This window comes from Klebsiella sp. MBT K-1, assembly GCF_002556465.1.
Lineage (GTDB): Bacteria > Pseudomonadota > Gammaproteobacteria > Enterobacterales > Enterobacteriaceae > Klebsiella > Klebsiella grimontii.
In genome coordinates this window covers 55,662-103,798 of record NZ_PDEL01000019.1, presented here as the reverse complement: position 1 = coordinate 103,798, position 48,137 = coordinate 55,662, and the positions used below count along the sequence as shown (strand labels likewise).

At 53.8% G+C, this 48,137-nt stretch carries 45 protein-coding genes (1 of these 45 only partly in view); 28 read left to right on the top strand and 17 right to left on the bottom strand.

Annotated elements, in window-relative coordinates; translation table 11 throughout:
- Positions 1-380 precede the first annotated feature (380 nt).
- Positions 381-1,091, top strand: coding sequence for a FadR/GntR family transcriptional regulator (locus tag CMQ96_RS24375; protein ID WP_004871943.1), 711 nt, complete (start codon positions 381-383; stop codon positions 1,089-1,091).
- Positions 1,092-1,094: 3 nt separating this feature from the next.
- The gene (mdtD, locus tag CMQ96_RS24370) at positions 1,095-2,492 is read left to right on the top strand and encodes a multidrug transporter subunit MdtD (RefSeq protein WP_098067453.1); all 1,398 of its coding nucleotides are present in this window, start codon (positions 1,095-1,097) and stop codon (positions 2,490-2,492) included.
- Here the strand turns inward: mdtD and rbsR are convergent.
- From rbsR to kup, 7 genes are all read right to left on the bottom strand, one after another.
- Positions 2,489-3,481 (bottom strand): ribose operon transcriptional repressor RbsR, encoded by a 993-nt coding sequence (rbsR, locus tag CMQ96_RS24365; RefSeq protein WP_004871939.1) that lies wholly within the window; start codon positions 3,479-3,481, stop codon positions 2,489-2,491. The two genes, mdtD and rbsR, sit on opposite strands and share 4 nt — an antisense overlap.
- Positions 3,482-3,484: 3 nt before the next feature.
- Positions 3,485-4,417 carry a ribokinase gene (rbsK, locus tag CMQ96_RS24360; RefSeq protein WP_024360526.1) on the bottom strand — a complete coding sequence of 311 codons (933 nt, stop codon included), beginning with the start codon at positions 4,415-4,417 and terminating at the stop codon, positions 3,485-3,487.
- Between the two features lie 98 nt (positions 4,418-4,515).
- The gene (gene rbsB / locus CMQ96_RS24355; RefSeq protein ID WP_098067452.1) at positions 4,516-5,406 is read right to left on the bottom strand and encodes a ribose ABC transporter substrate-binding protein RbsB; all 891 of its coding nucleotides are present in this window, start codon (positions 5,404-5,406) and stop codon (positions 4,516-4,518) included.
- Positions 5,407-5,433: 27 nt separating this feature from the next.
- Entirely contained in the window at positions 5,434-6,399 is a 966-nt protein-coding gene (gene rbsC / locus CMQ96_RS24350; RefSeq protein ID WP_004855792.1) for a ribose ABC transporter permease, read from the bottom strand.
- 5 nt (positions 6,400-6,404) lie between these two features.
- On the bottom strand, positions 6,405-7,910 hold the full coding sequence (gene rbsA, locus CMQ96_RS24345) for a ribose ABC transporter ATP-binding protein RbsA (protein ID WP_024360528.1): 1,506 nt from the start codon (positions 7,908-7,910) through the stop codon (positions 6,405-6,407).
- A gap of 10 nt (positions 7,911-7,920) precedes the next feature.
- Complete coding sequence (rbsD, locus tag CMQ96_RS24340; RefSeq protein WP_064343366.1) at positions 7,921-8,340, bottom strand: D-ribose pyranase; 420 nt, start codon at positions 8,338-8,340, stop codon at positions 7,921-7,923.
- 182 nt (positions 8,341-8,522) lie between these two features.
- The gene (kup, locus tag CMQ96_RS24335) at positions 8,523-10,391 is read right to left on the bottom strand and encodes a low affinity potassium transporter Kup (RefSeq protein ID WP_004871930.1); all 1,869 of its coding nucleotides are present in this window, start codon (positions 10,389-10,391) and stop codon (positions 8,523-8,525) included.
- Between the two features lie 218 nt (positions 10,392-10,609).
- Between kup and ravA the strand changes: the two genes are divergently transcribed.
- Together ravA and viaA are read left to right on the top strand one after the other, a co-directional pair.
- Positions 10,610-12,109: an ATPase RavA gene (gene ravA, locus CMQ96_RS24330; RefSeq protein ID WP_004871927.1), complete on the top strand. Its 1,500-nt coding sequence runs from the start codon at positions 10,610-10,612 to the stop codon at positions 12,107-12,109.
- Complete coding sequence (gene viaA / locus CMQ96_RS24325; protein WP_049131988.1) at positions 12,106-13,554, top strand: ATPase RavA stimulator ViaA; 1,449 nt, start codon at positions 12,106-12,108, stop codon at positions 13,552-13,554. Before ravA ends, viaA begins: the two co-directional genes overlap by 4 nt.
- 7 nt (positions 13,555-13,561) lie before the next feature.
- On the opposite strand, the gene asnA is transcribed toward viaA, so the two are convergent.
- Complete coding sequence (asnA, locus tag CMQ96_RS24320; RefSeq protein WP_024360530.1) at positions 13,562-14,554, bottom strand: aspartate--ammonia ligase; 993 nt, start codon at positions 14,552-14,554, stop codon at positions 13,562-13,564.
- Positions 14,555-14,706: 152 nt separating this feature from the next.
- On the opposite strand from asnA, the gene asnC reads away from it, so the two are divergent.
- From asnC to CMQ96_RS24255, 13 genes are all read left to right on the top strand, one after another.
- Positions 14,707-15,165, top strand: coding sequence for a transcriptional regulator AsnC (gene asnC / locus CMQ96_RS24315; protein WP_004107306.1), 459 nt, complete (start codon positions 14,707-14,709; stop codon positions 15,163-15,165).
- Between the two features lie 90 nt (positions 15,166-15,255).
- A complete protein-coding gene (gene mioC / locus CMQ96_RS24310; protein WP_024360531.1) occupies positions 15,256-15,696 on the top strand; it encodes an FMN-binding protein MioC in 441 nt (146 codons plus the stop codon).
- A gap of 381 nt (positions 15,697-16,077) precedes the next feature.
- Positions 16,078-17,967 (top strand): tRNA uridine-5-carboxymethylaminomethyl(34) synthesis enzyme MnmG, encoded by a 1,890-nt coding sequence (mnmG, locus tag CMQ96_RS24305; protein ID WP_098067451.1) that lies wholly within the window; start codon positions 16,078-16,080, stop codon positions 17,965-17,967.
- A 112-nt stretch (positions 17,968-18,079) separates the two neighbouring features.
- Positions 18,080-18,703 carry a 16S rRNA (guanine(527)-N(7))-methyltransferase RsmG gene (rsmG, locus tag CMQ96_RS24300; protein WP_024360533.1) on the top strand — a complete coding sequence of 208 codons (624 nt, stop codon included), beginning with the start codon at positions 18,080-18,082 and terminating at the stop codon, positions 18,701-18,703.
- Between the two features lie 616 nt (positions 18,704-19,319).
- On the top strand, positions 19,320-19,700 hold the full coding sequence (atpI, locus tag CMQ96_RS24295) for a F0F1 ATP synthase subunit I (RefSeq protein WP_004871906.1): 381 nt from the start codon (positions 19,320-19,322) through the stop codon (positions 19,698-19,700).
- An 8-nt stretch (positions 19,701-19,708) separates the two neighbouring features.
- Positions 19,709-20,524, top strand: a complete 816-nt coding sequence (atpB, locus tag CMQ96_RS24290; protein ID WP_004127037.1) for a F0F1 ATP synthase subunit A — start codon at positions 19,709-19,711, stop codon at positions 20,522-20,524.
- 47 nt (positions 20,525-20,571) lie between these two features.
- Entirely contained in the window at positions 20,572-20,811 is a 240-nt protein-coding gene (gene atpE / locus CMQ96_RS24285) for a F0F1 ATP synthase subunit C (protein ID WP_000429386.1), read from the top strand.
- A gap of 56 nt (positions 20,812-20,867) precedes the next feature.
- A complete protein-coding gene (gene atpF / locus CMQ96_RS24280) occupies positions 20,868-21,338 on the top strand; it encodes a F0F1 ATP synthase subunit B (RefSeq protein ID WP_004107293.1) in 471 nt (156 codons plus the stop codon).
- Between the two features lie 14 nt (positions 21,339-21,352).
- Positions 21,353-21,886, top strand: a complete 534-nt coding sequence (gene atpH, locus CMQ96_RS24275; RefSeq protein ID WP_024360534.1) for a F0F1 ATP synthase subunit delta — start codon at positions 21,353-21,355, stop codon at positions 21,884-21,886.
- A gap of 12 nt (positions 21,887-21,898) precedes the next feature.
- Positions 21,899-23,440 carry a F0F1 ATP synthase subunit alpha gene (gene atpA / locus CMQ96_RS24270; protein WP_004127029.1) on the top strand — a complete coding sequence of 514 codons (1,542 nt, stop codon included), beginning with the start codon at positions 21,899-21,901 and terminating at the stop codon, positions 23,438-23,440.
- A gap of 50 nt (positions 23,441-23,490) precedes the next feature.
- Positions 23,491-24,354: a F0F1 ATP synthase subunit gamma gene (gene atpG, locus CMQ96_RS24265; protein WP_004871892.1), complete on the top strand. Its 864-nt coding sequence runs from the start codon at positions 23,491-23,493 to the stop codon at positions 24,352-24,354.
- A 26-nt stretch (positions 24,355-24,380) separates the two neighbouring features.
- The gene (atpD, locus tag CMQ96_RS24260; RefSeq protein ID WP_004127025.1) at positions 24,381-25,763 is read left to right on the top strand and encodes a F0F1 ATP synthase subunit beta; all 1,383 of its coding nucleotides are present in this window, start codon (positions 24,381-24,383) and stop codon (positions 25,761-25,763) included.
- 20 nt (positions 25,764-25,783) lie between these two features.
- A complete protein-coding gene (locus CMQ96_RS24255; protein ID WP_004107274.1) occupies positions 25,784-26,203 on the top strand; it encodes a F0F1 ATP synthase subunit epsilon in 420 nt (139 codons plus the stop codon).
- Positions 26,204-26,622: 419 nt separating this feature from the next.
- On the opposite strand, the gene CMQ96_RS24250 is transcribed toward CMQ96_RS24255, so the two are convergent.
- On the bottom strand, positions 26,623-28,794 hold the full coding sequence (locus tag CMQ96_RS24250) for a right-handed parallel beta-helix repeat-containing protein (RefSeq protein WP_098067450.1): 2,172 nt from the start codon (positions 28,792-28,794) through the stop codon (positions 26,623-26,625).
- A gap of 345 nt (positions 28,795-29,139) precedes the next feature.
- Between CMQ96_RS24250 and glmU the strand changes: the two genes are divergently transcribed.
- From glmU to phoU, 7 genes are all read left to right on the top strand, one after another.
- Complete coding sequence (gene glmU, locus CMQ96_RS24245; protein WP_098067449.1) at positions 29,140-30,510, top strand: bifunctional UDP-N-acetylglucosamine diphosphorylase/glucosamine-1-phosphate N-acetyltransferase GlmU; 1,371 nt, start codon at positions 29,140-29,142, stop codon at positions 30,508-30,510.
- A gap of 181 nt (positions 30,511-30,691) precedes the next feature.
- The gene (glmS, locus tag CMQ96_RS24240) at positions 30,692-32,521 is read left to right on the top strand and encodes a glutamine--fructose-6-phosphate transaminase (isomerizing) (protein WP_004871870.1); all 1,830 of its coding nucleotides are present in this window, start codon (positions 30,692-30,694) and stop codon (positions 32,519-32,521) included.
- A gap of 316 nt (positions 32,522-32,837) precedes the next feature.
- Positions 32,838-33,878: a phosphate ABC transporter substrate-binding protein PstS gene (gene pstS, locus CMQ96_RS24235; RefSeq protein WP_004127017.1), complete on the top strand. Its 1,041-nt coding sequence runs from the start codon at positions 32,838-32,840 to the stop codon at positions 33,876-33,878.
- A 135-nt stretch (positions 33,879-34,013) separates the two neighbouring features.
- On the top strand, positions 34,014-34,973 hold the full coding sequence (pstC, locus tag CMQ96_RS24230; RefSeq protein ID WP_004871867.1) for a phosphate ABC transporter permease PstC: 960 nt from the start codon (positions 34,014-34,016) through the stop codon (positions 34,971-34,973).
- Entirely contained in the window at positions 34,973-35,863 is an 891-nt protein-coding gene (gene pstA, locus CMQ96_RS24225) for a phosphate ABC transporter permease PstA (protein ID WP_004107257.1), read from the top strand. Before pstC ends, pstA begins: the two co-directional genes overlap by 1 nt.
- Before the next feature lie 47 nt (positions 35,864-35,910).
- Positions 35,911-36,684, top strand: coding sequence for a phosphate ABC transporter ATP-binding protein PstB (pstB, locus tag CMQ96_RS24220; protein WP_004107254.1), 774 nt, complete (start codon positions 35,911-35,913; stop codon positions 36,682-36,684).
- A 49-nt stretch (positions 36,685-36,733) separates the two neighbouring features.
- On the top strand, positions 36,734-37,459 hold the full coding sequence (gene phoU, locus CMQ96_RS24215) for a phosphate signaling complex protein PhoU (RefSeq protein WP_004107251.1): 726 nt from the start codon (positions 36,734-36,736) through the stop codon (positions 37,457-37,459).
- A gap of 240 nt (positions 37,460-37,699) precedes the next feature.
- On the opposite strand, the gene CMQ96_RS24210 is transcribed toward phoU, so the two are convergent.
- On the bottom strand, positions 37,700-37,894 hold the full coding sequence (locus tag CMQ96_RS24210) for a hypothetical protein (RefSeq protein WP_141522406.1): 195 nt from the start codon (positions 37,892-37,894) through the stop codon (positions 37,700-37,702).
- Positions 37,895-37,931: 37 nt separating this feature from the next.
- On the opposite strand from CMQ96_RS24210, the gene CMQ96_RS24205 reads away from it, so the two are divergent.
- From CMQ96_RS24205 to CMQ96_RS24195, 3 genes are read left to right on the top strand one after another with little or no spacing between them, the layout of a single operon-like run.
- Positions 37,932-39,578, top strand: coding sequence for a carbohydrate porin (locus CMQ96_RS24205; protein ID WP_024360537.1), 1,647 nt, complete (start codon positions 37,932-37,934; stop codon positions 39,576-39,578).
- Positions 39,579-39,619: 41 nt separating this feature from the next.
- The gene (locus CMQ96_RS24200) at positions 39,620-40,786 is read left to right on the top strand and encodes an esterase (RefSeq protein WP_098067447.1); all 1,167 of its coding nucleotides are present in this window, start codon (positions 39,620-39,622) and stop codon (positions 40,784-40,786) included.
- 54 nt (positions 40,787-40,840) lie between these two features.
- The gene (locus tag CMQ96_RS24195) at positions 40,841-41,578 is read left to right on the top strand and encodes a glucosamine-6-phosphate deaminase (protein WP_024360539.1); all 738 of its coding nucleotides are present in this window, start codon (positions 40,841-40,843) and stop codon (positions 41,576-41,578) included.
- 41 nt (positions 41,579-41,619) lie between these two features.
- Here CMQ96_RS24195 and yieH read toward each other — a convergent pair whose 3' ends face one another.
- Positions 41,620-42,285, bottom strand: coding sequence for a 6-phosphogluconate phosphatase (gene yieH / locus CMQ96_RS24190; RefSeq protein ID WP_049087043.1), 666 nt, complete (start codon positions 42,283-42,285; stop codon positions 41,620-41,622).
- Positions 42,286-42,452: 167 nt separating this feature from the next.
- Here yieH and adeP point away from each other — a divergent pair, with 167 nt between their 5' ends.
- Positions 42,453-43,790, top strand: coding sequence for an adenine permease AdeP (gene adeP / locus CMQ96_RS24185; RefSeq protein ID WP_004127003.1), 1,338 nt, complete (start codon positions 42,453-42,455; stop codon positions 43,788-43,790).
- Between the two features lie 48 nt (positions 43,791-43,838).
- Here the strand turns inward: adeP and CMQ96_RS24180 are convergent, their stop codons facing one another.
- From CMQ96_RS24180 to CMQ96_RS24155, 6 genes are all read right to left on the bottom strand, one after another.
- On the bottom strand, positions 43,839-44,405 hold the full coding sequence (locus tag CMQ96_RS24180; protein WP_098067446.1) for an NADPH-dependent FMN reductase: 567 nt from the start codon (positions 44,403-44,405) through the stop codon (positions 43,839-43,841).
- Between the two features lie 37 nt (positions 44,406-44,442).
- Entirely contained in the window at positions 44,443-45,180 is a 738-nt protein-coding gene (locus CMQ96_RS24175; protein ID WP_024360541.1) for a 4'-phosphopantetheinyl transferase superfamily protein, read from the bottom strand.
- A 147-nt stretch (positions 45,181-45,327) separates the two neighbouring features.
- Positions 45,328-46,287, bottom strand: coding sequence for an HTH-type transcriptional regulator YidZ (gene yidZ / locus CMQ96_RS24170; protein ID WP_004871844.1), 960 nt, complete (start codon positions 46,285-46,287; stop codon positions 45,328-45,330).
- Positions 46,256-47,437 carry an MFS transporter gene (locus CMQ96_RS24165; RefSeq protein WP_049131993.1) on the bottom strand — a complete coding sequence of 394 codons (1,182 nt, stop codon included), beginning with the start codon at positions 47,435-47,437 and terminating at the stop codon, positions 46,256-46,258. The genes yidZ and CMQ96_RS24165 overlap by 32 nt, the downstream gene beginning before the upstream one ends.
- Before the next feature lie 169 nt (positions 47,438-47,606).
- Complete coding sequence (gene nanQ, locus CMQ96_RS24160; protein ID WP_004871842.1) at positions 47,607-48,071, bottom strand: N-acetylneuraminate anomerase; 465 nt, start codon at positions 48,069-48,071, stop codon at positions 47,607-47,609.
- A protein-coding gene (locus tag CMQ96_RS24155; RefSeq protein WP_049087039.1) for an N-acetylmannosamine kinase crosses the window boundary here: on the bottom strand, positions 48,068-48,137 show its 3' end. It continues 806 nt past the right edge of the window; the window shows 70 of its 876 coding nt (coding positions 807-876); its start codon lies off the right edge, out of view; the stop codon is at positions 48,068-48,070. Before CMQ96_RS24155 ends, nanQ begins: the two co-directional genes overlap by 4 nt.

Below are 48,137 nucleotides of genomic sequence, written 5' to 3'. Positions count from 1 at the left end.
CTTTGAGTGCCCACACAGATTGTCTGATAAATTGTTAAAGAGCAGTGCAACGCGGCTTTCGCTCACCGTTGCGAGGTCCCGTATAATACGTTTTCCTCATTCAGAGTCAAGCGTTTAATTTCGCTTTTCTCTGTCGGTATTCATCGCTGAATCCCGCTGACCCGGCGGCTTGCGTGCCGTTGTTCCGTGTCAGTGGAGGCGCATTATAGGGAGTTATTCCGAAGTGACAAGGGCTAAATGCAAAAAACTTTTCAACCGCCTCTTTTTTCATCATTACGGCGCGTAATGTAGCAAAAAACCAGCGTTTTGCCGTTTTAACCAACGAAGCAAGCCGTCAGATGGCATACTGGTAAGGTAAAAAAGAGAAAGGAACGGCATGTATGTCTTTAAGCGCACAGCAGTTGGCGGCACAAAAGAATATCTCCTGGGTATTAGCGGAGAAGCTGGCTCAAAAAATTTTGACCGGTGAATATCAGCCAGAAAGTATCCTTCCCGGCGAGATGGAGCTGGGCGAGCAGTTTGGCGTGAGCCGCACGGCCGTGCGTGAAGCGGTGAAGACGCTAACGGCAAAAGGTATGCTTTTACCACGGCCACGCATCGGTACGCGGGTGATGCCGCGCAGCAGCTGGAACTTCCTCGATAAAGAACTCCTGGCCTGGTGGTTAACAGAAGATAACTTCTCTGATGTTGTCAGCCATTTCCTTGTTATGCGCGGCAGCCTGGAACCTCAAGCCTGTTTTCTGGCGTCAACGTCAGGCTCGCCGGAGCAAAAGGCCCAGCTTAACGCCTTGATGGAGGAGATGGTTGAGCTAAAGAGGAACTTTCAGCGCGAGCGCTGGATTGAAGTCGATATGGCCTGGCATGAACATATATATGAAATGAGCGGTAACCCTTTCCTGATCTCTTTCGCCTCTTTATTTCATTCGGTCTATCACACCTACTTCACGTCAATTACGCAGAATGAAGTGGTGAAGCTGGATCTGCATCAGGCAATCGTTGATGCCATTCTGGATAGCGACGGCTCGCGAGCGCTTAGCGCCTGCCAGGCGTTGCTGAGTGCCCCCAATCATTCCGACAAATCGCAAGGGTAACGAATGACCAAAAAGAAAGGCCGCAGTATGGCCGGGCTGCCATGGATCGCAGCGATGGCTTTTTTTATGCAGGCGCTCGACGCCACCATTCTGAATACAGCCCTTCCCGCTATCGCCCATAGCCTCAACCGTTCACCGCTAGCGATGCAATCGGCCATCATCAGCTATACGCTGACGGTGGCTATGCTTATTCCGGTCAGCGGTTGGCTGGCCGACCGTTTCGGCACGCGGAAAGTATTTATCATCGCCGTCAGCCTGTTCACACTCGGTTCTCTTGCCTGCGCCCTGTCAAACTCGCTAATGGAACTGGTTATCTTCCGCGTCATTCAGGGCATCGGCGGGGCAATGATGATGCCAGTAGCGAGGCTGGCGTTACTGCGCGCCTATCCGCGCAGCGAACTGCTGCCGGTACTCAACTTCGTCACGATGCCTGGACTGGTCGGCCCTATCCTCGGCCCCGTGCTCGGCGGCGTACTGGTGACCTGGGCCAGCTGGCACTGGATTTTCCTGATTAATATTCCCATCGGTATTATCGGGATCGTGTATGCCCGCAAATATATGCCGGATTTCACCACGCCGCGTCGCCGCTTCGACACGCTCGGTTTTATCCTGTTTGGCCTGAGCCTGGTGCTGTTCTCTAGCGGAATCGAGCTGTTTGGTGAGAAAATTGTCGCCACATGGATGGCTCTGGCCGTTATCGCTCTGAGCATCATTTTACTGTGGGCCTATATTCGCCACGCTCGCCGTCATCCCACACCGCTCATTTCGCTTTCTTTATTTAAGACGCATACCTTCTCTGTCGGGATCGCGGGGAACCTGGCCACGCGCCTGGGTACCGGCTGCGTTCCGTTCCTGATGCCGCTGATGTTACAGGTTGGCTTCGGTTATCCGGCGATTATCGCCGGCTGCATGATAGCGCCTACGGCTATTGGTTCGATTATTGCCAAATCAACCGTCACCCAGATACTTCGCTGGTTTGGTTACCGTAAAACGCTGGTCGGGGTCACGATATTTATCGGCCTGATGATCGCTCAGTTTTCGCTGCAATCTCCGGATATGTCGATCTGGATGCTGCTGCTGCCGCTATTCGTTCTGGGCATGGCGATGTCCACCCAGTTCACCTCAATGAATACCATCACGCTCGCCGATTTAACCGATGACAACGCCAGCAGCGGCAACAGCATGTTGGCCGTTACCCAGCAGCTGTCGATTAGCCTCGGGGTCGCCGTTAGCGCGGCGGTGCTGCGTTTTTATGAAGGATTCGATAGCGCAAATACCATTGAACAGTTCCACTACACCTTTATTACCATGGGGGCAATCACCGTGGTATCGGCGCTGGTATTTACCTTATTAAGAGCAAAAGATGGCCGCAACCTGATTAAGGAGCGGCACAAGCGTTAGGCTGAACCGCGGACCACCAGCTCGGGGGTTAACTGCACGCGCTGCTGTTTTTGCCCCGGATCGGCCATGCGGTGAATCAGCACATCGATGGCCAGCTCGCCCAGTTCATCTTTCGGTTGATGAATCGTGGTTAACGGCGGCGTCATATAGCGCGCCAGTTCAATGTCGTCATAGCCTACCAGCGCCATATCCTGAGGGATGCGCAGGCCGCCCTGATAAAGGGCCTGGTAGGCGCCCACCGCCATCGCATCGTTACCGATAAACACCGCCTGCGGCAACGCTGAGAGGGTCAGCAGCTTCTGCATGGCGCTAAATCCGCCGCCAAACTCAAAATCGCTGCTAATCACATATCCTTCAGGTACCGTGAGTCCGGCCCGAGCCATCGCTGCCTGATACCCCTCCAGGCGCAGCCGGGCAGGCGTTTTATCCAGCGGACCCGCAATACAGGCAATTCGCGTATAGCCCTGGTCGATCAGATACTTCGTCGCCATATCGCCGCCCAGCAGAGAGTTATCCTGAATCAGATCGCTATCGCCGTCGAACGGCGCCCAGTCCATCATCACCGTCGGAACAGAAGGGTAACGCTGCATAATCTCCGGCGAAGGTTGATGCGTTTCAGTGCACAACAGCAGTAAACCATCGACGCGCTTTTGCATCAGCGTCTCCAGATTACGGTTCATGCGCTGCTCATCGCCTTCGGTATTACACAGCACCAGGCTATAACCCCGCTCGAAGCAGCTGCGCTCCACGCCGCGCACCAGCTCCGAGTAAAACGGATTGGTACTGGCGGTAATGAGCATACCTATGGTGCGGGTTTGATTTAATTTGAGGCTGCGCGCCAGCGCGGACGGCGCGTAGTTCAGGCTTTTAATCGCGGCGTCGACTTTAGCGGTAATCGCTTCGCTAACGAAACGATCTTTGTTAATGACATGAGAAACCGTCGAAGTGGAAACGCCCGCGATGCGGGCTACATCCTTCATGGTGGCCAAGCGTTACCCCTGTTGACGTAAAAATTCGTCTATTTCTTTTCGCCAGGGCACGGAGGGCTGAGCCCCTTTTCGGGTGACGGCGATAGCCGCGGCTGCATGGGCAAAACGAATTGCCTCCGCCAGTTCGCGACCTTCGAGCAGCGCGGTGACCAGCGCGCCATTAAAGGTATCGCCAGCGGCAATGGTGTCAACCGCCTGCACTTTAAACCCCGGAACCCGACGACCGTTACCTTCGCTGCTCGCCCATACGCCACGGCTGCCAAGCGTAATGATCACCGTACCAATACCTTTATCATGGAGCACTTTAGCGGCTTTTGCCGCATCCTCATCGTTTTCCACGCGCACGCCGGTAAGCTTTTCCGCTTCGGTCTCGTTAGGGGTAATAATATCCACCAGCGTTAACAGTTCATCCGGCAATTCACGCGCCGGAGCAGGATTGAGTATGACCGAGGTTTGATTCTGGTGAGCGATTTTCGCCGCCGCCAGTACGCTTTCCAGCGGCGATTCCAGCTGCATCAGCAGCGCCTGCGCGCTGGCAATACGCTCTTTTTCCGCATCAACCTGCGCAACGCAGAGCGCGGCGTTAGCGCCGGCGTGAATACCGATGGTGTTTTCACCTTCAGCGTTAACAAAAATCAGCGCCACGCCGGTTGATTCTCCGGCAACGGCCCTGACCGGCGCGACGTCGATATTATCACTTTCCAGCTGACGACGAACGCGTTCGCCAATATCGTCATCGCCGGTACAGGCGATAAAGGAGATATTTGCCCCGCTGCGTCCGGCGGCAACCGCCTGGTTTGCGCCCTTACCGCCGAAAGCGACCTGATAATGATGACCGGTGACGGTTTCACCGGGCGTAGGGAAGGCGTCGAGATTAAGGATGTGATCGGCGTTGATACTGCCAAGGACGACAAGTTTGCCTGCGGTTTTCATAATCAATATTCCCGGAAATCGCGCCACCGGAATCCGGTGGCGCATGCCCTGCTTTTCTTTATTATGTTGTCCCTCGGACCGTCGCCGATCCGAATCGCACATTATTGCTTAATGACCAGTTTCAACTCAACCGGATAGCTGGTCTCCACTTTTTCGCCCTTCAGCACTTTATCGGCTGTCTCAACGCCTTTCACGCCGATCTGCTCCGGTAACTGGGCGATGGTCGCTGCCAGTTTGCCACTATTTACCGCTTTTTCGCCATCCGGAGTGCCGTCAAATCCAACAACCATCACATCAGATTTGCCTGCCGTTTGCAGCGCACGCAGCGCGCCCAGCGCCATTTCATCATTCTGGGCAAATACCGCCTGTACATCCGGATGCGCCGTCAGCAGGTTCTGCATGACGTTCAGGCCCTTAGTACGGTCAAAATCTGCCGGCTGGCTGGCCAGCACGTTAAACTTATGTGCAGCCACGGCCTGCTGGAAACCTTCGCCACGCTCGCGCGCCGCGGACGTCCCGGCAATGCCCTGTAGTTCAATGATCTTCGCGTTTTCGCCGACTTTTTTGGCGATATAGTCACCGGCCATTTTGCCGCCCAGCACGTTATCAGACGCGATATGGCTAACCACATCACCTTTTGATGCCTGACGGTCGAGGGTGATAACCGGAATTTTCGCCTGGTTAGCCAGCTTTACGGCATTACCCACCGCATCGGAATCCGTTGGGTTGATCAGCAGCAGTTTGGTGCCGCGGACGGTTAAATCCTGAACGTTAGCCAGCTCTATGGCCGGGTTGTTCTGTGAATCCAGAACCACCAGGTTATAGCCAAGTTTATCCGCTTCTTTTTGCGCCCCCTCTTTCAGAGAGACAAAGAATGGGTTGTTAAGGGTTGAGATAACCAGAGCGATAGTGTCTTTTGCCATCGCGTTTGCGCTTACGGTCGCACTTAACGCTACAGCAGAGACCAGGGTCGCCAGTTTTTTCATATTCATAGTTAAGATGTCCTGTAGAGTTCTCAGTTACTGCTTCTTGTTATCTACCAGTACCGCCAGCAAAATAACCACCGCTTTCACGATCATCTGGTAATAGGATGAAACGCCTAATAAATTCAGTCCGTTGTTCAGAAAGCCAAGGATCAACGCGCCAATCAACGTGCCGACAATACGCCCTTTACCGCCCGCAAGGCTGGTCCCCCCCAGCACCACCGCCGCAATCGCATCCAGTTCATATCCGGTGCCCGCCGTCGGCTGCGCGGAGGAGAGACGCGCGACCTCAATAATGCCGGCCAGCGAGGCCAGCATGCCGCACAAAGAATAGACGATGATCTTAACTTTATTCACGCTGATGCCGGAAAGACGCGTTGCCGCCTCGTTACCGCCGAGGGCGTAGATATAACGGCCCAGACGGGTATGGTGCAGCATGTACCAGGCGGCCAGGAAGACGATCGCCATAATCCACACCGGCGTTGGGATCCCCAGCGGACGACCAATCCCGAACCAGCCAAACAGATCGGCATTATCGGTAAAACCGGTATTCACCGGGCTACCGTTGGTATAAACCATCGTCACGCCGCGCAGCAGCAGCATCATCACCAGCGTGGCGATAAATGCCTGGACGCGCCCTTTCGCCACAATCACGCCGGTCACGGCGCCAATTGCCGCCCCTAACGCCAGCGCAGCGGCTACGGCCACCAGCGCGTTAACCTCAATTCCGACAATTGACGCGGCAACCGCGCCGGTCAGCGCCAGCAGGGAACCGACGGACAGGTCGATGCCCGAGGTCAGGATAACCAGCGTCATCCCTACCGCCATAATGGCGTTAACTGAAGTTTGCTGCAGGATATTGAACAGGTTATTCACGGTAAAAAAGTTGGGGCTCATGGTCGAAACAATCGCAATCAGCACCAGCAGGGCTATCAGCGATTTTTGCTCCATCAGCCACGCTTTTGTGAAGTAGCGACGACCAGAAACAGCCGGGTTATTCATCTTTTTTACTCCTGATTCACACGGTTAAGCTTGCCCACAGCGGCAGCCATCAATACTTCCTGGGTGGCCTGCTCGCGTGTGAATTCACCGCCGAGATGCCCTTCATGCATCACCATGATGCGATCGCTCATGCCCAGCACTTCCGGCATCTCCGAAGAGACCAGAATGATGCTCAGGCCTTCGGCTTTAAACTGGTTAATCAGCTGGTAGATCTCTTTCTTCGCGCCGACGTCGACGCCGCGGGTCGGTTCATCAAGGATCAGCACCTTCGGTCGGGTCATCAACCCGCGGGCGATCGCCACCTTCTGCTGGTTACCGCCCGAAAGCAGCCCAATAGCCTGCTCCATCGACGGCGTTTTCACATTAAACAGGCGGATAAAATCACTTACCGCCTGCTGTTCATCTTTATGCTTGAGGCTACCGCCGCCGCGGCTGAAGTAACGCAGCGCGGTTAGCGACATATTCTCTTTAACCGACATGCCGAGCACTAAACCATCGCGCTTGCGGTCTTCGGAGATGTAAACAATGCCGTTGGCCAGGCCATCCTGCGGAGAACGAGCGACAACTTCGCGCCCATCAAGGGTAACCGAGCCGCTGCTGCGCGGCAGCGCACCGTACAGCACCTTCATCAGTTCGGTACGCCCGGCGCCCATCAGCCCGGCGACGCCGAGAATTTCACCCTGGCGCAGAATAAAGGAGATATTCTCCACGCCTGAGCCGCACAGGTTGTCGACCTTAAGGCGAACCGCGCCCGGCGCTTTGTCCAGACGCGGATACTGATCCTCCAGCTTGCGGCCAACCATCATCTCAATTAGCAGATCTTCATCCAGGCTGGCCACTTCGCGCTCGGCGATAAACTGCCCATCGCGAAAGACCGTGACGTCATCGCAAATCTCGAAGATCTCTTTCATACGGTGAGAGATATAGACAATACCGCGCCCCTGCGATTTCAGTTCGCGGATCACGCGGAACAGGGATTCGGTCTCGGTATCGGTTAGCGCGTCGGTGGGTTCATCCATAATGATGACCTTCGACTCAAAGCTCAGCACTTTAGCGATCTCGACCATCTGCTGATCGCCGATCGATAAATCGCCCACCAGCTTCTGGCTGTTAAAACGTAGATTCAGCTTTGCCAGCAGCTTGTCGGCTTCGGCGTACATCGTCTTCCAGTCAATTTTGCCAAAGCGATTCACAAACTCACGACCGAGGAAAATGTTCTCGGCAATCGTCAGCTGTGGGATCAGGTTGAGCTCCTGGTGGATGATGCCAATTCCGGCTTCCTGAGAAGATTTAGGACCGTTGAAGGTGGTTTCTTTCCCCAGCCACAGCAGCGAACCGGCATCGCGGGCGTAAATACCGGTCAGCACCTTCATCATGGTGGACTTACCGGCGCCGTTCTCGCCGACCAGCGCCATCACGCGGCCCGGATAGACATTTAGCGAGGCGCCGGAGAGCGCCTTGACGCCAGGGAACGCTTTATCGATCCCTTTTAATTGCAATAAGGCTTCCATATCGGCGACCTCAGAACGTCACGCCGGCACAGAGAATAACGTTCGCATACGGGGAACACTCCCCGCTGCGAATCACCGCCTGACTGTCTGCGGTTTCTTTTTTAAACTGCTCATGACTGGTGTAACGAATTTCAATGGTGTTTCCCTGGTGCTGCTGCAGCTGCTCAAGGTGATTGAGCAACGTCGCGTGGAGCTGCGGATTAAGGGTTTTAATCTCTTCCGCGAGGATAGCCGCTTCAACCTGCATTTCGCTCGTCACCACCTCCAGAACCTGCATAAAGGAGGGCACCCCGTGGGTTAACGCCATATCAATACGCGTGCTGCTGCGGGGAACCGGTAAACCAGCGTCGCAAACCACCAGCGTATCGGTATGACCCAGACGGGAGATAACCGACGAAATATCAGCATTGAGGACGGTACCTTTTTTCATTTTCTCTTTTGCTCCATTAGCGAAACGTTTCGCTGGTATTAGTATTAGCAATAAGAGAACAGAAAACCATCACCAGATGTGAGAATTGTGATCGTCATCGAAACGTTTCGCAACACAGGTGAAAGAAAGGAAGAAGCGCTGAGAAAAACAAAAAGCCCTTCATCAAGAAGGGCCTTAGATAATCAGATCTCAACCTGAGTGCCGAGCTCAATAACCCGGTTAGGCGGGATTTCGAACTGGTCCGGCGCTCGCAGGGCGTTGCGCTGCAGCAGCAGATACAGCTTGCCGCGCAGGCGCAGATACCACGGCCGCTTGCCGATGATCAACGACTCATGCGACATAAAGAAGGAGGTCTCCATCATCCGGCAGCTCAGGCCTTCCAGCCCGCAGCGGTGGAAAACCTCTTCGACGTTCGGCGTTTCGCGCCAGCCGTAGCTGGCAACGACGCGCCAGAACGACGGCGAAATCTGCTCAATCTGCACGCGCCGCACGTTATGTACGTACGGCGCATCTTCGGTACGCAGCGTCAGCAAAATCACCCGCTCGTGCAGCACCTTGTTATGCTTCAGGTTGTGTAGCAGAGCAAAAGGAATCACGTTCAGCGCCCGGGACATATAAACAGCGGTACCCGGCACGCGAACCGGCGGCGATTTTTCAAGCGAAGAGATCATCGCTTCCAGAGAGTTACCGTGCTCATGCATCCGACGCAGCAGGCGGAAACGCTCGCTCTTCCAGGTCGTCATGATGGTAAACATCACCAGACCGAGGGTCAGAGGCAGCCAGCCGCCGGAGACGATTTTATCGAGGTTCGCGGAGAAGAGCGGAACATCAATGCACATAAAAGCCACCAGCAGCAGCGCTACAACAAACTTATTCCAGTGCCAGTTTTGGCGCGCCACCGTCGTGAACAGAATGGTGGTCAGCACCATCGTTCCCGTCACCGCAATACCGTACGCCGCCGCCAGATTAGAGGAGTGCTCAAAGCTAACAATTACGATGACCACCGAGATATACAGCAGCCAGTTGATAAACGGGATGTAAATCTGCCCGGACTCCATTTCCGAGGTATGAATAATACGCATCGGCGACAGGTATCCCAGACGCACCGCCTGACGAGTCAGGGAGAAGACGCCGGAGATAACCGCCTGGGAAGCGATAACCGTCGCCAGGGCGGCAATAATCAGCATCGGAATCAGCGCCCACTCCGGCGCCAGCAGAAAGAACGGGTTTTTAATTGCTTCCGGGTGTTTGAGCAGCAGCGCCCCCTGGCCAAAGTAGTTCAGCACCAGCGAAGGCAATACCACCGAAAACCAGGCCAGGCGAATCGGTAATTTACCGAAATGCCCCATATCGGCATACAGCGCTTCCACGCCGGTGATTGACAGCACCACCGCCCCCAGCGCCACAAACGAAACGGTTTTATATTCAAGGAAGAAATGAACCGCCCAATACGGGTTCAGCGCCTGCAGCACCTCCGGGTTAGCGAAGATACTGCGCGCCCCCAGCACCGCCAGCAGCAGGAACCAGATCAGCATAATCGGCGCGAACAGCTTGCCCACCATGCTGGTACCGTGCTTTTGAATAGCGAATAATAGTGTCAGAACAATAATGGAGATGGGCACAACCCAGGTATCCAGGTCGGGAGCGATAATTTCCAGCCCTTCTATCGCCGACATCACCGAGATGGCAGGCGTAATCACTACCTCGCCATAAAAGAAGCTGCCGCCGATAAGCCCAAGGATCACCAGTACCGATGTCGCACGTGCGGAGGTATTACGCCCCGCCAGCGACATTAACGTCAGGATCCCACCTTCACCGGCGTTATCTGCCCGCATCACGAAGGTGATGTACTTGAGCGATACGGTGAAAATTAACAGCCAGAAAATGAGCGACAGGAAGCCAAAAACAGCATCACGCTCAACGCCAAAGCCAAACTGGCCTGACAGACATTCACGAAGTGTATACAGTGGGCTGGTGCCGATATCGCCGTATACCACGCCGATTGCCGCCAGCGTTATTGCCGGCAGCGATTGTTTATTATCAGTGCTCATAGACTAGTCTTTTCGTTTATAAAACAAATGTGTGCCTAGTCCCTTGGCCCACAAAAAGGCGCACAGTATGCACGATTATTTGCTGAATCGTACCCCTAACTGACATCATCTTAACCTGACTCAAAGAAAATAAATCGATTCTTCAGGCTATTACCACCCCTAATCAAACATCTATACTCGACCTAACAACGACATTCTAAAAAGCACGCAACTCTATTATGGCTCAATCACATTTACTGGCAGAAAGAATTTCCCGGCTCAGCGCCGCGCTGGAAAAAGGACTCTTCGAACGCAGCCACGCAATACGCCTTTGCCTGCTTGCCGCCCTCAGCGGCGAGAGCGTTTTTCTGCTGGGGCCGCCGGGGATCGCCAAAAGCCTGATTGCCCGTCGCCTCAAGTTCGCCTTCCAGCAGGCCCGCGCGTTTGAATACCTGATGACCCGCTTCTCCACGCCGGAAGAGGTCTTTGGCCCGCTCTCCATCCAGGCGCTGAAAGATGAAGGGCGCTACGAGCGTCTGACCGCCGGCTATCTCCCGGAAGCCGAAATTGTTTTTCTCGATGAGATCTGGAAAGCGGGCCCGGCGATCCTCAATACGCTACTGACAGCGATAAACGAACGCCATTTCCGCAACGGGGCGACCGAAGAGAAAATCCCCATGCGCCTGCTGGTGGCGGCGTCGAACGAACTCCCGGAGGCGGACAATAGCCTGGAAGCCTTATACGACCGTATGCTTATCCGGTTATGGCTGGATAAGGTACAGGATAAAACTAACTTCCGCTCAATGCTGATAAGCCAGCAGGACGAGAACAGTAATCCTGTCCCGGCGAATTTGCAGGTCAGCGACGAGGAGTTCCTGCAATGGCAGCAGGATATCGGCAACGTGAAGCTACCGGACAGCGTGTTTGAACTCATATTCCAGCTGCGCCAGCAGTTGGATACGCTGCCGAACGCGCCCTACGTCTCAGATCGTCGCTGGAAAAAGGCCATTCGTCTGCTGCAGGCCAGCGCCTTTTTCAGCGGCCGCGACACCATTGCGCCAATAGACCTGATCCTGCTGAAGGATTGCCTGTGGCACAACGTTGAGACAATGAACCTGATGTCCGCGCAGTTGGAGACTTTAATGACCAGCCACGCCTGGCAGCAGCAGGCGATGCTCACTCGTCTGGGGTCGATAATCCAGCGGCGCATTCAGCTTCAACAGCAGCAAAGCGATAAAACCGCGCTAAAAGTCACGCGTCTCGGCGGGATGTTTAGCCGGAAACCTCATTATGAACTGCCTGCTGAAGTACAGGATTCGACGCTAACGCTGCTTCTCCAGCAGCCGCTCAAACTGCACGATCTGGAAGTCATTCATATTACGTTCGTTCGTGAAGAGCTCGCTCATTGGCTGGAGAAAGGCGGTGAGATCCGCGGCAAGCTCAACGGTATTGGTTTTGCCCAGCAGCTGAATATGGATGTCGATACCAGTCAGCACCTGGTCGTGCGCGACGTCAGCTTACAGGGATCGCGGCTCTCCCTACCCGGTAGTGAATCACGGGAAAATATGCCCGCCGAAATCCGGCAGCAGCTGGAGGCGCTGGACGACGAATGGCATCAGCAACATAACCGCTTCAGCGAACAGCAAAAATGTCTGTTTATCCCCGGCGAGTGGCTGGGGCGGATTGAAGCCAGCCTGCAGGACGTAGGAACGCAGATCAAACAGGCCCGCCAGTCATGACCCTGGACATGCTGAATGTCATGCTGGCAGTCGGCGAAGAGGGCATGATCGATGAGATGCTGCTGGCGCTGCTGGCGGCACCTCAGCTCGCGGTATTCTTTGAAAAATTTCCACGGCTTAAAAATATTATCGCCGCCGACATTCCTCGCTGGCGGGAAGCGGTGAGATCGCGGCTAAAAGAGACCAACGTCCCGCCCGAACTGGATGCGGAAGTTCAGTGCTATCAGCAGTCACAGCGGCTTTCCACCTCGCAGTTTATCGTCCAGCTGCCGCAAATTCTCAGCCAGCTGCATAAGCTGCACTCCCCGTTCGCCAGCCAGGCGCAGCAGCTGGTGGATGACAACAGCACCTTTACACCGGCGCTGCACACGTTATTCCTCCAGCGCTGGCGCCTGAGCCTGGTGGTGCAGGCAACCTCTCTTAATCAGCAGTTGCTGGATGAAGAGCGCGATCAGCTGCTGAGCGAAGTTCAGGAGCGCATGACCCTCAGCGGCCAGCTGGAGCCGGTGCTGGTGGAAAATGACAATGCGGCTGGGCATCTGTGGGACATGAGCGCCGGAGAGCTGAAGCGCGGCGATTATCAGCTGATCGTTCGCTACGGGGATTTTTTAACTCAACAACCTGAGCTCATGCAGCTAGCTGAACAACTGGGACGCTCGCGTGAAGCGAAAGCGGTGCCGAAAAAAGATGCGCCGATGGAGACCTTCCGCAGCCTGGTGCGCGAACCGGCCACCGTGCCGGAGCAGGTCGACGGGCTTCAGCAGAGCGACGATATTCTGCGTCTGCTGCCGCCAGAGCTGGCCACTCTCGGCATTACCGAGCTGGAGTTTGAGTTCTACCGCAAGCTGGTTGAAAAGCAGCTGCTGACCTATCGGCTACACGGCGATGCGTGGAAGGAAAAGATCACCGAACGGCCGGTCACGCGCCAGGACGTTGACGAACAGCCGCGCGGGCCGTTTATCGTCTGCGTCGATACTTCCGGCTCAATGGGCGGTTTCAATGAACAGTGCGCCAAGGCGTTTTGTCTGGCGCTGATGCGGGTCGCTCTGGCGGATAACCGCCGCTGCTTCATTATGCTGTTTTCCAGCGAAGTGGTGCACTACGAACTCACCGGCCCGCAGGGGCTGGAGCAGGCAATTCGTTTTTTAAGCCAGCGTTTTCGCGGCGGCACCGATCTGGCCAGCTGCTTCCGGGCAGTGATTGAGCGTATGCAGAATCCGCAGTGGGTCGATGCTGATGCGGTGGTGATTTCCGATTTTATCGCCCAGCGCCTGCCGGATGAGGTGATCAATAAGGTGGGGGAGCTACAGCATAAACATCAACATCGTTTTCATGCGGTGGCGATGTCGGTACACGGCAAGCCCGGCATTATGCGCGTTTTCGATCATATCTGGCGCTTTGATACCGGGTTGCGTAGCCGCCTGCTGCGACGCTGGCGGCGTTAATCACTGATTAAAGAAGCGCGGCAACGCTTTGACGAACCTGGGTTGGCCACACGCCGCACTGCACCTGGCCGATGTGATCCAGCTGCAGAAGCAGCATCGTCAGGCGAGACTGGCCAATGCCGCCGCCAATCGTCTGCGGCATCTCTCCGCGCAGCAGCGCCTGGTGCCATTCCAGCTTCAGGCGATCTTCATCGCCGGTCATCGCCAGCTGACGCTTCAGCGCTTCGGCATCCACGCGGATCCCCATTGAAGAGAGTTCGAAGGCATCTTCCAGAACCGGGTTCCATACCAGAATGTCGCCGTTCAGGCCCGCATAGCCTTCAGCGGCAGGCGTACTCCAGTCATCGTAATCCGGCGCGCGAACATCGTGGCGCTGGCCATCAGAAAGCTTACCGCCGATACCGATCAGAAATACCGCGCCCAGCTCTTTCGCGATCGCTCGTTCGCGGCCCTTGGCATCGAGATCCGGATAGCGGCTTAAAAGCTCCTGGCTGTGAACAAAGTGGATCGTCTCCGGCAAGAACGGCGTGAGGCCAAACTCTTTACTGACGGCGTCCTCGGTGGCTTTGATCCCGGCATAGATCGCTTCAACGGTTGCTTTCAGCGTGCCGCAGTGGCGTTCTTCATCCCCCATTACGCGCTCCCAGTCCCACTGGTCAACGTAGACGGAATGGATGGCGGTTAACCGGTCTTCATCGGGGCGAAGGGCCTTCATGTGCGTGTACAGCCCTTCGCCCGCGCTGAAGTCGTGTTGTCCCAGGGTTTGACGCTTCCACTTCGCTAGTGAATGAACCACTTCAAACTGGGCATCTGGCAGTGTTTTCACTTTAACCTGAACCGCTTTTTCGCAACCAGAGAGGTTATCCTGCGTCCCATCGCCCACGCGGCTTAAGATCGGCGCCTGGACTTCGATCAGGCCGAGCTTCTCTTCAAGCTGGCGGGAAAAGTGTGACTTAACGAAACTAATCTGGCGTTGTTTTGCGATGTATGCGGTTTTCATTTTTTATAACTCCTGCGTCCTGTTGCCATTGATTAAGCAACAAAACAGCGCTGCAATTCAATAATCCAACAACAAAAAGCCTGCATCGATTTTGATTCATTAAAATTTGCGGCTAAAATAGAAATATTCGTCAAACTTCATAAGAAAAACCTATGGAAAATTATCAGATCGACAATCTGGACCGCGGCATCCTTGAGGCCCTCATGGCCAATGCGCGTACCGCCTATGCTGAACTGGCAAAACAGTTTGGCGTCAGCCCGGGGACCATTCACGTTCGCGTAGAGAAAATGAAGCAGGCCGGAATTATTACCGGCGCGCGTATCGACGTCAGCCCCAAGCAGCTGGGTTACGATGTGGGGTGCTTTATCGGCATTATTCTGAAGAGCGCGAAAGACTACCCCTCCGCGCTGGCGAGGTTAAACAGTCTGGATGAGGTTACCGAAGCGTATTACACCACCGGGCACTACAGCATCTTTATAAAAGTGATGTGCCGATCGATTGACGCGCTCCAGCATGTACTTATCAACAAGATCCAAACAATTGATGAAATTCAGTCCACTGAAACGCTGATCGTCCTGCAAAACCCGATTATGCGCACCATCCGCCCATGATCGGGCTTTTTAATCCCACATTTTTCCACAGGTAGATCCCAGCTCGCTCACAGCGTACAATACGCCACTCTAATAGTGGAGCGGGCGATCATGGCAGAGATAACTCTTATCAGCGGCAGTACGCTGGGTAGCGCAGAATATGTATCAGAACATCTGGCGGAAAAGCTGGAAGAGGCTGGTCACAGCACGACTATCCTGCACGGACCGCTGATCGAAGATCTGCAGCCGCAGGGGATCTGGCTGGTTATCTCTTCTACTCATGGCGCCGGGGATATTCCCGATAACCTGCTGCCCTTCTATGAAGCGCTTCAGGAGAAGCAGGTCGATCTTTCTGCAGTCCATTTTGGCGCAATCGGCATTGGTAGCCGCGAATACGATACCTTCTGCGGAGCGATTGATAAGCTCGAGACTGCGCTCAAAGCCTGCGGGGCAAAACAGATCGGTGAAACGCTAAAAATTAACGTCCTCGAACATGAAATTCCGGAAGATCCGGCCGAGATTTGGCTGGGATCCTGGAAAAACTTGCTCTGAGAATTGTAAAGATCATACTTTCTTCTGTGGATAACTATGCTTAAAAGCTTGGATCAACCGGTAGTTATCCAAAGTATAACCGTTGCCTGAATTTTGTGCTGTGTATAACCCTTCATTTTGATCCCAGCTTATACGGACCAGGATCACCGATCATTCACAGAAAGCGATCCTTCTTAAACGGTTGATCCTAAACCGCGGATCTGACTTATCCACAAGACAAGCCGATCCTAATAAGAGATCACAATAAAACAGATCTCTAAATAAAAGATCTTCTTTTTAATACTCAGGATCCCGGCGCTTTCTCGAAAGGCTAAAGTTGAGTAGAATCCACGGCCCGGGCTTCAATCTATTTTCAAACCGCTTTATGCGAGGCATACCACCATGTTTTATCAGGATCCTTTTGACGTCATCATCATTGGCGGGGGTCATGCAGGCACTGAGGCCGCGATGGCCGCAGCGCGAATGGGTCAACAGACTCTGCTTTTGACACACAATATCGACACGCTGGGGCAGATGAGCTGCAATCCGGCGATTGGCGGCATTGGGAAAGGACACCTGGTAAAAGAAGTGGATGCGCTTGGCGGCCTGATGGCGAAGGCCATTGACCACGCAGGTATCCAGTTTAGGATACTAAACGCCAGCAAAGGCCCTGCCGTACGGGCGACTCGCGCTCAGGCAGACCGAGTGCTGTACCGCCAGGCCGTACGGACCGCGCTGGAAAACCAGCCTAACTTAATGATCTTCCAGCAGGCGGTGGAAGATCTGATTGTTGAGAACGATCGTGTTGTCGGCGCCGTCACCCAGATGGGGCTTAAATTCCGCGCCAAAGCGGTAGTACTGACCGTCGGAACCTTTCTTGACGGTAAGATCCATATTGGTCTCGATAACTACAGCGGCGGCCGTGCAGGCGATCCTCCGTCGATCCCGCTGTCCCGTCGTTTGCGTGAACTGCCGCTGCGCGTCAGCCGCCTGAAAACCGGTACCCCGCCGCGCATCGACGCAAGGACGATTGATTTCAGCGTTCTGGCACAGCAGCACGGCGATAATCCGATGCCGGTCTTCTCGTTTATGGGGGATGCTTCTCAACATCCGCGTCAGGTACCGTGCTATGTCACGCATACCAACGAGAAAACCCATGACGTGATCCGTAACAACCTCGATCGCAGCCCGATGTATGCCGGCGTGATTGAAGGGATCGGCCCGCGCTACTGTCCTTCGATCGAAGACAAGGTCATGCGCTTTGCCGATCGCAACCAGCACCAGATCTTCCTCGAGCCGGAAGGACTGACGTCCAACGAGATTTATCCAAACGGTATCTCCACCAGCCTGCCGTTCGATGTCCAGATGCAAATCGTCCGCTCAATGCAGGGGATGGAAAATGCAAAAATCGTTCGTCCTGGCTACGCTATTGAGTACGATTTCTTTGACCCGCGTGACCTGAAACCGACGCTGGAAAGTAAATTTATCCATGGCCTGTTCTTTGCCGGCCAGATTAACGGCACTACCGGTTATGAAGAAGCGGCCGCTCAGGGCCTGCTTGCCGGCCTCAACGCAGCTCGTTTCTCCGCCGAGAACGAGGGATGGGCGCCGGGCCGCTCTCAGGCTTACCTTGGCGTCCTGGTAGACGATCTCTGTACTCTCGGTACCAAAGAACCGTACCGCATGTTTACCTCTCGTGCGGAATACCGCCTGATGCTGCGTGAAGACAACGCCGATCTGCGCCTGACCGAACAAGGCCGTGAACTGGGTCTGGTGGATGACGAACGCTGGGCGCGTTTCAACCAGAAGCTTGAGAGCATTGAACGTGAACGTCAGCGCCTGAAAGCCAGCTGGGTTAATCCGCTGGCGGAAAGCGCTGCGGAAGTGAATGCTCATCTGACAGCGCCTTTATCCCGTGAAGCTAACGGTGAAGATTTGCTCCGTCGTCCGGAAATGACCTACGAACAGCTGGTGCAGATGACGCCGTTCTCGCCGGGTCTTGAGGACAAGCAAGCGGCGGAACAGGTCGAAATTCAGGTAAAATACGAAGGCTACATCGCGCGCCAGCAGGATGAAATCGAGAAACAACAGCGCAACGAGAACACGTTGCTGCCTGCTACGCTTGATTATCGCCAGGTGAATGGGCTGTCGAACGAGGTCATTGCCAAGTTGAACGACCATAAGCCGTCTTCGATAGGGCAGGCATCGCGTATTTCCGGCATTACGCCTGCGGCAATCTCGATTTTGCTGGTGTGGTTGAAAAAGCAGGGAATGCTGCGCCGTAGCGCCTGATTTTCCACTGAACGATACATTGGCGGATACGCATCTGACGTCCGCCAGGTTAATTTCTCAGCCCGGTAAGCGAATCGCCTCCGGGCTCATTGTTTTTAAACAGGTACCGATCGTGCTCAACAAACTTTCTCGTCTGCTTGATGAAGCAGGTATTTCACTTACCGATCACCAGAAAAACCAGCTTGTCGGCTATGTTGGCATGTTGGATAAGTGGAATAAGGCCTATAACCTGACCTCGGTTCGCGATCCTGACGAGATGCTGGTACGCCACATCCTCGATAGTATTGTTGTTGCGCCATACCTTAACGGAACGCGTTTTATCGATGTCGGTACGGGCCCAGGCCTGCCGGGGATCCCGCTGGCTATCGTGCGTCCTGAATCCCACTTCACCCTGTTAGACAGCCTTGGCAAGCGAGTACGTTTTCTCCGCCAGGTCCAGCATGAGCTAAAACTGGATAACGTCACCCCGGTACAAAGCCGCGTGGAAGCGTTCCCGGCAGAGCCGCCGTTTGATGGCGTTATTAGCCGCGCATTTGCGTCGCTGAATGACATGGTGAGCTGGTGCCATCATTTACCCGCGGAGAACGGTCACTTCTATGCGCTCAAAGGGTTAGCGCAGGAAGATGAAATGGCAAATCTACCGGAAGGGTTCGTCATTAAAGATGTTGTCGAACTGCATGTGCCTCAGCTGGAAGGGGAGCGTCACCTTGTGGTGATTCAGCCAAAAATGATTTAATTTTTATCAAAAAATGTGAAAAAAAGACGGGCCGTGCATGTTACAAAAATAAAAGTCACGGCAGGGTATTATCGGACTGTCTTTAACCATGGAGTTACCAGGGTTTTTCTTTCCGTTAACTTTGCGCGGTTACTTTACTTGCAGAATAGTCAACATTGAAAATATCAGTACGCTAAAAATCTCGCTGCTTGTCGTTCATACCGATGTTAAATATTTATTATGAATGTCAATAAAAGGTTTTTATTGTATATGGGATTGTTTTAGAAAGAATACCTACTTTTTATGTTGAATATCAAAAGGATAAAAAATCGAGTTTTATGTACAGAATTAATTCGATTTCGCGGAAAATGTTTATTATGTGATCTGATGCACGCTTTAATTGCCGATTTTTCGCGGTATTTGCAGTTTTGCATGACGGCTCACAGAACGGTGAAATGCATGAAAAGTTGTCTGTCGGAAAATAATTAAACATTTATTCACTATTTTGCTACTTATTGTTTGAAATCACGGGGCGTCACCGTATAATTTGTCCGCTTTTTGATGCTTGACTCTTCGTCTTAAAGGACGTTTTATACGACACGCGACATACCTCGAAGGGAGCAGGAGTAAAAACGTGATGTCAGTGTCGCTCTTGAGTCGAAACGTTGCTCGTAAGCTTCTGTTTATTCAGTTACTGGCAGTAATAGCAAGTGGACTGCTGTTCAGCCTCAAAGACCCTTTCTGGGGCATCTCCGCGGTGAGTGGAGGTTTGGCGGTTCTTTTGCCAAACGTGATATTTATGATTTTTGCCTGGCGTCATCAGGCGCATACACCAGCTAGAGGCCGAGTGGCCTGGTCCTTCGCCATCGGCGAAGCCTTCAAGGTGTTGCTGACCTTCGCCTTTCTGGCGATGGCGCTGGCGGTTTTGAAAGTGGTATTTTTGCCGCTGATAGTGACGTGGGTTTTGGTGCTGGTGGTACAAGTTCTGGCGCCAGCTGTAATTAACAACAAAGGGTAAAAGGCATCATGGCTTCAGAAAATATGACGCCGCAGGATTACATAGGCCACCATCTGAATAACCTTCAGCTGGACCTGCGTACATTCTCGCTGGTGGATCCGCACAACCCCCCGGCCACCTTCTGGACGCTCAACATTGACTCCATGTTTTTCTCAGTGGTGCTCGGTCTGTTATTCCTGTTTATGTTCCGCAGCGTGGCTAAAAAGGCGACAACCGGCGTACCTGGTAAATTCCAGACCTTTATTGAGATGATCATCGGCTTCGTCCATGGCAGCGTCAAAGATATGTATCATGGCAAGAGCAAGGTCATTGCTCCGCTGGCCCTCACCGTGTTCGTCTGGGTATTCCTGATGAACCTGATGGATCTGCTGCCTATCGACTTTATCCCTTGGATCGGCGAACACGTTCTCGGTCTGCCTGCTCTGCGCGTGGTGCCGTCAGCTGACGTTAACATCACCCTGTCGATGGCGCTTGGCGTATTTATCCTGATTCTTTTCTACAGCATCAAAATGAAAGGCGTGGGCGGGTTCGTTAAAGAACTGACCCTGCAGCCGTTCAATCACTGGGCGTTCATTCCTGTCAACTTAATCCTTGAAGGGGTAAGCCTGCTGTCAAAACCTGTATCACTGGGTCTGCGACTGTTCGGCAACATGTATGCCGGTGAGCTGATTTTCATTCTGATTGCTGGCCTGTTGCCGTGGTGGTCACAGTGGATTCTGAATGTGCCATGGGCCATTTTCCACATCCTGATTATTACGCTGCAAGCCTTCATCTTCATGGTTCTGACGATCGTCTATCTGTCGATGGCATCTGAAGAGCATTGATTTTTACCAACATACTACGTTTTAACTGAAACAAACTGGAGACTGTCATGGAAAACCTGAATATGGATCTGCTGTACATGGCTGCCGCTGTGATGATGGGTCTGGCGGCAATCGGTGCTGCGATCGGTATCGGCATCCTCGGGGGTAAATTCCTGGAAGGCGCAGCGCGTCAACCGGATCTGATTCCTCTGCTGCGTACTCAGTTCTTTATCGTTATGGGTCTGGTGGATGCTATCCCGATGATCGCTGTAGGTCTGGGTCTGTACGTGATGTTCGCCGTCGCGTAGTAAGTTGTTCGAAAGAAACCTAAGCCACAGAGTTATTTTTTAAGAGGTATTGTGCTGTGAACATGAACGCAACAATCCTCGGCCAGGCCATCGCGTTTGTTATCTTCGTATGGTTCTGCATGAAGTATGTATGGCCGCCGTTAATGGCTGCCATCGAAAAGCGCCAGAAAGAAATTTCTGACGGTTTAGCTTCTGCAGAACGCGCTAAGAAAGATTTGGACCTTGCACAGGCCAACGCGACCGACCAGCTGAAAAAAGCGAAAGCGGAAGCCCAGGTAATCATCGAGCAGGCGAACAAGCGTCGCTCTCAGATCCTGGACGAAGCAAAAGCGGAAGCAGAACAGGAACGCACCAAAATCGTCGCACAGGCGCAGGCTGAAATCGATGCCGAACGTAAACGTGCTCGTGAGGAGCTGCGTAAGCAGGTCGCTATCCTGGCTGTTGCTGGCGCCGAGAAGATCATCGAACGTTCCGTGGATGAAGCTGCTAACAGCGACATCGTGGATAAACTTGTCGCTGAACTGTAAGGAGGGAGGGGCTGATGTCTGAATTTGTAACGGTAGCTCGCCCCTACGCCAAAGCAGCTTTTGACTTTGCCGTCGAACACAACAGCGTTGAACGCTGGCAGGATATGCTGGCGTTTGTCGCTGAAGTGACGAAAAACGAACAAATGACAGAGCTACTCTCCGGCGCACTGGCGCCAGAAACGCTCTCTGATGTGTTTATCGCGGTCTGTGGTGAGCAACTGGACGAAAATGGCCAAAACCTGATTCGGGTAATGGCTGAAAATGGTCGTCTGAATGCGCTCCCTGATGTTCTCGAGCAGTTCATTCACCTGCGCGCTGCCAGTGAGGCAACCGCAGAGGTAGAAGTTATTTCTGCCGCTCAAATGAGTGACGAACAGCTTGCGAAAATTACCGCCGCGATGGAAAAACGTCTGTCACGCAAAGTTAAGCTGAATTGCAAAATCGATAAGTCTGTAATGGCAGGCGTAATCATCCGTTCGGGTGATATGGTCATTGATGGTAGCGTACGCGGCCGTCTTGAACGCCTTGCAGACGTCTTGCAGTCTTAAGGGGACTGGAGCATGCAACTGAATTCCACCGAAATCAGCGAACTGATCAAGCAGCGCATTGCTCAGTTCAATGTTGTGAGCGAGGCTCATAACGAAGGTACTATCGTTTCTGTAAGTGACGGTGTTATCCGCATTCACGGCCTGGCCGATTGTATGCAGGGTGAGATGATCGCTCTGCCGGGTAACCGTTACGCTATCGCACTGAACCTGGAGCGCGACTCCGTAGGTGCCGTTGTGATGGGTCCGTACGCTGACCTCGCCGAAGGTATGAAGGTTAAATGTACTGGCCGTATCCTTGAAGTTCCGGTTGGCCGCGGCCTGCTGGGACGTGTGGTTAACACCCTGGGTGCACCGATTGATGGTAAAGGTCCGCTGGAGCACGACGGCTTCTCCGCCGTTGAAGCTATCGCACCGGGCGTCATCGAACGTCAGTCCGTCGATCAGCCGGTGCAGACCGGTTATAAATCCGTTGATGCCATGATCCCAATCGGTCGTGGACAGCGTGAACTGATTATCGGCGACCGTCAGACGGGTAAAACCGCTCTGGCCATCGACGCCATCATCAACCAGCGTGATTCCGGCATCAAGTGCGTCTACGTAGCTATCGGCCAGAAAGCGTCCACCATTTCTAACGTGGTACGTAAACTGGAAGAACACGGCGCGCTGGCTAACACCATCGTTGTGGTTGCTACCGCATCTGAATCTGCCGCACTGCAATACCTGGCGCCGTATGCCGGTTGTGCAATGGGTGAATACTTCCGCGACCGCGGTGAAGATGCGCTGATCATTTATGATGACCTGTCTAAACAGGCCGTTGCTTACCGTCAGATCTCCCTGCTGCTCCGTCGTCCGCCAGGACGTGAAGCATTCCCGGGCGACGTATTCTACCTCCACTCTCGTCTGCTGGAGCGTGCCGCACGTGTTAACGTCGAATACGTTGAAGCTTTCACCAAAGGTGAAGTGAAAGGTAAAACCGGTTCTCTGACCGCGCTGCCGATTATCGAAACCCAGGCGGGTGACGTTTCTGCGTTCGTTCCGACCAACGTAATTTCCATTACCGATGGTCAGATCTTCCTGGAAACCAACCTGTTCAACTCCGGTATTCGTCCTGCGGTTAACCCGGGTATCTCCGTATCCCGTGTTGGTGGTGCAGCTCAGACCAAGATCATGAAGAAACTGTCCGGTGGTATTCGTACCGCTCTGGCACAGTATCGCGAACTGGCGGCGTTCTCGCAGTTTGCCTCTGACCTTGATGATGCAACCCGTAAGCAGCTGGACCACGGTCAGAAAGTGACCGAACTGCTGAAACAGAAACAGTATGCGCCGATGTCCGTTGCGCAGCAGTCTCTGGTTCTGTTCGCGGCAGAACGTGGTTATCTGGCGGATGTCGAGCTGTCGAAAATCGGTAGCTTTGAAGCCGCTCTGCTGGCTTACGTCGACCGTGATCACGCTCCGTTGATGCAAGAGATCAACCAGTCCGGTGGCTATAACGACGAAATCGAAGGCAAGCTGAAAGGCATCCTCGATTCCTTCAAAGCAACCCAATCCTGGTAAAGTCTGGCGGCTTGCTCTAGGGCAGGCCGCAAGGCATTGAGGAGAAGCTCATGGCCGGCGCAAAAGAGATACGTAGTAAGATCGCAAGCGTCCAGAACACGCAAAAGATCACTAAAGCGATGGAAATGGTCGCCGCTTCCAAAATGCGTAAATCGCAGGAGCGCATGGCGGCCAGCCGTCCATATGCAGATACCATGCGCAAAGTGATCGGTCACCTTGCGAACGGTAATCTGGAATATAAGCACCCTTACCTGGAAGAACGCGACGTTAAACGCGTGGGCTACCTGGTGGTGTCTACCGACCGTGGTCTGTGCGGTGGCTTGAACATTAACCTGTTCAAAAAGCTGCTGGCGGAAATGAAAGCATGGTCCGATAAAGGCGTTCAGTGCGAACTCGCAATGATCGGCTCGAAGGGCGTGTCGTTCTTTAATTCCGTTAGCGGTAATGTTGTCGCCCAGGTGACGGGTATGGGGGATAACCCCTCCCTGTCCGAACTGATCGGTCCGGTAAAAGTGATGTTGCAGGCCTACGATGAAGGCCGTCTGGACAAGCTGTATATTGTCAGCAACAAATTTATTAACACCATGTCTCAGGTTCCAACCATTACTCAGCTGCTGCCGTTACCGGCTTCAGAAGAGGGTGAGTTGAAGCGTAAATCCTGGGATTACCTGTATGAACCCGATCCGAAAGCGCTGCTGGATACCCTGCTGCGTCGTTATGTGGAATCTCAGGTTTATCAGGGTGTGGTAGAAAACCTGGCCAGCGAGCAGGCCGCACGTATGGTGGCGATGAAAGCCGCGACCGACAATGGCGGCAGCCTGATTAAAGAGCTGCAGTTGGTATACAACAAAGCTCGTCAGGCCAGCATTACTCAGGAACTCACCGAGATCGTCGGTGGAGCATCCGCGGTATAACCAGGTTAATTCGTAGAGGATTCAAGATGGCTACTGGAAAAATTGTCCAGGTAATCGGCGCCGTGGTCGACGTCGAATTCCCTCAGGATGCCGTACCGCGCGTGTACGAGGCTCTTGAGGTGCAAAATGGTAGTGAGAAGCTGGTGCTGGAAGTTCAGCAGCAGCTCGGCGGCGGTATTGTTCGTACCATCGCCATGGGTTCTTCCGACGGTCTGCGTCGCGGTCTGGAAGTAAAAGACCTCGAGCACCCGATCGAAGTCCCGGTAGGTAAAGCCACGCTGGGTCGTATCATGAACGTACTGGGCCAACCGGTAGACATGAAAGGCGACATCGGCGAAGAAGAGCGTTGGGCTATCCACCGTGCAGCACCTTCCTACGAAGAGTTGTCAAACTCTCAGGAACTGCTGGAAACCGGCATCAAAGTTATCGACCTGATGTGTCCGTTTGCGAAGGGCGGTAAAGTTGGTCTGTTCGGTGGTGCGGGTGTAGGTAAAACCGTAAACATGATGGAGCTGATCCGTAACATCGCGATCGAGCACTCCGGTTACTCCGTGTTTGCGGGCGTAGGTGAACGTACTCGTGAGGGTAACGACTTCTACCACGAAATGACCGACTCCAACGTTATCGATAAAGTATCCCTGGTGTATGGCCAGATGAACGAGCCGCCGGGAAACCGTCTGCGCGTTGCGCTGACCGGCCTGACCATGGCTGAGAAGTTCCGTGACGAAGGTCGTGACGTTCTGCTGTTCGTGGATAACATCTACCGTTACACCCTGGCCGGTACTGAAGTATCCGCACTGCTGGGCCGTATGCCTTCAGCGGTAGGTTACCAGCCGACCCTGGCGGAAGAGATGGGCGTTCTGCAGGAACGTATCACCTCGACCAAAACCGGTTCAATCACTTCCGTACAGGCGGTATACGTACCTGCGGATGACTTGACTGACCCGTCTCCAGCCACCACCTTTGCGCACCTTGACGCAACCGTGGTACTGAGCCGTCAGATCGCCTCTCTGGGTATCTACCCGGCAGTTGACCCGCTGGACTCCACCAGCCGTCAGCTGGATCCGCTGGTTGTTGGTCAGGAGCACTACGACACCGCTCGTGGCGTTCAGTCCATCCTGCAGCGTTATCAGGAACTGAAAGACATCATCGCCATCCTGGGTATGGATGAACTGTCTGAAGAAGATAAACTGGTGGTAGCTCGCGCGCGTAAGATTCAGCGCTTCCTGTCCCAGCCGTTCTTCGTGGCAGAAGTATTTACCGGTTCTCCGGGCAAATATGTTTCCCTGAAAGACACCATCCGTGGCTTTAAAGGCATCATGGAAGGCGAATACGATCACCTGCCGGAGCAGGCGTTCTACATGGTCGGTTCTATCGACGAAGCCGTGGAAAAAGCCAAAAAACTTTAACGCCTTAATCGGAGGGTGATATGGCAATGACTTACCACCTGGACGTCGTCAGCGCAGAGAAACAAATGTTCTCTGGTCTGGTCGAGAAAATCCAGGTAACGGGTAGTGAAGGTGAACTGGGTATTTACCCGGGGCACGCGCCGCTGCTCACCGCCATTAAGCCTGGTATGATTCGCATCGTTAAGCAGCACGGTCACGAAGAATTTATCTACCTGTCAGGCGGCATTCTTGAAGTGCAGCCGGGTAGCACGACCGTTCTGGCTGATACGGCAATTCGTGGCCAGGATCTCGACGAAGCGCGAGCCCTGGAAGCGAAACGTAAGGCTGAAGAGCACATTAAGAGCTCTCATGGTGACGTGGACTACGCTCAGGCGTCTGCGGAACTGGCCAAAGCGATCGCTAAACTGCGCGTTATCGAGTTGACCAAAAAAGCGATGTAACACCGGCTTGAACGTTAAAAAGCCAGTCTGGTTTCCAGGCTGGCTTTTTTTATGGCTTCGTTTCAGAAAAAGCAAAATTAAAAAGCGGGTTTAAAAATTTTGTGATGTATATCTCATTTTTGTTGATCGTTTAAAAGATGAAGCGTAGACTTATTTTTGTGATGTTAATCACAAAAAAAAGAGTTCATCAAAAACGTAATCGCTATCCAGGAAGAGATCATGAAACTGCTTAATAAAATCGTCGCTTTCTTCAGTGCTATGAACGTAACCTTCGGTACGTTCAACCACTAAGAAGTCCGCTCTCCAGACTGCTTATGCGCTGTACCGCTAACTAAAACGACAACACATGCGGTGTGAAGCAGGAAAGGAAGTAAAAAGGTCGCCCGAGGGCGACCTTTATGTTTTTAGCGTGTCCCTGGTTAATTGCGGCTAAGGAAGTTACCGGTGTTAAAGCTGCCGTCGGCCTCACGCGTCAGCGGATCCGGCAGCGTCAGAGTCTGATAGTCGGCGCTGTGAATGCTCTTTCCCTGGGCGTTGGTGCTTCGGCCACCGTGGATAAAGTAGTTGCTATCATCAATGTTCCCGATAACGGCATCGTCATATTTCCCCGGCTGGCTGCGCAGAGAAAGGTTATCGCTGAAGGTACCCTGCGTTTCCGGTGCGCCATACGGGCTTGGGCGGAATAGATAGTTAAAGCGCTGGTTATCCACCGCGACGTTATTGACCACTACCAGCTTGCCAGGATTGAAGTTGTCGGTAAAACCGTCCAGATGATTGCCGATGGCGATGCTGTTGCGTACCTCGTGGGCGACCGGCTGCCCTTCCCCACCGAGCTTAAAGCCGTTGCTGGTATTATTGCGGGCAATGGAGTTCTCGATCACCACAACGCCGTTAGCGCCGTCCTCAATCTTATTGAACAGATCGAAGCCGTCGTCGATATTATCGTGTGAGTAACAGCCCTCCAGCCGGTTACCCTCCCCTACGCGCATTTTCACCGCAAAGCCATCGGCGTTAATTTTACCCGGATCTTCGTTATTAAAGGATTCAGAATTCACCACCCGGTTATGGCTGGCCCACAGCGGGCGTCCGACATCCGCCGGAGAGGAAATTTGAATGCCGGTATCATCGTTCCGATACGCGGTGACGTTCTCGATCAGGTTATGGCTACCCTGTACGCGCAGGCTCTTGTCCGTAATGTCTACTCCATTGATATGCCAGTAGCTGGCATCCAGCAGGAGCCCGTGAATCACGGCTTTTCCGTCGGCTTTCAGGGTTTTGACTTTGTCTTTCAGGCCGCTGGCGCTAACCGGGATGGTTGTTTGCGGATAATCACCTGCGGCTAATACAATTTGCCCGCCAGGGGGAACGAGGTCGACAGCGGTGGCTAAATCCAGCGGCGAGTCCGTCGTCCCTTTAGCCTGCGACAGCCCATCCGGCGCGGCGTACAGCGTATTGCCTGTCACATTGGCGCTCTGTTCAACCGTCAGCGTTTGGGTCAGCGTGTTTGCGCCGGTGGCTGGAGTGAAGCTAATTTCGAATGTGCTTTTATCTTTCAGAACGGCAGGCTGGGTATACATCTCTCCGGCCTTCACGGCTTTATCCTGCCCGATCACCACTTCATCCTGACGCACGGTGATGCGTCCGTCACTATTCGTGCGCGCCTGCAGGAGATACTCTTTGCTCTGGCTTTTTGTCCCCGAGGCAATTTGCATGACCGGCGGCCAGCTTTTGGCAACATACGGGGCGGAGGGAACCGTATTTGCCGCGGAGGTCGTCAGGGAAGCATTGCTGACGGTGATTTTGGCGTTACGTGAGGCGAAGAAACCGACGTAGTAATGTTCTTTATCCTGCTGAGCAATCAGATCGGCGTGAGGAACCCGCTGACTTACCCATTCATTACTGCCCGTTGCCGCCCATGAGGTAATAAATCCGTCGTTAGTACGTTCCAGCTTAAGCTGAAACGTCGGGGTTTGCTGGATATCGATTTTCTCTTTGTAACTTTGACGCTTGATTGCAGCGCCCGCATTGCCCCACGGTTGGGTTATCCCTTCCCGGCTAATAGCCTGCAGCTTGATATGCGAGCCATCTTTTTTATCCTGGGTCATAATGGCGTTCATCACCATATTGGATGCCGCCGGGAACTCTTCGTAGCCGACCTTGAGAGGCTGTTGGCGCGGGTTGCCAATGACGTCGCGGACCAGCAGTCCCGCGCCTTCCTGCGCCGCCGGACGCGCGCCATTTTCCGGTCCAAACTGATTGACGGTCACCGTAGCCTGCAGGATAAAATTCTTATTGGTTGGCAGCTCGGTGTAAAAGAAGGTCAGTCCGTCGTGGGAGTTGGCAATTTTACCTCCCCGGCTCTCGATGGTAATGGGCTGGCTGAGATCGGCGGAATCCTGCGGCGTCAGCTTTTTCCCGGCAATGGTGACATCATTGACGCCAATTTTTTCCGGCAACACGTTCGAGGAAAAGTTACTGTCGGTGGATTGCCCAAAGGCGATTGCCCGCCACTGATGGCCTTCGTTGGCCTGCAGCGGTAGCGCGATCATCGTACTGCAAAGGGTTAATGCCAAAGGTATTTTGTTTTTCATTTTTTTCTCCTGGGTAATTATTAACCGGCATTATCAGGAAAATGAAATGGTGTTTCTATTTATTACGTCACAATTAATGAATATTAAAACCGCGTTTTACTTTATGGATTTTCTTTATTTTTCCATCAAAAAAACAGCAAAAGCAGAGGGATAGCCGGTATCCCTCCCCGTTAAAATGCTTTTTTTGCGCTAAACGGGTTTGCGCTGGCTAAAAATACCCACCTAAAATGGTGTATAGCGTTACGCTTGTGCGTTTTATCTTCGTCTCGTTTCATGATGAAAAATATGTAGATATTTCAACGTGAAAGGCTTTTACTTTTCGTTCTAACAGCAGTCAGGATGCGTATGTCAAACAGTCCGATGAGCGTGGTTATTCTTGCCGCAGGCAAAGGTACCCGCATGTATTCCGATCTTCCTAAGGTGTTGCATTCGCTGGCCGGAAAGCCGATGGTGCAGCATGTTATTGATGCGGCTAAAGAATTAGGGGCATCCGCCGTACATCTGGTGTACGGGCACGGCGGCGACCTGCTTCGCCAGACGCTGCGCGAAGACAATCTTAACTGGGTCCTACAGGCCGAACAGCTTGGTACCGGCCACGCCATGCAGCAGGCGGCGCCGTTCTTCAGCGACGATGAAGATATCCTGATGCTGTACGGCGACGTGCCGCTTATTTCCGTCGAAACATTACAGCGCCTGCGGGACGCGAAACCGCAGGGCGGTATCGGCCTGTTGACGGTGAAGCTGGACGATCCGACCGGCTATGGCCGCATTACGCGCGATAACGGCGCGGTGACGGGTATTGTTGAGCATAAAGACGCCAGCGAAGAGCAGCGCCTGATTCAGGAAATTAATACCGGGATTCTGGTCGCCAACGGGGCGGATCTTAAACGCTGGCTGGCTAAGCTCACCAACAACAACGTTCAGGGCGAATACTACATCACCGACATTATCGCCATGGCCTATCAAGAAGGTCGTGAAATTACCGCTGTACATCCGCAACGGTTAAGCGAAGTGGAAGGCGTGAATAACCGCCTGCAGCTCTCCCGCCTTGAACGCGTCTGGCAGTCTGAACAGGCTGAAAAGCTGCTGCTCGCGGGCGTTATGCTGCGCGATCCGGCGCGTTTTGATCTGCGCGGCGTGCTGAAACACGGGTGCGATGTCGAAATTGATACTAACGTTATCCTCGAAGGTGACGTGGTGCTGGGGGATCGGGTCAAGATCGGCGCTGGCTGCGTCATCAAGAACAGCACCATTGGTGATGATTGCGAGATTAGCCCCTATACCGTGGTGGAGGATGCGCATCTGGAAGCCGCCTGTACCATTGGACCGTTCGCGCGGCTGCGCCCAGGCGCTGAGCTTCTGGAAGGCGCGCACGTTGGCAACTTTGTCGAAATTAAAAAGGCGCGCTTGGGTAAAGGCACAAAAGCCGGGCATCTCTCCTATCTCGGAGACGCCGAGATTGGCGATAACGTCAATATCGGCGCGGGCACCATCACCTGTAACTATGATGGCGTAAATAAGCACAAAACGGTGATTGGCGATGACGTGTTTGTTGGCTCTGACAGCCAGCTGGTCGCGCCGGTGACCGTCGGCAATGGCGTCACCATTGCTGCAGGAACAACGGTAACGCGTGACGTTGCCGATAATGAATTAGTGTTAAGCCGCGTGCCGCAGGTCCATAAACAGGGCTGGCAGCGCCCGGTGAAGAAAAAGTAACGCTATTTCTCTTTCGCCCTTTCGGGGAGAAAGAGCGGGGTGAGGGGATAACATAATCCTCCCCCCACGGCAGTACCCATAAAAATAACCCCACTCTCTACAAGGCTCGGGGCGCCCGAAATTCGGGTAAACAGGTTGACCGACAACGTATGGCATACAGCCAAAATCGGAATGAAAAACTATGTGTGGAATTGTTGGCGCAGTCGCGCAGCGTGATATTGCTGAAATCCTTCTCGAAGGTTTACGTCGTCTGGAATACCGCGGTTACGACTCTGCCGGTCTGGCAGTCGTCGATAACGAAGGTCATATGAACCGCGTTCGTCGCCTTGGGAAAGTACAGATGCTGGCCCAGGCACTGGAAGAACATCCGTTGCACGGCGGTACCGGGATTGCCCATACCCGCTGGGCGACGCACGGCGAACCGTCTGAAGGTAACGCGCATCCGCATGTTTCTGACCATATTGTGGTGGTGCATAACGGGATCATCGAAAACCATGAGCCGCTGCGCGAGCTGTTGCAGTCGCGAGGCTACGTTTTTGTCTCCGAGACTGACACGGAAGTGATTGCGCATCTCGTTCACTGGGAGCTGGAACAAGGTGGCACCCTGCGTGAAGCCGTTCTGCGAACCATCCCGCAGCTGCGTGGCGCTTACGGCACCGTGATCATGGATACCCGCGATCCGGGTACGCTGCTGGCCGCTCGTTCAGGCAGCCCGCTGGTCATTGGCCTGGGGATGGGGGAAAACTTCATTGCCTCCGATCAGCTGGCGCTGCTGCCGGTTACCCGCCGCTTTATCTTCCTCGAAGAGGGCGATATTGCTGAGGTTACCCGCCGTTCGGTGACTATCTTTGATAAATCCGGCGCCGAAGTGCAGCGCCCGGACATCGAATCCAATCTGCAGTACGATGCGGGCGATAAAGGTATCTATCGCCACTACATGCAAAAAGAGATCTACGAGCAGCCGAACGCTATCAAAAATACCCTTTCCGGGCGCATTAGCCATGGTGAGGTTGATTTAAGCGAGCTGGGCCCGCAGGCTAACGAGCTGCTGTCGCAGGTCGAGCATATTCAGATCATCGCCTGCGGCACCTCCTATAACTCAGGTATGGTTTCCCGCTACTGGTTTGAGTCGCTGGCAGGGGTACCGTGCGATGTCGAAATTGCCTCCGAGTTCCGCTACCGCAAATCGGCCGTGCGTCGCAATAGCCTGATGATCACCCTCTCTCAGTCAGGCGAAACGGCAGATACGCTGGCCGGTCTGCGCCTGTCGAAAGAGCTGGGCTATCTGGGCTCGCTGGCGATTTGTAATGTGCCTGGTTCCTCTCTGGTGCGTGAATCCGATCTGGCGATGATGACCAACGCCGGAACGGAAATCGGCGTCGCCTCGACCAAAGCCTTCACTACGCAGCTGACCGTTCTGCTGATGCTGGTGGCGAAACTGGCGCGCCTCAAAGGCCAGGACGCCGCTATCGAACACGAGATCGTGCATGGCCTGCAGGCGCTGCCGAGCCGCATTGAGCAGGTGCTTTCGCAGGATAAGCGTATCGAAGCGCTGGCTGAGAATTTCTCTGACAAACACCACGCGCTGTTCCTTGGACGCGGCGATCAGTATCCCATCGCCCTCGAAGGGGCGCTGAAGCTGAAAGAGATCTCCTATATTCACGCAGAAGCCTATGCTGCCGGTGAGCTGAAGCATGGTCCACTGGCGCTGATTGACGCTGAGATGCCGGTAGTGGTGGTGGCGCCGAACAACGAACTGCTGGAAAAACTGAAATCCAACATTGAAGAAGTTCGCGCCCGCGGCGGCCAGCTGTACGTCTTTGCTGACGGCGATGCGGGTTTCACCAGCAGCGACAATATGCACATCATCGAGATGCCGCACGTTGAAGAGGTTATCGCGCCAATCTTCTACACCGTACCGCTGCAGCTGCTGGCGTATCACGTCGCGCTGATCAAAGGGACTGACGTTGACCAGCCGCGTAACCTGGCGAAATCGGTTACCGTGGAATAACGGTTTTTACATCGTGACAGGGCTGCCGTCCGGCAGCCCTTTTTATTTGCGGCGAACGGCGAGATCCCACCCGCTTTATGACAGTCTGTCATTTTTGAGACGCTTTTTTGCCGTCATAAAAATAAAATTTTCCGGCAATCTTTTCCTCATTATCTTTATTAACAATATGATTTGTATTGTTTTTATTTAGCGTGAAATCCCGCCTTTTCGCATGTCATAAAACTGTAATAATTCGTACATTTTACTGTCACCTGTTTGTCCTATTTTGCTCACCATAGCTTCGAAACAATGGTTTACGAATCCAGCAGGAGACATTATGAACGTTATGCGTACCACCGTCGCAACAGTTGTCGCCGCGACCTTATCGATGAGCGCTTTCTCTGTTTTTGCAGCAGCAAGCCTGACTGGCGCAGGCGCAACTTTCCCCGCGCCGGTGTATGCCAAGTGGGCAGATACCTATAACAAAGAAACGGGTAATAAAGTCAATTACCAGGGTATCGGCTCCTCTGGCGGCGTAAAACAAATTACGGCCAACACCGTAGACTTTGGCGCTTCTGATGCCCCTCTGGCTGACGATAAACTGGCTCAGGAAGGTCTGTTCCAGTTCCCGACCGTTATTGGCGGCGTGGTGCTGGCGATTAACCTGCCTGGCGTGAAATCCGGCGAGCTGGTGCTTGATGGTAAAACGCTGGGTGATATCTACCTTGGCAAAATCAAAAAATGGGATGATGCAGCGATTGCTAAGCTTAACCCGGGCATGAAGCTGCCTTCTCAGAATATCGCAGTGGTTCGTCGTGCCGATGGTTCCGGTACTTCTTTCGTTTTCACCAGCTATCTGGCGAAGGTGAACGAAGAGTGGAAATCTAAAATCGGCGCGGGTTCAACCGTAAACTGGCCGACCGGACTGGGCGGTAAGGGCAACGACGGCATCGCCGCGTTTGTTCAGCGTCTGCCGGGTTCTATCGGCTACGTCGAATATGCCTACGCAAAACAGAATAACCTCGCTTACACCAAACTGCTGTCCGCCGATGGCAAGCCGGTGAGCCCGACTGAAGATAACTTCGCTAACGCGGCGAAAGAAATCGACTGGAGCAAATCCTTTGCACAGGATCTGACTAACCAGAAAGGCGACAACGCATGGCCGATTACCTCGACTACCTTCATTCTGGTTCACAAGGCTTCCAACAAGCCAGAGCAGACCGCTGAAGTGCTGAAGTTCTTCGACTGGGCGTATAAAAACGGCGGTAAAGAGGCTAACGCGCTGGATTATGCAACCCTGCCGGAAAGCGTGGTTGAGCAGGTTCGCGCGGCATGGAAGACCAACGTCAAGGATAGCAGCGGTAAAGCGCTGTACTAATACCCGTCATACTTCGAGCTACAGGCGCGTTGGCAGCGCTTGCCTGCAGCTCGAATTATTTAGGGTATGGCATTACCTTTGTCAGAAAGATCAGTAAACTACGATTTTTTCTGGCCCGAAACTGAAGAGTAACTTATGGCTGCAACCAAGCCGGCATTTAACCCTCCGGGGAAAAAGGGTGACATAATTTTCAGCGTGCTGGTAAAACTGGCGGCGCTGATTGTGCTATTGATGCTTGGCGGCATCATCGTCTCCCTTATCATCTCGTCCTGGCCAAGCATTGAGAAATTCGGCTTTGCCTTTCTGTGGACCAAAGAGTGGGATGCGCCGAACCAGATTTTCGGTGCCCTGGTGCCTATTTACGGAACGCTGGTCACCTCATTTATCGCGCTGCTGATCGCCGTGCCGGTGAGCTTCGGTATCGCGCTGTTTTTGACCGAACTGTCACCCGCCTGGCTCAAGCGCCCGCTGGGTATCGCCATTGAGCTGCTGGCCGCGATTCCCAGTATCGTATACGGCATGTGGGGTCTGTTTATTTTCGCCCCGCTGTTTGCGACCTACTTCCAGGAGCCAGTTGGCAACGTTCTCTCGACCATTCCGTTCGTTGGCGCGCTCTTTGCGGGCCCGGCATTTGGTATCGGTATTCTGGCGGCAGGCGTGATTCTGGCCATCATGATCATCCCTTATATCGCGGCCGTTATGCGTGACGTCTTTGAACAGACGCCGGTGATGATGAAAGAGTCGGCATACGGTATCGGCTGTACAACGTGGGAAGTTATCTGGCGTATCGTTCTGCCCTTTACCAAAAACGGCGTTATCGGCGGAGTGATGCTCGGACTGGGGCGCGCGCTGGGGGAAACCATGGCGGTGACCTTTATTATCGGCAACACCTACCAGCTTGATAGCGTTTCATTATATATGCCAGGCAACAGCATCACCTCCGCGCTGGCCAATGAGTTTGCCGAGGCGGAAACCGGGCTGCACGTTGCCGCATTGATGGAGCTGGGCCTGATTCTCTTCGTTATTACCTTTATTGTTCTTGCCGCATCGAAGTTTATGATTATGCGTCTGGCTAAGAACGAGGGGGCACGCTAATGGCGACGATTGAACTACAAACCACCGCGGAGCTGGCGGAGTCTCGCCGCAAAATGCAGGCAAAACGCCGCATGAAAAACCGCCTCGCCCTGACGCTATCGATGGCGACCATGGCGTTTGGCCTGTTCTGGCTTATCTGGATCCTGATGTCCACCGTTACCCGCGGCATCGACGGCATGAGCCTGGCGCTGTTTACCGAAATGACCCCGCCGCCAAATACGGCGGGCGGCGGTCTGGCAAACGCCCTGGCGGGTAGCGGATTGTTGATTCTGTGGTCGACGGTTATCGGTACCCCTCTGGGCATTCTGGCGGGGATTTATCTGGCGGAATATGGCCGTAAATCCTGGCTGGCGGAAGTGATTCGGTTTATTAACGATATCCTGCTTTCCGCGCCGTCGATTGTCGTCGGTCTGTTTGTGTACACCATCGTCGTTGCGCAAATGCAGCACTTTTCCGGCTGGGCGGGCGTGATTGCGCTGGCGTTGCTGCAGGTGCCTATCGTTATTCGTACCACTGAAAACATGCTGAAGCTGGTTCCGGACAGCCTGCGCGAGGCGGCTTATGCGCTGGGTACGCCGAAGTGGCGCATGATTTCTGCGATCACCCTGAAGGCATCGGTATCGGGCATTATGACCGGTATCCTGCTGGCCATCGCCCGTATCGCCGGGGAAACGGCGCCGCTGCTGTTTACCGCGCTCTCCAATCAGTTCTGGAGCACCGATATGATGCAGCCGATCGCTAACCTGCCGGTAACGATTTTCAAATTTGCCATGAGTCCGTTTGCTGAGTGGCAGCAACTGGCATGGGCCGGGGTCTTGATTATCACCCTGTGCGTATTGCTGCTGAACATTCTGGCGCGCGTTATTTTCGCGAAGAATAAACACGGTTAATTTTTGCGGCGCGGCGAAACGCGGCGCCGAATGAGGAAGAGAACGAGATGAGTATGGTGAATACGACCCCGGGTAAACTTTCAGTACGTAATCTGAACTTCTACTACGGAAAATTCCATGCCCTGAAAAACATCAACCTGGATATCACCAAAAACCAGGTTACGGCGTTTATCGGTCCGTCAGGCTGCGGTAAATCCACGCTGCTGCGTACGTTCAACAAAATGTTTGAGCTGTACCCGGAGCAGCGCGCGGAAGGCGAAATTCTGCTGGATGGCGATAATATTCTCACTAACACCCAGGATATCGCCCTGCTGCGCGCCAAAGTGGGGATGGTGTTCCAGAAGCCGACGCCGTTCCCGATGTCGATTTATGACAACATCGCCTTTGGCGTACGCCTGTTTGAGAAACTCTCCCGCGCGGATATGGACGAGCGAGTGCAGTGGGCTTTGACCAAAGCCGCATTGTGGAATGAAACCAAAGATAAACTGCATCAGAGCGGATATTCTCTCTCCGGTGGTCAGCAGCAGCGTCTGTGCATCGCGCGCGGTATCGCTATTCGTCCGGAAGTCTTACTGCTGGATGAGCCCTGCTCGGCGCTGGACCCGATCTCTACCGGGCGTATTGAAGAGCTGATTACCGAACTGAAACAGGATTACACCGTCGTTATCGTGACCCACAACATGCAGCAGGCCGCGCGTTGTTCCGACCATACGGCATTTATGTATCTTGGCGAGCTGATTGAATTCAGCAACACGGACGATCTGTTTACCAAGCCCGCTAAGAAGCAAACTGAAGATTACATTACTGGCCGCTACGGTTGATTGCCCTTCTGCTTTCAGGCTCTAACCTATTGGGCAATCAGGAGATACTATGGATAACCTAAATCTTAACAAACATATTTCCGGCCAGTTCAACGCCGAACTGGAGTACATCCGCACCCAGGTCATGACCATGGGTGGGCTGGTGGAACAGCAGCTTTCTGATGCCATCACCGCGATGCATAACCAGGACAGCGAGCTGGCGAAGCGCGTTATCGACGGCGATAAGCAGGTCAATATGATGGAAGTCGCGATCGATGAAGCCTGCGTACGCATCATCGCCAAGCGTCAGCCAACCGCCAGCGACCTGCGCCTGGTGATGGCGATTATCAAAACCATCGCCGAGCTGGAACGTATCGGCGACGTCGCGGATAAAATCTGCCGCACCGCGCTGGAAAAATTCTCCCAGCAGCATCAGCCGCTGCTGGTAAGCCTGGAATCGCTGGGGCGCCATACCGTGCAGATGCTGCACGATGTACTGGATGCCTTTGCGCGTATGGACCTTGATGAAGCCGTGCGTATTTATCGCGAAGATAAGAAAGTTGACCAGGAATATGAAGGCATCGTACGTCAGTTGATGACCTATATGATGGAAGATTCGCGCACTATTCCAAGCGTGTTGACCGCGCTGTTCTGCGCCCGCTCGATTGAGCGTATCGGCGATCGTTGCCAGAATATCTGCGAATATATTTTCTACTTCGTCAAAGGTCAGGATTTCCGTCACGTTGGCGGTGACGAGCTGGATAAACTGCTGGCGGGAAAAGATCCCAAAGAGTAATAAATCACAGAGACTAATTCTGATAAAAGGACATATCAGAATTAGTTATGATATATGTTTAAGTTATTTTTCCATTAACAATAACGGTGCGATTGTCGTCACAAATAACAATTTCACTAATTGTGGTTTTATTTTTATAGCGTAACAATACGGTTTATCAATCGGGTGACTTGTCGTTACAAGGCCCGAATGGAAACGGCGGATTGTTACTGCGTAAGCAGGCAAAACCTGACATCACCTTTAATCTGGTGATGTCAGGTTTTTTTTTGCCAAATGATCCACCCGCAGTAGATGAATGGGGTTGTTACCGCCGTGCGGGCAAAACCTGAAGAAAATCGCCTCTGTTTTATGCAGGGAGTTTTCTTCAGGTTTTTTTATGCGATGAAAAAATGTCTGAGGATAAACCATGCCTTCGCGCTGGCCGTTATTTTTCACGATATTCAGCTGCACTCATTTTATATAAAGGGACCTTATGTTTAAAAGAAATCTGATTACATCTGCCATTATTATTATGGCACCGATCGCTTATTCCTCCCATGCTATGGCGGCATCATTGACGGTTGAACAGCGCCTTGAGCTTCTGGAAAAGGCGCTTAAGGATACGCAGTCCGAACTTAAAAAATATAAAGATGAAGAGAAAGCCAGAAATCAAATCTGGGTCGCCAATACGCAGCCGGGCGGAAATAAAACGAGCGCGGCTCGGCAGGCCGTAAGCTCGCCAGCGCCGGCCCGCGCCGCCCAAAAACCGGCGGCGGTGCTGGTGAAAAATGAACAACCCGCGGCTAACGGCGAGTCTATCTATAGCTCCATGACGATGAAGGATTTCAGTCAGTTCGTGAAGGATGAAATTGGCTTCAGCTATAACGGCTATTACCGTTCCGGTTGGGGAACCGCTTCTCATGGATCGCCAAAATCGTGGGCGATTGGTTCGCTTGGCCGCTTTGGTAACGAATACTCTGGCTGGTTTGATTTACAGCTTAAGCAGCGGGTCTATCAGGAAGGCAATAAGCGTGTTGATGCGATCGTGATGTTAGACGGTAACGTCGGGCAGCAGTATTCCAGCGGCTGGTTCGGGGATAACGCTGGCGGCGAGAACTATATGCAGTTCTCTGATATGTACGTCAATACCAAAGGTTTCCTGCCGTTTGCGCCGGAAGCGGATTTCTGGGTCGGCAAGCACGGCGCGCCGAAAATTGAAATCCAGATGCTGGACTGGAAAACGCAGAGAACCGATGCCGCAGCAGGCGTTGGCCTTGAAAACTGGAAGGTGGGCGCGGGTAAGTTTGATATTGCGCTGGTACGCGAGGACGTTGATGATTACAACCGTACGTTGACCAAAAGCCAGCAACTTAACACCAATACCATTGATATCCGCTATAAAGAAATCCCTCTCTGGGATAAAGCCTCATTAATGGTGACCGGCCGCTATGTCGCGGCAAATCAGAGCTCATCAGAAAAATATAATGAAGGTAATAATGGGTATTATGAATGGAAAGATACCTGGATGGCGGGAACGTCGTTAACGCAGAAATTCGATAACGGCGGGTTTAACGAGTTTTCATTCCTGCTGGCGAACAACTCTATCGCCAGTAGCTTCTCGCGCTATGCGGGATCCAGTCCGTATACCACCTTTAACGGCAGATACTATGGCGATCATACCAACGGCACCGCCGTTCGTTTGACCTCCCAGGGGGAAACCTATCTGAGTGATAACATCATTATGGCTAACGCCATCGTTTACTCCTTTGGTAATGATATCTACAGCTACGAGACTGGCGCGCACTCCGATTTCGAATCTATTCGCGCCGTCGTTCGTCCGGCCTGGATCTGGGATAAATATAACCAGACCGGCGTCGAGCTGGGCTATTTCAAACAGCAGAACAAAGATATCACCGGCAAGAAATATAACGAATCCGGTTACAAAACCACCCTGTTCCATACCTTTAAAGTGAATACCAGTATGCTGACCTCACGCCCGGAAATTCGTTTCTATGCGACTTATATTAAAGCGAAGGATATCGACCTGGATAAGGCCGCTAACAGCAACACCAGCAGCATTTTTGAAGATGGTAAGAACGATCAGTTTGCCGTTGGCGCCCAGGCTGAAATCTGGTGGTAAGGCTGGCAATGGCCAGGACAAAATTCTAAAGAGGAATAACGATGAAACGACATGCTATTTACTTCGCTCTGGCGCTGGCGGGCGCAGCGTTTACTGCTCATGCTGCGCCGTTTCCGGTCACGCCGAGCGCGGCGATCGCGGTCAGCCAGTATATTACGCAGGTTAACGGCGATAAGAGTATTACCTTCCGCCTGTTTGCCCCGGACGCAAAACGGGTATCCGTGGTGACGGGGGCAACGCCGGACACCTTCGTCTCCCACGATATGGCCAAAGATGAACAGGGGATCTGGACATGGAAAAGTGAAGCTCTGGCGCCCAACCTCTACGAATACTATTTTGATGTCGACGGATTCCGTTCCGTCGATACCGGTAGCCGCTATCAGAAACCCCAGCGTCAGGTGAATACCAGCCTGATTCTGGTACCCGGCAGCATTCTTGACGATCGCGCGGTGGCTCATGGGGAACTACGCACCTTGACCTACCACTCAAAGGCGCTGAATTCTGAACGCCGTGCCTACGTGTGGACGCCGCCGGGCTATACCGGTGCCGGCGAGCCGCTGCCGGTGCTCTATTTCTATCACGGTTTTGGCGACAGCGGCCTGTCGGCCATCGATCAGGGGCGTATCCCGCAAATCATGGATAACCTGTTGGCGGAAGGCAAAATCAAGCCCATGCTGGTGGTGGTGCCGGATACCGAAACCGATATTCCTGAAGCGGTTGCGGAAAACTTCCCGCCGCAGGAACGGCGTAAAACCTTCTATCCGCTGAATGCGAAAGCGGCGGATAAAGAGCTGATGAACGATATTATTCCGCTGATTGATGCCCGCTTTAATGTGCGGAAAGACGCGGATGGCCGGGCGCTTGCCGGGCTGTCGCAGGGCGGTTATCAGGCGCTGGTCTCGGGAATGAACCATCTGGAGAACTTCGGCTGGCTGGCGACCTTCAGCGGCGTAACGACAACCACGGTGCCGGATGCCGGCGTCGAGGCGCAGCTAAAAAACCCGCAGGCGATCAATAAGCAGCTGCGTAATTTCACCGTCGTCGTGGGTGAGAAAGACGCGGTCACCGGTAAAGATATCGCCGGGCTGAAAGCGGAGCTGGAGAAGCAGAACATCAAATTTGACTACCACGAGTTTCCGGGCCTGAACCACGAAATGGACGTCTGGCGCCCAGCCTACGCCGAGTTCGTGCAGAAGCTGTTCAAATAAAATCAAGGAGCCAGATCCCTGGCTCCCTGTCTTCATTATATTCAGGGAGATAACATGAAGTTAATCGTGACGGAAGATTATGCCGAGATGAGCCTGGTCGCCAGCCATCATGTTTTAGGCTACATCACCGCGCCGCGGAGGAAGAATCTGGCGGTAACGGCAGGCAGTACGCCGAAGAAAATGTATGAACATCTGACGGCAGCGATTAAAGGCAAATCCTTCTATTCTCAGGCCCATTATTACAATTTTGATGAGATCCCGTTCCGCGGACAGGATCGCGAAGGGGTGACCATTTCCAATCTGCGCAGCCTGTTTTTCACTCCCGCTCAGATCCCGGAAGAGAATATCCACAAGCTTAGCCATGCAAACTTTATCCATCACGACCAGCGGTTACAGGAGGAGGGGGGCCTGGATCTGGTGGTGATGGGTCTCGGCGCTGACGGCCATTTTTGCGGTAACTTACCGAATACCACGCGGTTCCACGATGCGACGGTGAAAGTCCCTATCGTCGGGGATTTGGTGGATCTCGTCGCGCATGGCGAAATGGACGGCGACTTCTCCGCGGTGCCGGATAGCTACGTCACGATGGGGCCGAAAAGCGTTATGGCGGCGAAAAATTTGCTGCTGATCGTCAGCGGAGCGGCAAAAGCGCAGGCGCTAAAACAGGTGATTGAAGGCGAAGTCAGCGAGCGGGTTCCGGCTTCGGTGCTGAAACTGCATCCTTCCCTGGTGATTGTGGCTGATAAAGCAGCGGCTGCGGAATTGACTAAAGCGCAGTCCTTCTCAGCGTAGCGCAGGCGGGACGCTCCGGGGTTGCGCTACGCTGCGGCTTTTTATCGGGTAATATGCCAGCCGCGCGCTTTCCACAGTTCCGGCAGCGCTTCCAGACGGGTAAACGTCGTCACTTTCGGATGGTCGATGGGCTTGTTGTGCGGATCGGCGCAGAAGTAGAACACCTCCATGCCTGCCGCGATCCCCGACTGCGCGCCTGCGCTGGAGTCGTCGACCAGAATGCAGTTCTCGACGTTAACATTCATCGCTTTTGCAGCATGCAGCATCAGTGCCGGATCGGGCTTCCAGCGCTGGATATCGTAGCCGCTATACAGACGCTCGGGGAAATGGCGCAGCATGCCTGTTTTACCGAGAGAGTGCTGCATTTTGCTGACCGGGCCGTTGGAGACCACGCACATCGGCACGTTGACCGCGTCCAGCAGCGCCTGTGCGCCAGATATGACTTCCAGTTCAGTATCAAACAGGCGCGCGACTTCATCGCGGTAAACCGGCTCAAGGGTCGCCTTATCCAGATTAACGCCGTACTCCGCGTTAATGGTATCGATAATCTCGTACAGCTTTACGCCTTTGAAGCGCTTAAAAATCTCTTCTAAATCCAGCGTAATGCCGAATTCCCTGAACATGTGAACGTAGGCGCGGGAGCAGATCACCTCGCTGTCGACCAGCGTGCCGTCACAGTCGAAAAATACTGCTTCTGGTTGGGTCATGTCGTTTCCATTTTAATAAGTTAACGTTTTCGTCATGCTGATTGGTGAGACGCAATCGTTGCCGTATAAGCAAAATCAATGAAAAAAAGTATCTCACAACCGCCCCTATTGTCGCATTTTGGTATAGGATAGCGACGAATTTTCCCTCCTTTGTTCGGAAACCGATAATGAGTCAACAACAAACCAGCCAGTCATCTGGCCAGGGTCTGCTGGAGCGCGTGTTCAAATTGCGTGAACACGGCACCACGGCCCGCACCGAAGCGATTGCAGGTTTCACCACTTTTCTGACAATGGTGTACATCGTTTTTGTTAACCCACAGATTCTCGGCGTGGCGGGTATGGATACCAGCGCCGTTTTTGTCACAACCTGTCTGATCGCCGCATTCGGCAGCATTATGATGGGGCTATTCGCTAACCTCCCGGTGGCGCTGGCGCCGGCAATGGGCCTGAACGCCTTTTTTGCGTTTGTTGTGGTACAGGCAATGGGCCTGCCATGGCAGGTGGGGATGGGCGCTATTTTCTGGGGCGCGGTTGGCCTGCTGCTGCTGACGATTTTCCGCGTACGCTACTGGATGATTGCCAATATTCCGGTTAGCCTGCGCATCGGCATCACCAGCGGTATCGGCCTGTTTATCGGTATGATGGGCCTGAAAAACGCCGGCGTGATCGTCGCCAATCCGGAAACCCTGGTGAGCATCGGCAACCTGACGTCCCACAGCGTGCTGTTGGGTATCCTTGGCTTCTTCATTATCGCGATTCTGGCTTCCCGCAATATTCACGCCGCGGTGCTGGTTTCTATCGTGGTTACCACGCTGCTGGGCTGGATGCTGGGTGACGTTCACTACACGGGCATCGTTTCCATGCCGCCGAGCGTGACTACGGTGATTGGTCATGTTGACCTGGCGGGCTCGCTGAATCTCGGCCTGGCGGGCGTGATCTTCTCATTTATGCTGGTGAACCTGTTCGACTCCTCCGGCACGCTGATCGGCGTGACCGATAAAGCCGGTCTGGCCGATGCGCAGGGCAAGTTCCCGCGTATGAAGCAGGCGCTGTTTGTCGATAGCGTATCGTCCGTTGCCGGCTCCTTTATCGGCACCTCTTCCGTAACCGCCTATATTGAATCGTCCTCGGGCGTTTCCGTGGGCGGCCGTACCGGCTTAACCGCCGTGGTCGTTGGGCTCTTGTTCCTGCTGGTGATTTTCCTGTCGCCGCTGGCGGGTATGGTTCCGGCCTACGCCGCAGCCGGTGCGCTGATTTACGTTGGCGTCCTGATGACCTCCAGCCTGGCGCGCGTGAAGTGGGATGATTTAACCGAATCAGTGCCTGCGTTTATTACCGCCGTGATGATGCCGTTCAGCTTCTCCATTACGGAAGGTATTGCCTTAGGCTTTATCTCTTACTGCGTGATGAAGATTGGTACCGGCCGCCTGCGCGACCTCAGTCCGTGCGTGATTGTGGTTTCGCTGCTGTTCGTGCTGAAGATTGTGTTTATCGACGCGCATTAATACCTGCGCCGTCACGCTCGCCCGTTCTGGCGAGCGTGACGGCGTCTGTCAGGCCTTAACCCGCTGAATATACTCGGCAAAAGCGCTAAGCTGCCCGCTCAGATGATCGAGTGTGCTCTGATCGACGACTTTCCCCTCCTGCGGATCCACTTTGTTCTGAATCACGCCGCCCATAAATTCGGGCTTATTCATCACCATTGCGTCGAGGAATACCAGAATCTGGCGCAGATGGTACTGACAGCGCGCGCCGCCAATAGCCCCCATCGAACTGGTTTGAATCAGTACCGGCTTACCGGCCAGCGGCTGTTCCGACAGACGAGATAGCCAGTCGATGGCGTTTTTCAGGCCGCCGGGAACCGAATAGTTATATTCCGGCGTCACGATGACCACACCGTCGGCCTCGCGAATTTGCTGCGCGATATCCTGAACGCTTTGTGGGAATCCCTCTTCCTGCTGGACATCGGCATCATAGAGTGGAATATCGCCAATGGACGGTAACGCGGAAACCGCCATACCTGCGGGCGCGATGCCGGGGAGGGTACGCGCGACCATGGCATTAAAAGAGCCTTTGCGCAGACTTCCGAGTAACGTAACAACTTTCAACGTATCAGACATGATTGCTCCTTTGCATCATGATGGCCGGGAAAACCGGTCAGTTGAGGGAGAAGGCTTTTTCTACCGGTAAACTGGTGAAGCGCATCAGCCGGGCGGACGGTTCTTTAGCACGGGCCTGAGCGTCAGGCAGGCTGCGCCAGCCCTCGTTACCATTATATTCCCAGACTTTCAGTTGACCGATATCCGGGCTGGCGGCGATAGACCAGACCAGCACCGTTTCGGCGTCGCACACGGCTTCGATTGCCTGCGTCCCGCTTGTGCGTAACCGCCCGGAGCCCGGAAGAAGCTGTAGGTTAACGGCGGTTTCGCCAGTCAGTTTCATGACGCTTTTGCGCAGCGCGTCAAGCTGAGCGCGAGCTTCGTCAGGATCGTGCTGATTGCTAATCCATACACGCTCATTACTGTTAAAAACGTAGCGGTCGGCGTCGTGCGGGGAGTGTAAACCGCGGGAGGCGTGCGGTAATTCCATATCCAGGCCGCAATCGCCTTCGGTGGTTAACGCGACGCCGACGATATTTCCAGCATAGGAGATGGAGAAATGCGGGAGATGTTCGTCGCGAAAAGCGGGTTTTCCATTTTCTTCATCAATAATTTCGGGAAGTTCGCTGATGCCGTACAGCATAAAGAGGAGTTCTGCGAGGAGTGACCGGGATGCGCGATAGCGGCTTTGTCGGTACTCAGGCAGGCGCCTGGCGGATTGATGGCAGGCCGCTGACAGGCGTGTTGATAACGGTTCTCGGGTGTTAAGTATCCCTCTTGCAAAATGCGTTGCCATTCGTCGCTCCGTGATTAATGGTCAATGATAGAAATTGCGAATTATATTATCGCTCAGAATTGTCAGGTTTTAATGCGGAAATCACCCGTTGAAAAGAGAAATTGCATGAATTTTACAATTTATTGCGCAAGGCGGGCTAACCCAGCGCTATAGCGGTTCAGTGTAGAGCTGTCTCAGCGTTTCTCGCAGCCAGACGATCTTCGGGTTGTAGCTGTTGCGCTTATGCCACAGGAGGGTAAAGGGGACGCGTATTTTCTCCAGCTGCGACGGTTCCAGCGGCAGCGGCAGTGAGACCAGCGGCAGATGATGCTGCTGATTGTAGCGCTGGCAATAGCGCGGGGCGGTGGCCAACATCGTATGATGAGGCTGGGCCGCCATAAACAGCGACTGTTCAAAGCCCGGAACGGTCAACGCCACGGTGCGTTTATGCCCCAGGTCATGCAGAACATCATCCAGCGCCCAGGTATCGCTTTGTTCCCAACAGATATTGATATGCGGATAGCGTAAAAAAGCGTCCAGACTCCACTCATCGTTCAGCGCGGGATGATCGGCGCGCAGCCATACCTGAGGTAGATCGGTAAACAGGATTTCAAAATCGATATACCAGGGCAGCAGGCTGAGCTGTTCACGGGAGCGAGGATGGGTTTCCCGGCCGCAAAAACCGATGTCGACTTCGCCGCGAATAATGGCATCCAGCGAATCGTAATCCCAATTGCGCAGGCGGATCAGCGCCTGCGGATAGCGTTGGTAGATCCGCTGTGAAAGCGAGTTCAGCAGGATCATCAGCAGGGGCGACTCCGCCGCCAGCTCAAACTTTAGCCCGCTTGGCATGGTGTGATGGGGCTTGTCGAGGATCTGATTACCCATCTGCATCCAGTCCGCCAGATCCTGCTCCATACTGCTCATCAGCGGCGTGGGCGACAGCCCCAGAGGCGTTTTGACAAATAGCGGATCGTCAAACCAGGCGCGCAGTTTAGCCAGCGACTTGCTCACCGCCGACGGCGAAACGTTCATCCGCTTCGCCGTGCGGGTAACGCTGAGCTCCTGGGTTAAGAGCTGCAGGCACAGCAGTAAGTTAAGATCGAGACTCGACAGGGGTTTTTTCATAGCGTTGCGCGGCCCGCGCCGGAGAGGCGACCATAATCAGAACAATACTCACTATGCTACAGGCAATAAGTATCCCGATCAGCATATTCATCGCGCTGAGCCCGATGATAGCCGCCAGCCAAATCCACAGTGAAGAGCCGCAAACCTGAGCAATCCCCAAAACTGAACTCGCCACGCCAGCGCGCAGGGTAAATGGCCCCAGGGCCTGGCTCATCGCTACGCCAAAGCCGGCGGAGAACCCGGCGCAAATCAGCCCCAGCCCTAGCATCGTTATCGTCTGGCTGGTGGCAAAGCTCAGCAGCGCGCCCGCGATAAAGAAGAGCACCTGCGAGGTCAGCATCAGGGTGCGGGGCTTAAAGAGCGTCAGAGCAAACGGCGTCGAGAACGACACCACCATGCTCACTAGCGCCATGAGCGCCATCGCCATGGAATAAGTCCCGCGATCGAAGCCCATCACTTCCATCATCAGCACCGGGGAGACGTTAACGTAGGTCAGAATCGCCGTCACGCTGAGGGTGGTCACGATCGTTCGGCTGAGGAAAAAGCGGTTAAGCAGCGATTCGGGGGCGACATTTTGCTGCGCCGCCTGCGGAACGGATGTTGGACGCGTTTCCCGCAAGATAAATATCGACAGCAGCCCCACCAGAACGCCCATGCCGGTCATGGTATAGAACAGGCTCTGCCAGGGGTATTTCAGCATAATCAGGTGGCCGAGTACCGGTGCCAGCACCGGAATAATGCAGGTGATGCCGTTAAGAAGGGAAAGCACCTTCGCCCGGCGGCGATCGTCGAGGGTATCGCGCAGCACCGCAAAGGCGACGACGTAGCAGCTGCCCGCGCCAATCCCCTGAATAAAACGCCCCGTCAGGAAGTGGGCGCTGACCTGCGCCTGCGAGCAGATAAGGGAGGCGAGTATGAAAACAACGGCGCCGAAAATCGCCACCGGCTTACGGCCTGACTTGTCGGCGATACGGCCAGCAAACAGCATGGCTGCGGCCATCCCGGCCAGATAAACCGAGAAGGCGATGTGCAGCTGCGCTTCACTGGCCCCCAGATCCTGCGCGATGCGCGGCAGGCCGACCAGATACATATCAATACCGGATGGATAAAGCAGAACCAGCGCAAAACTGCAGATAAGAAAGCGTGCCATAGAACCCTCGCATAAGATTGCCGTACAGCATAGAGGGGTTCGTGCGGTAGTACGAGTTGCCATTTGGACAACAATGATTTCCTGGGAGGAAAAGCGACGAAGCAAGCGTCGCTTTGGCGTTGAGAGGCTATCCCGCCAGGACGCATATCTGGCGGGCGAAGTAAGTGACTCAGACAAGCAGCGCGCGGTTAACTTTAATTACCGCTTTTTTTATCTCCATGCTCGCTGCGCCCTGCACGCCCGGCTTATGCGGTTCGCCAGGGAAAAAAATGGCGAACATGCCAGGCTTCAGGGTCACCTGCTGCTGGTCGGCGATAGCTGCGCACAGCTGGTAGTCCTCTTCTTTATGCCAGGTGTCGCACTCACGGGCGCTATCGGCCACGCCGCAGTGGATTGTCTCCTCGCCTTGCAGCAGGATCTGAATATCAATAAATTTTTCGTGCAGCTCCGCTTTTTTACTTTCCGCCGACTGCGTGGCGAAGCGCATGACGTTCATATAAATATCATCGCCCTGCAACTCATAACGCCCCGGTTCACGCTGCTGCGGCTGAGCCTTAACGGCCAGCCTCACGGCCTCAAGCAGAACGGGTGACAGTCCCGCGCATTCCGGGTGATGGATATCGCCGATAATCATAATGCTTTGTCCTCCGCTAACAACGCCGCGCCAATCAGGCCGGCATCATGCTGATAGTGTGCGGCT

What these genes read in the sequence shown, in the direction of transcription:
- asnA (WP_024360530.1), bottom strand. Translation starts at nt 14,554, where the DNA reads ATGAAAACCGCATACATCGCAAAACAACGCCAGATTAGTTTCGTTAAG.
- mnmG (WP_098067451.1), top strand. Translation starts at nt 16,078, where the DNA reads ATGTTTTATCAGGATCCTTTTGACGTCATCATCATTGGCGGGGGTCAT.
- atpB (WP_004127037.1), top strand. Translation starts at nt 19,709, where the DNA reads ATGGCTTCAGAAAATATGACGCCGCAGGATTACATAGGCCACCATCTG.
- pstA (WP_004107257.1), top strand. Translation starts at nt 34,973, where the DNA reads ATGGCGACGATTGAACTACAAACCACCGCGGAGCTGGCGGAGTCTCGC.
- yieH (WP_049087043.1), bottom strand. Translation starts at nt 42,285, where the DNA reads ATGACCCAACCAGAAGCAGTATTTTTCGACTGTGACGGCACGCTGGTC.
- viaA (WP_049131988.1), top strand. Translation starts at nt 12,106, where the DNA reads ATGACCCTGGACATGCTGAATGTCATGCTGGCAGTCGGCGAAGAGGGC.
- atpI (WP_004871906.1), top strand. Translation starts at nt 19,320, where the DNA reads ATGTCAGTGTCGCTCTTGAGTCGAAACGTTGCTCGTAAGCTTCTGTTT.
- rbsC (WP_004855792.1), bottom strand. Translation starts at nt 6,399, where the DNA reads ATGAATAACCCGGCTGTTTCTGGTCGTCGCTACTTCACAAAAGCGTGG.
- asnC (WP_004107306.1), top strand. Translation starts at nt 14,707, where the DNA reads ATGGAAAATTATCAGATCGACAATCTGGACCGCGGCATCCTTGAGGCC.
- pstB (WP_004107254.1), top strand. Translation starts at nt 35,911, where the DNA reads ATGAGTATGGTGAATACGACCCCGGGTAAACTTTCAGTACGTAATCTG.
- kup (WP_004871930.1), bottom strand. Translation starts at nt 10,391, where the DNA reads ATGAGCACTGATAATAAACAATCGCTGCCGGCAATAACGCTGGCGGCA.
- atpG (WP_004871892.1), top strand. Translation starts at nt 23,491, where the DNA reads ATGGCCGGCGCAAAAGAGATACGTAGTAAGATCGCAAGCGTCCAGAAC.
- CMQ96_RS24375 (WP_004871943.1), top strand. Translation starts at nt 381, where the DNA reads ATGTCTTTAAGCGCACAGCAGTTGGCGGCACAAAAGAATATCTCCTGG.
- rbsB (WP_098067452.1), bottom strand. Translation starts at nt 5,406, where the DNA reads ATGAATATGAAAAAACTGGCGACCCTGGTCTCTGCTGTAGCGTTAAGT.
- CMQ96_RS24200 (WP_098067447.1), top strand. Translation starts at nt 39,620, where the DNA reads ATGAAACGACATGCTATTTACTTCGCTCTGGCGCTGGCGGGCGCAGCG.
- ravA (WP_004871927.1), top strand. Translation starts at nt 10,610, where the DNA reads ATGGCTCAATCACATTTACTGGCAGAAAGAATTTCCCGGCTCAGCGCC.
- pstC (WP_004871867.1), top strand. Translation starts at nt 34,014, where the DNA reads ATGGCTGCAACCAAGCCGGCATTTAACCCTCCGGGGAAAAAGGGTGAC.
- atpE (WP_000429386.1), top strand. Translation starts at nt 20,572, where the DNA reads ATGGAAAACCTGAATATGGATCTGCTGTACATGGCTGCCGCTGTGATG.
- atpA (WP_004127029.1), top strand. Translation starts at nt 21,899, where the DNA reads ATGCAACTGAATTCCACCGAAATCAGCGAACTGATCAAGCAGCGCATT.
- phoU (WP_004107251.1), top strand. Translation starts at nt 36,734, where the DNA reads ATGGATAACCTAAATCTTAACAAACATATTTCCGGCCAGTTCAACGCC.
- CMQ96_RS24180 (WP_098067446.1), bottom strand. Translation starts at nt 44,405, where the DNA reads ATGTCTGATACGTTGAAAGTTGTTACGTTACTCGGAAGTCTGCGCAAA.
- adeP (WP_004127003.1), top strand. Translation starts at nt 42,453, where the DNA reads ATGAGTCAACAACAAACCAGCCAGTCATCTGGCCAGGGTCTGCTGGAG.
- atpD (WP_004127025.1), top strand. Translation starts at nt 24,381, where the DNA reads ATGGCTACTGGAAAAATTGTCCAGGTAATCGGCGCCGTGGTCGACGTC.
- rbsD (WP_064343366.1), bottom strand. Translation starts at nt 8,340, where the DNA reads ATGAAAAAAGGTACCGTCCTCAATGCTGATATTTCGTCGGTTATCTCC.
- mioC (WP_024360531.1), top strand. Translation starts at nt 15,256, where the DNA reads ATGGCAGAGATAACTCTTATCAGCGGCAGTACGCTGGGTAGCGCAGAA.
- rbsA (WP_024360528.1), bottom strand. Translation starts at nt 7,910, where the DNA reads ATGGAAGCCTTATTGCAATTAAAAGGGATCGATAAAGCGTTCCCTGGC.
- nanQ (WP_004871842.1), bottom strand. Translation starts at nt 48,071, where the DNA reads ATGATTATCGGCGATATCCATCACCCGGAATGCGCGGGACTGTCACCC.
- CMQ96_RS24165 (WP_049131993.1), bottom strand. Translation starts at nt 47,437, where the DNA reads ATGGCACGCTTTCTTATCTGCAGTTTTGCGCTGGTTCTGCTTTATCCA.
- CMQ96_RS24250 (WP_098067450.1), bottom strand. Translation starts at nt 28,794, where the DNA reads ATGAAAAACAAAATACCTTTGGCATTAACCCTTTGCAGTACGATGATC.
- mdtD (WP_098067453.1), top strand. Translation starts at nt 1,095, where the DNA reads ATGACCAAAAAGAAAGGCCGCAGTATGGCCGGGCTGCCATGGATCGCA.
- glmU (WP_098067449.1), top strand. Translation starts at nt 29,140, where the DNA reads ATGTCAAACAGTCCGATGAGCGTGGTTATTCTTGCCGCAGGCAAAGGT.
- pstS (WP_004127017.1), top strand. Translation starts at nt 32,838, where the DNA reads ATGAACGTTATGCGTACCACCGTCGCAACAGTTGTCGCCGCGACCTTA.
- CMQ96_RS24205 (WP_024360537.1), top strand. Translation starts at nt 37,932, where the DNA reads ATGTTTAAAAGAAATCTGATTACATCTGCCATTATTATTATGGCACCG.
- CMQ96_RS24175 (WP_024360541.1), bottom strand. Translation starts at nt 45,180, where the DNA reads ATGGCAACGCATTTTGCAAGAGGGATACTTAACACCCGAGAACCGTTA.
- CMQ96_RS24255 (WP_004107274.1), top strand. Translation starts at nt 25,784, where the DNA reads ATGGCAATGACTTACCACCTGGACGTCGTCAGCGCAGAGAAACAAATG.
- yidZ (WP_004871844.1), bottom strand. Translation starts at nt 46,287, where the DNA reads ATGAAAAAACCCCTGTCGAGTCTCGATCTTAACTTACTGCTGTGCCTG.
- glmS (WP_004871870.1), top strand. Translation starts at nt 30,692, where the DNA reads ATGTGTGGAATTGTTGGCGCAGTCGCGCAGCGTGATATTGCTGAAATC.
- atpH (WP_024360534.1), top strand. Translation starts at nt 21,353, where the DNA reads ATGTCTGAATTTGTAACGGTAGCTCGCCCCTACGCCAAAGCAGCTTTT.
- CMQ96_RS24195 (WP_024360539.1), top strand. Translation starts at nt 40,841, where the DNA reads ATGAAGTTAATCGTGACGGAAGATTATGCCGAGATGAGCCTGGTCGCC.